The 48,238-nt window shown below is 69.1% G+C and carries 43 protein-coding genes (1 of these 43 cut by a window edge); 21 read left to right on the plus strand and 22 right to left on the minus strand.

Annotated features, from left to right (window positions below; all coding sequences use genetic code 11):
• The 5 genes from ACIA8E_RS32220 to ACIA8E_RS32240 all read left to right on the plus strand — a co-directional run.
• Positions 1-1,053 carry the 3' portion of a response regulator gene (locus tag ACIA8E_RS32220; protein WP_399303369.1) on the plus strand. It extends 30 nt beyond the left edge of the window, so the window shows 1,053 of its 1,083 coding nt (coding positions 31-1,083); its start codon lies off the left edge, out of view; the stop codon is at positions 1,051-1,053.
• A 215-nt stretch (positions 1,054-1,268) separates the two neighbouring features.
• A complete protein-coding gene (locus tag ACIA8E_RS32225) occupies positions 1,269-1,499 on the plus strand; it encodes a Flp family type IVb pilin (protein WP_030969294.1) in 231 nt (76 codons plus the stop codon).
• Positions 1,499-2,110, plus strand: coding sequence for a pilus assembly protein TadG-related protein (locus ACIA8E_RS32230; RefSeq protein ID WP_399303372.1), 612 nt, complete (start codon positions 1,499-1,501; stop codon positions 2,108-2,110). The genes ACIA8E_RS32225 and ACIA8E_RS32230 overlap by 1 nt, the downstream gene beginning before the upstream one ends.
• Before the next feature lie 31 nt (positions 2,111-2,141).
• Positions 2,142-2,753 carry a hypothetical protein gene (locus ACIA8E_RS32235; protein ID WP_399303374.1) on the plus strand — a complete coding sequence of 204 codons (612 nt, stop codon included), beginning with the start codon at positions 2,142-2,144 and terminating at the stop codon, positions 2,751-2,753.
• An 8-nt stretch (positions 2,754-2,761) separates the two neighbouring features.
• Positions 2,762-3,412 (plus strand): OmpA family protein, encoded by a 651-nt coding sequence (locus ACIA8E_RS32240; protein WP_399303376.1) that lies wholly within the window; start codon positions 2,762-2,764, stop codon positions 3,410-3,412.
• A gap of 228 nt (positions 3,413-3,640) precedes the next feature.
• Here the strand turns inward: ACIA8E_RS32240 and ACIA8E_RS32245 are convergent, their stop codons facing one another.
• From ACIA8E_RS32245 to ACIA8E_RS32265, 5 genes are all read right to left on the minus strand, one after another.
• Positions 3,641-4,774, minus strand: a complete 1,134-nt coding sequence (locus tag ACIA8E_RS32245; RefSeq protein WP_399303378.1) for a helix-turn-helix domain-containing protein — start codon at positions 4,772-4,774, stop codon at positions 3,641-3,643.
• On the minus strand, positions 4,771-8,505 hold the full coding sequence (locus ACIA8E_RS32250) for a S8 family serine peptidase (RefSeq protein ID WP_399303380.1): 3,735 nt from the start codon (positions 8,503-8,505) through the stop codon (positions 4,771-4,773). The genes ACIA8E_RS32245 and ACIA8E_RS32250 overlap by 4 nt, the downstream gene beginning before the upstream one ends.
• Before the next feature lie 316 nt (positions 8,506-8,821).
• Complete coding sequence (locus ACIA8E_RS32255) at positions 8,822-11,149, minus strand: SpoIIE family protein phosphatase (RefSeq protein WP_399303382.1); 2,328 nt, start codon at positions 11,147-11,149, stop codon at positions 8,822-8,824.
• 332 nt (positions 11,150-11,481) lie between these two features.
• Positions 11,482-11,673, minus strand: a complete 192-nt coding sequence (locus tag ACIA8E_RS32260) for a hypothetical protein (RefSeq protein ID WP_399303384.1) — start codon at positions 11,671-11,673, stop codon at positions 11,482-11,484.
• Between the two features lie 11 nt (positions 11,674-11,684).
• On the minus strand, positions 11,685-12,536 hold the full coding sequence (locus tag ACIA8E_RS32265) for a helix-turn-helix domain-containing protein (protein ID WP_399303386.1): 852 nt from the start codon (positions 12,534-12,536) through the stop codon (positions 11,685-11,687).
• A gap of 308 nt (positions 12,537-12,844) precedes the next feature.
• On the opposite strand from ACIA8E_RS32265, the gene ACIA8E_RS32270 reads away from it, so the two are divergent.
• Both ACIA8E_RS32270 and ACIA8E_RS32275 read left to right on the plus strand, forming a co-directional pair.
• The gene (locus ACIA8E_RS32270; protein WP_399303388.1) at positions 12,845-13,342 is read left to right on the plus strand and encodes an ATP-binding protein; all 498 of its coding nucleotides are present in this window, start codon (positions 12,845-12,847) and stop codon (positions 13,340-13,342) included.
• A 206-nt stretch (positions 13,343-13,548) separates the two neighbouring features.
• Positions 13,549-14,517, plus strand: a complete 969-nt coding sequence (locus ACIA8E_RS32275; protein ID WP_399303390.1) for a CDP-alcohol phosphatidyltransferase family protein — start codon at positions 13,549-13,551, stop codon at positions 14,515-14,517.
• A 120-nt stretch (positions 14,518-14,637) separates the two neighbouring features.
• Here ACIA8E_RS32275 and ACIA8E_RS32280 read toward each other — a convergent pair whose 3' ends face one another.
• The gene (locus tag ACIA8E_RS32280) at positions 14,638-15,324 is read right to left on the minus strand and encodes a peptidoglycan recognition protein (RefSeq protein ID WP_399303392.1); all 687 of its coding nucleotides are present in this window, start codon (positions 15,322-15,324) and stop codon (positions 14,638-14,640) included.
• 453 nt (positions 15,325-15,777) lie between these two features.
• Here ACIA8E_RS32280 and ACIA8E_RS32285 point away from each other — a divergent pair, with 453 nt between their 5' ends.
• The 3 genes from ACIA8E_RS32285 to ACIA8E_RS32295 all read left to right on the plus strand — a co-directional run bounded on the left by ACIA8E_RS32285 (position 15,778) and on the right by ACIA8E_RS32295 (position 18,607).
• Positions 15,778-16,647 carry an LLM class F420-dependent oxidoreductase gene (locus ACIA8E_RS32285; RefSeq protein ID WP_399303394.1) on the plus strand — a complete coding sequence of 290 codons (870 nt, stop codon included), beginning with the start codon at positions 15,778-15,780 and terminating at the stop codon, positions 16,645-16,647.
• Between the two features lie 91 nt (positions 16,648-16,738).
• Positions 16,739-17,794: an aldo/keto reductase gene (locus ACIA8E_RS32290; RefSeq protein ID WP_399303396.1), complete on the plus strand. Its 1,056-nt coding sequence runs from the start codon at positions 16,739-16,741 to the stop codon at positions 17,792-17,794.
• Between the two features lie 219 nt (positions 17,795-18,013).
• Positions 18,014-18,607 (plus strand): hypothetical protein, encoded by a 594-nt coding sequence (locus tag ACIA8E_RS32295; protein WP_399303398.1) that lies wholly within the window; start codon positions 18,014-18,016, stop codon positions 18,605-18,607.
• 81 nt (positions 18,608-18,688) lie between these two features.
• On the opposite strand, the gene ACIA8E_RS32300 is transcribed toward ACIA8E_RS32295, so the two are convergent.
• The 5 genes from ACIA8E_RS32300 to ACIA8E_RS32320 form a co-directional block, all read right to left on the minus strand.
• On the minus strand, positions 18,689-19,138 hold the full coding sequence (locus ACIA8E_RS32300) for a DUF3592 domain-containing protein (protein WP_330246080.1): 450 nt from the start codon (positions 19,136-19,138) through the stop codon (positions 18,689-18,691).
• A 20-nt stretch (positions 19,139-19,158) separates the two neighbouring features.
• On the minus strand, positions 19,159-19,761 hold the full coding sequence (locus ACIA8E_RS32305) for a hypothetical protein (RefSeq protein ID WP_399303400.1): 603 nt from the start codon (positions 19,759-19,761) through the stop codon (positions 19,159-19,161).
• A gap of 62 nt (positions 19,762-19,823) precedes the next feature.
• On the minus strand, positions 19,824-21,797 hold the full coding sequence (locus tag ACIA8E_RS32310; protein WP_399303401.1) for a hypothetical protein: 1,974 nt from the start codon (positions 21,795-21,797) through the stop codon (positions 19,824-19,826).
• A 171-nt stretch (positions 21,798-21,968) separates the two neighbouring features.
• Positions 21,969-22,490, minus strand: coding sequence for a hypothetical protein (locus tag ACIA8E_RS32315; RefSeq protein ID WP_399303403.1), 522 nt, complete (start codon positions 22,488-22,490; stop codon positions 21,969-21,971).
• 23 nt (positions 22,491-22,513) lie between these two features.
• Positions 22,514-24,139 (minus strand): polymorphic toxin-type HINT domain-containing protein, encoded by a 1,626-nt coding sequence (locus ACIA8E_RS32320; RefSeq protein ID WP_399303405.1) that lies wholly within the window; start codon positions 24,137-24,139, stop codon positions 22,514-22,516.
• A gap of 162 nt (positions 24,140-24,301) precedes the next feature.
• Between ACIA8E_RS32320 and ACIA8E_RS32325 the strand changes: the two genes are divergently transcribed.
• Positions 24,302-24,700, plus strand: coding sequence for a hypothetical protein (locus ACIA8E_RS32325; RefSeq protein ID WP_399303407.1), 399 nt, complete (start codon positions 24,302-24,304; stop codon positions 24,698-24,700).
• A 169-nt stretch (positions 24,701-24,869) separates the two neighbouring features.
• Positions 24,870-25,643 carry a hypothetical protein gene (locus ACIA8E_RS32330; protein WP_399303409.1) on the plus strand — a complete coding sequence of 258 codons (774 nt, stop codon included), beginning with the start codon at positions 24,870-24,872 and terminating at the stop codon, positions 25,641-25,643.
• Between the two features lie 9 nt (positions 25,644-25,652).
• On the opposite strand, the gene ACIA8E_RS32335 is transcribed toward ACIA8E_RS32330, so the two are convergent.
• The gene (locus ACIA8E_RS32335) at positions 25,653-26,024 is read right to left on the minus strand and encodes a DUF192 domain-containing protein (RefSeq protein WP_399303411.1); all 372 of its coding nucleotides are present in this window, start codon (positions 26,022-26,024) and stop codon (positions 25,653-25,655) included.
• Between the two features lie 104 nt (positions 26,025-26,128).
• Here ACIA8E_RS32335 and ACIA8E_RS32340 point away from each other — a divergent pair, with 104 nt between their 5' ends.
• The 3 genes from ACIA8E_RS32340 (at position 26,129) to ACIA8E_RS32350 (ending at position 28,405) form a co-directional block, all read left to right on the plus strand.
• Positions 26,129-26,998 carry a prepilin peptidase gene (locus ACIA8E_RS32340; RefSeq protein ID WP_399303413.1) on the plus strand — a complete coding sequence of 290 codons (870 nt, stop codon included), beginning with the start codon at positions 26,129-26,131 and terminating at the stop codon, positions 26,996-26,998.
• 59 nt (positions 26,999-27,057) lie between these two features.
• Entirely contained in the window at positions 27,058-27,849 is a 792-nt protein-coding gene (locus tag ACIA8E_RS32345; protein ID WP_399303415.1) for a class I SAM-dependent methyltransferase, read from the plus strand.
• 97 nt (positions 27,850-27,946) lie between these two features.
• The gene (locus ACIA8E_RS32350) at positions 27,947-28,405 is read left to right on the plus strand and encodes a hypothetical protein (protein ID WP_399303417.1); all 459 of its coding nucleotides are present in this window, start codon (positions 27,947-27,949) and stop codon (positions 28,403-28,405) included.
• A gap of 29 nt (positions 28,406-28,434) precedes the next feature.
• Here ACIA8E_RS32350 and ACIA8E_RS32355 read toward each other — a convergent pair whose 3' ends face one another.
• Positions 28,435-29,589 carry a winged helix DNA-binding domain-containing protein gene (locus tag ACIA8E_RS32355; RefSeq protein ID WP_399303419.1) on the minus strand — a complete coding sequence of 385 codons (1,155 nt, stop codon included), beginning with the start codon at positions 29,587-29,589 and terminating at the stop codon, positions 28,435-28,437.
• A 658-nt stretch (positions 29,590-30,247) separates the two neighbouring features.
• Positions 30,248-31,288, minus strand: a complete 1,041-nt coding sequence (gene mgrA, locus ACIA8E_RS32360; protein WP_399303421.1) for an L-glyceraldehyde 3-phosphate reductase — start codon at positions 31,286-31,288, stop codon at positions 30,248-30,250.
• Positions 31,289-31,487: 199 nt separating this feature from the next.
• Between mgrA and ACIA8E_RS32365 the strand changes: the two genes are divergently transcribed.
• From ACIA8E_RS32365 to ACIA8E_RS32380, 4 genes are all read left to right on the plus strand, one after another.
• Complete coding sequence (locus ACIA8E_RS32365) at positions 31,488-32,249, plus strand: isoprenyl transferase (protein WP_030914966.1); 762 nt, start codon at positions 31,488-31,490, stop codon at positions 32,247-32,249.
• A 477-nt stretch (positions 32,250-32,726) separates the two neighbouring features.
• Complete coding sequence (locus ACIA8E_RS32370; RefSeq protein WP_399303424.1) at positions 32,727-34,049, plus strand: PhoH family protein; 1,323 nt, start codon at positions 32,727-32,729, stop codon at positions 34,047-34,049.
• A gap of 391 nt (positions 34,050-34,440) precedes the next feature.
• Positions 34,441-35,142, plus strand: coding sequence for a lytic transglycosylase domain-containing protein (locus ACIA8E_RS32375; protein ID WP_399303426.1), 702 nt, complete (start codon positions 34,441-34,443; stop codon positions 35,140-35,142).
• Positions 35,143-35,283: 141 nt separating this feature from the next.
• Positions 35,284-36,684 carry an AI-2E family transporter gene (locus tag ACIA8E_RS32380; protein ID WP_399303428.1) on the plus strand — a complete coding sequence of 467 codons (1,401 nt, stop codon included), beginning with the start codon at positions 35,284-35,286 and terminating at the stop codon, positions 36,682-36,684.
• Between the two features lie 90 nt (positions 36,685-36,774).
• Here the strand turns inward: ACIA8E_RS32380 and ACIA8E_RS32385 are convergent, their stop codons facing one another.
• Together ACIA8E_RS32385 and ACIA8E_RS32390 are read right to left on the minus strand one after the other, a co-directional pair.
• Positions 36,775-37,311, minus strand: a complete 537-nt coding sequence (locus ACIA8E_RS32385) for an alkyl hydroperoxide reductase (protein ID WP_356126999.1) — start codon at positions 37,309-37,311, stop codon at positions 36,775-36,777.
• Positions 37,312-37,323: 12 nt separating this feature from the next.
• Positions 37,324-37,878 carry a peroxiredoxin gene (locus tag ACIA8E_RS32390; protein ID WP_030969360.1) on the minus strand — a complete coding sequence of 185 codons (555 nt, stop codon included), beginning with the start codon at positions 37,876-37,878 and terminating at the stop codon, positions 37,324-37,326.
• A 132-nt stretch (positions 37,879-38,010) separates the two neighbouring features.
• On the opposite strand from ACIA8E_RS32390, the gene ACIA8E_RS32395 reads away from it, so the two are divergent.
• Complete coding sequence (locus tag ACIA8E_RS32395; RefSeq protein WP_399303431.1) at positions 38,011-38,979, plus strand: hydrogen peroxide-inducible genes activator; 969 nt, start codon at positions 38,011-38,013, stop codon at positions 38,977-38,979.
• Between the two features lie 49 nt (positions 38,980-39,028).
• On the opposite strand, the gene ACIA8E_RS32400 is transcribed toward ACIA8E_RS32395, so the two are convergent.
• The 6 genes from ACIA8E_RS32400 to ACIA8E_RS32425 all read right to left on the minus strand — a co-directional run bounded on the left by ACIA8E_RS32400 (position 39,029) and on the right by ACIA8E_RS32425 (position 45,609).
• The gene (locus tag ACIA8E_RS32400) at positions 39,029-41,428 is read right to left on the minus strand and encodes an ABC transporter permease (RefSeq protein ID WP_399303433.1); all 2,400 of its coding nucleotides are present in this window, start codon (positions 41,426-41,428) and stop codon (positions 39,029-39,031) included.
• On the minus strand, positions 41,425-42,111 hold the full coding sequence (locus tag ACIA8E_RS32405) for an ABC transporter ATP-binding protein (RefSeq protein WP_399303435.1): 687 nt from the start codon (positions 42,109-42,111) through the stop codon (positions 41,425-41,427). Before ACIA8E_RS32405 ends, ACIA8E_RS32400 begins: the two co-directional genes overlap by 4 nt.
• Complete coding sequence (locus tag ACIA8E_RS32410; protein WP_399303437.1) at positions 42,108-42,632, minus strand: PadR family transcriptional regulator; 525 nt, start codon at positions 42,630-42,632, stop codon at positions 42,108-42,110. The genes ACIA8E_RS32405 and ACIA8E_RS32410 overlap by 4 nt, the downstream gene beginning before the upstream one ends.
• Positions 42,633-42,846: 214 nt before the next feature.
• Positions 42,847-44,139: an alkaline phosphatase gene (locus tag ACIA8E_RS32415; protein WP_399303439.1), complete on the minus strand. Its 1,293-nt coding sequence runs from the start codon at positions 44,137-44,139 to the stop codon at positions 42,847-42,849.
• 310 nt (positions 44,140-44,449) lie between these two features.
• Positions 44,450-44,635 (minus strand): hypothetical protein, encoded by a 186-nt coding sequence (locus ACIA8E_RS32420; protein WP_327129166.1) that lies wholly within the window; start codon positions 44,633-44,635, stop codon positions 44,450-44,452.
• A 26-nt stretch (positions 44,636-44,661) separates the two neighbouring features.
• Complete coding sequence (locus tag ACIA8E_RS32425) at positions 44,662-45,609, minus strand: SPFH domain-containing protein (RefSeq protein WP_399303441.1); 948 nt, start codon at positions 45,607-45,609, stop codon at positions 44,662-44,664.
• 220 nt (positions 45,610-45,829) lie between these two features.
• Here ACIA8E_RS32425 and ACIA8E_RS32430 point away from each other — a divergent pair, with 220 nt between their 5' ends.
• A complete protein-coding gene (locus tag ACIA8E_RS32430; protein ID WP_399303443.1) occupies positions 45,830-48,052 on the plus strand; it encodes a transglycosylase domain-containing protein in 2,223 nt (740 codons plus the stop codon).
• Positions 48,053-48,238: the final 186 nt, after the last annotated feature.

The following is a 48,238-nucleotide window of genomic DNA, read 5'->3' on the forward strand; positions in this document are numbered from 1 at the left end:
CAGAACTGGGCCGCACAGAACCACGCCTCCCAGCACACGTCCTCGCACGTCACCCCGCTCAACTCGGAGCTCAGCTCCTCCGGGTTCCCCGTCCCCCAGCAGCCCGCGGCATCCGAGGCCATGCCTCCGCCCTTCCCCGCTGCCCCTCCGGCGCCGGTAGCCGGCCCGCTGAGGGTCGTCGTCGCCGACGACAACCCGGTGGTCCGGGCCGGTCTGGGCGTGCTGCTCTCCGGCCGTGAGGACATCGAAGTCGTGGCGGAGGCCGCGGACGGCCGCCAGGCCTACGACATGGCCGTTCAGCACCGCCCGGACGTCGTCCTGCTCGACGTCCGCATGCCGGGGGTCGACGGCATCTCCGCGCTGCCGCACCTCGTGCAGGTCGCCCCGGTCATGATGCTGACGTACAGCCGCGAGAGCGAGATCGTCCACGAGGCGCTGCGGCTGGGCGCGGGCGGCTATCTGGTGCACGGGGAGTTCACGGCGGACCAGCTCGTGCAGGCCGTACGGGACACCAAGAGCGGGCGGGCCCACTTCACCGCGACCGCGGCGAACGCGCTCCTGGCCCATATGCGGCAGGGCCCAGGACCACAGGGCGGACAGCTGCCCGAGGGCCTGGGGACCGCGTTGACCACGGGAGTTGCCCGCCAGGGCCCCGGCTATGACGGGCAGGGCGTCGGGCATGTGCAGCAACACGGTGCGCCTGCACATCCGCTGATCCCTGAAATGCCGTCACCTGCGACGCGACCCGCGCAACCATCCCAGGGTCTTTCGCAACTGCAACCAGTTGTGGCACAGTCTTCAACAACAGGGGGGTCGGCCATGGCTCCCAACAGGCAGCAGTACGGCCTTAGTTCGCGGGAGGTGGAGGTCATGGAGCTGATCGCGTCCGGCATGAGCAATCAGCAGATCGCCGCCACCTGCTTCATCAGCGAGAAGACCGTCAAGAACCACATCAACCGCATCTTCACGAAGCTGCACAGCGGCAGCCGCAGCGAGGCCATCGCCCGCTGGCTCGGCACGGCGCCGGCGCGGGGGAGTGGTGGACATGGCTGAGCGGGGGACGCGGGCCCAGGACTTGGGCGTCAGGACCCAACTCGCCCTTTGGGCCCGGGATTGGGCCCTGGGACCCTCTGGCGGACAGGGTGTTCCGCCGTATGTTTCTCATGTCGCAAACGGCACCGGCCAGGAGGAAGCCGGTAACGGAAGCGACAACAAGGAAACGTGTGAGTCGGCCGGCTACCGGTCGGCCGAACCTGGAGGGGAACACCATGTCGAACATCACCCTGAAGACCGCCGTCCGCGTCAACGGCTGGGCCAGCACCGCCGTCCGTTCCATCCAGAAGCGCTACGAGGCCAAGGACCGCGGCCAGACGGCCTTCGAGTACTTGGGCATCATCCTGGTGGTTGTGGCGATCATCGGCGCGATCGTGGCGACGGGTATCGGTGGTGCGATCAGCACGAAGATCACGAACCTGGTGAACACCATTACGACCAAGTAATGAGGCGTCAAGTTCGCACCGATGCAGGGCAGGCCTTCCCCATCTATGTAGTGATGGTGGCGGGCCTGCTCTTCCTCGCGTGTGCGTTCTTTGCTGTCGGTAAGGCATCGGCAACTCGAAACGGAGCTCAGGGCGCGGCGGACGCTGCCGTGCTCGCTGCGGCTCAGGACGCTCGTGACACCCTGGGGCCTCCGTTCGTCGCCGCACTCATGACGCCGGGCGGGCTCCACGAGTTCCTGCAGGACTACATGTTCAATCCGGTGGCCCCGTGCATGCAGGCCGAGCGATTCGCCTCCTCCAACCGGGCTGACACCACGGCGTGTTACCCGACGTACGGCTACCTGCAGGACAAGATGCATGTCAGCATCCGGACCCGCTACACGGTCGGCGACACGGTGATCCCCGGCACGGAGACCAAGCAGGCCACTGCGCATGCGACTGCAGTTATCGAGTTCCGGTGCACCTACAAGTTCAAGGGCGACCCGGGTGAACCGGTGGCCTTCAAGTGCGATGGCCGGGATGGCTTCTCGATCGACCCCGCTGACTTCAATCAGAATGCATGGGCCGCTCTGAGCAAGGCCATCTTCGCCGTCCACCTGGTCGACGACTGACAGCGAACGACGAGTAAAGGAATCAGAACCGATGAGCATTCGGCGTACTGCGAGGACCCGAAGGGTGGTGGCCGCTGTCTCGATGACGGCGGCACTGGCCCTCGCCGTCACTGCTTGCGGCAGTGATGACGGCGGAAAGACGAAGGACCCTGTTTCTTCGTCGTCGTCCTCCACCCCCAACAAGCCCTCCGACGGGGACAAGGGTGCGCAGGAAGACACTTCCGCCGGCGACGACGTGGACCCGAATGTGAAGTTGGCCGAAGTCAGGGGGAGTGGGCTGACTCTCGTGATCAATCAGGTGAAGCGCGACTCCGGAGGGTTCGTCACTGTCCAGGGTGAGATCAAAAACGTAAGCAACAGGACGCAGAACTCCAGTGCGTGGGCGGGCACGGAGCCTTCGGTTGCAGGGAACAACTCGAACTCGGTTGCTGGTGCGACACTGGTGGATAAGGCAGGCAAGAAGCGCTACTACGTTCTGCGGGACACGGAAAGCCGTTGCCTTTGCACCACGGGCATCCTCCCGCTGTCGGCAGGTGAATCGACCCCTATCTTCATGCAGTTCCCAGCGCCTCCGAGCACGACGACTGAGGTTGACTTCACATTGCCGACGTTCGCGACGGCTTCCCTGAAGATCTCAGGGTGACGGCTGACATGACTTACAAACAAACTCGGTTGAGGCCAGTCGGCGTGGCCGGACTCTCTGTCGCGGCAGCGATGATGGTGGCCACTACCACGTTGTTCGGAGCGTCGTCGGCGTCCGCCGACGACGGCCCGAGTGTGCCGCCCGGCACCGAGGCGACGTCAGTGCCTCCCGTCAAGGTTGACCCCAACGACCCCGACCTCAAGATGCCCGAGGGTGGCACGCTAGCCCCTGCCAAGGTCCTCGACATCGTCCAGGTCGTCGAGGACATGGGCGGCGAGGAGCGTCGCGAGGACAGCAACGCGAGCATCAAGTTCGCGCTTCAGGCCGAGGTCCTCTTCGGCAAGGACAGTGCGAAGCTGAGCTCGGCGGCCAAGTCCCGTATCGCGGCCGTCGCTGCCGAGATCAAGAAGCAGAACGCCACCAAGGTGCGCGTCTTCGGCTTCACCGACAATCTCGGTTCCTCCGCACACGGTGACGTGCTGTCCAAGCAGCGTGCTGACGCGGTGCATTCGGTGCTGGCCCAGTCGCTCGACTCGAACGTCACTTTCGAGATCCGTGGCTACGGCGAGCAGTACCCGATCGCCAGCAACGCCGACGAAGAGGGCCGGAAGAAGAACCGGCGCGTGGAGGTCTCCTTCCCGCGCGGCAGCACTTCCTGATCTGGCCCGCACGCGTGAGGCCCGGCGCCCCGACACATGGTCGCGGTACCGGGCCTTCGCCGTTGCAGCAGGTGGTCGGCCTTGCCGGCCTTGATGTCGCCGATCATCTGCGCGAGTGCATCGCGGCTGTCGGTGAGGGCGTGGTTCTCGGTGCCGAGGACGGCGATGAAGAGGTTGCCGTCAGCGTGCGTGCCGAGCCTGAAGCAGTTTCCGAACGGCACAGGACCGTCAGCGCGGATCCACCCAGCCGTGTCGGACGGCGTGACCGCCGAGCTGCATCCGGGTCCGGACTCCGGCTATGTCCATGAGGTGGCGCAGGCGTCGGTGCAGCGTGCGCGGTGACAGGCCGAGCTGTGTCGCGGCCGTCGGGTCGGTCAGGCCGGCCAGCAGCAGCGCAAGGATCTTTCGGTCGAGGTCGGTCGGGCCTTCCGCACCGAGCTCGACGGTGGTTTCGGCTTCGCCGCCGGTGCCCGACAGCTCGAGCGGATGGGCGGTGCGCCAAACCGTCTCGAACAGCGCGTCCAGCGCATCCAACAGGCCGCTGCGGTGCAGCAGCACGGCGCCGGGCTCTCCGGCCGGTGTGACCGCGAGCGGGACAAGGCCGAGGTCGGCGTCGGCCAGCACGAGTTTCATCGGCAGCTGGTCGGCGACACGCAGTTGCACGCCGTTGCGCAGCGAATCGATCGCATCGGTGATGATGCCCGGCTCTGCCAGCACGGCCCGGTCGAGTACCACCCGGAAGTGCACGCCGCGGCCGATGGCGACGGGTTCGGCCGTGTTCTCGCCGGGCGGCACGGCGAGGAACGGTGCGGTGATGAAGCTGCGGACCTGCGTGCGGGCTGCCTGCTGCACCTGTAGGAAGCGATGACGGATGGCGTCGACTCCCGTGACGACCTCGATCAGATCGTTGATGCTGTTCCCGGTCATCGCCGCCCGGTGTTCCTCGGCGAAGGTCACCAGTGCCTGCTCAGCCTTACGCAGGCCGTCCCGGCGCTGGCCGATGAGAGCGCCGAGCGCCATGGCAGGCGGCGCGGCGGTGAACTGCTCATCCGCCGACCTGATCACCAGTCCCCACCCGACCAGGCGGGACAAGGCCTTGTCGACGTCGGCCTGCGATGCGACGAGCAGATCCGACAGCAGCGTCGCGGTGGAGTTCGGCCGTCCGAGCAGCACCCGGTAGACGCGCTCGTCATCGGGTTCGAGACCCAGAACATCCAGCATCGGCGACCGACTCTCTTCCGCTTGCCGCAGCGGGGAGAGTATGCGCCATGGGGGCAGGCCCTGAATAGTTCCTGCTGGGAGCAGGTGCGACGGGAAGGGCCCCGGGAAGTCGCCTCCCCGGGGCCCGACAGTGCGGTTCATCGCAGGCCGTACGCCCGGATGATCTCGTTCTTGACGCCGAAGCCGCTGTCCGTCGCGGCGCTCGTGCGGACGGAGACGAAGCCGCCGCGCTTCTTCGCCGTCTTGAACGAACCCGTCCAGTAGCCGTGGGCGCCCTTGGTCAGGGTCACCTTCTGCCAGGTGGCGCCGTCGTCGTACGAGACGTCCAGCTTCACCGTGGTGACCTTGCCCGGCACGGTGCCGAGGTTCATCGACACTGGCTTGAGCGCGATCTTCTGGGTCGCATCGGCCTTGACGTCGCCGTGCAGGTCCGACTCCAGCTTGTAGTCCAGGTTCAGCACCGAGAACGGCTCGAAGAAGTCCGAGTCGACGGTGTCGGACATGAACGTCCACTCGGTGTGGGTGCGCGTCGACAACCGGAAGACATCACCGGGCCGCTCCACGTCGAGGACGGCGCGGTAGGGCAGGTTGCCCGCCGGCACCTCCTCCCACTGCATGTCTCCGCTGACCGGGTTGTCGTGGATCAGCGTGTCGCCCTGGAAGATCTGCAGGTGGGACGGCGTTTCACCCCATGGCAGGTAGCCGCCCAGCCGCATGTTGTCGCTGGCGGAGGCCCACGCCTGCACGTTCCAGGTCATGTAGTTCCCCCAACGGGAGTTGTACACACCGAAGGACTCGCTCTGGGCGGGCCGGGTCGCCGGAGCGAACCAGTCCAGACGGGTGGTGCTGCCCTTGGCGTACGTGTTGTCGCCCGACACCATCGTCCACGGGAGAGGTCCGTCGATGCCCTGCGTGTGGAACTCCCTCCAGTCCTGGCCCGGGGTCACCCATTCGGTGCGGGTGCCCGGGTGCCACTCGACCTCGGGGAGGTTGAACGACGGGCTGAGGGTGAAGTCGGACCGGTAGCCTTCCGCCAACTTGCCGTCGGTGGCCGAGTAGTAGCGGGCATCGATCCGGGCGAGGTCACCCTTGGTCGGCTTGTAGACCAGGGCCCGGTTCGGCACCTGGCCGGGGTAGTCCCGGGTCAGGTCGTAGACGAACGGCGTGTACTCGGTCTGCTTCGCAGTCAGCTTCAAGATGCCGGCCTTGGCCATCGCGACAAGGGTCCTGCCCGCGTCGCGGTGCACGGTGGCGACCGGGATGGTCGACTCGCCGACGTACTCCATCAGGGAACCCACGCCGTCGTTGACCACGATCAGCGCCTTCGCGCCGGCTGCGACCGCGGCCTCGGTACGTTCCTCCGGCGAGATCTCGTCGCTGCGCTTGATGACGACGACCTTGCCCTTGGCCCTGACCTTCGCGTATGCGGCCGCCGCGCCGTTGCCCGCGTAGACGGCGTCCAGTTTGTCCGTGCCGGTGCCCAGGGCGCTGCCCGCCTGCACCAGTGCCTCGAAGTCGAGCCGGCCGCCCGACGTGCTCAGGCTGAGCAGCGGCTCGCCCTTGCGCCAGCGGGTGGTCAGAATGAACTCGCCCTGCTTCATCGGCTCCGTCGGCGCGACGTAGACGTCGTCGTACGTCGGAGGCAGCACGTACGCGCTGCGGTAGTCCGTGTACGGGTCTTGGCCCTTGTAGTGGACGTTGAAGTCGACCTTGCGCTGGCGGTCCTCGGTGCGCTGCGGCGCCTCGGTCTGCAACAGGCGTGCCTTGCTCGCGTCCAGCACCACGTCCATGGAGCCGTTCTTGAGCACCGTCTCCGGGTCGACCAGCACGGCCAGACCCGAGCGGTCCGCCTTCTCGCCGGCCACGTCGATGTACCCCGCGACGGTGTACAGGCCGGGCGCCATGCGCATGGTGGTCGAACCGTCGACGTAGACATTCCACGGCCAGACGTCGCCGGCCAGGTTGATCCCGACCCAGCCCGCGGCGGGCTTGCCGTCCCGGCCGACCAGCTTGATGTTCAGGTCGTAGCGCTCCTCCTCCTTGAGCAGCGCGACGGAGGTGCGGGTCACCGGCTTCCCGGTGGCCGCGTCGGTGCCTATGACGTAGCCGACGTGCCGGCCGGCCGAGGCGGCTTGCGGGTCACCGGTCACCGGGACGGCGGCGGTGCCGCCCGCCGGGACGGTCACCTTGGTGGCTCCCAGCGCGAACGGGCCGTCTTCGTCGGTCAGCGCCAGTTTCAGCGTGACGTCGGCGGAACCGGAGTTGGTGAAGGTCAGGTCCTTCGTGACGGCGACGTCGCTCGGCTCGTGCGGCCACGTGTAGTTGCCGAAGAAGAGCGATCCGGTACCGCGGACCGTGGTGCGCACGGCGGCGGCCACGTCGACACGGCCGGTGCCGACCTCGTACGGCGAGTACCCGTCGTCCAGGCCCTTCGCGGTGCTCATCAGGTGTTCCTTGAGCTGCGCGCCGGTCCAGTCCGGGTGCTGCTGGGCCAGGATCGCCGCCGCGCCGACCACGTGCGGGGTGGCCATCGAGGTGCCGCTGAGGGTGCGGTAAAGGCCCTCACCACCGTCGGTCATCTCCTGCGAGCGGGCCGCGGTGATGTCCACGCCGGGCGCCGCGATGTCCGGCTTCATGCCACCGGAGTAGGCCAGCGGGCCGGTGCTCGAGAAGGACGCGAGCTGGTCCTGCTTGTCCGTGGCGGCCACGGTCAGCGCCGAGGCGGCCGCACCCGGGGAGGAGATGCTCTCCGGGCCCGCGTTCCCGGCGGCGATGACGAAGAGCGTGCCGTACTGCGCGGACAGCGCGTCGACCTCCTGCGACATCGGGTCGCTGCCGTCCGTCGGGTAGGTGTCACCGAGGCTCATGTTGACGACGTCCGCACCGGACTCGGCGGCCCACTGCATGCCGGCCATGACCCAGGAGTCCTGGCCGTAGCCCTCCGCGCCGCCGAGCACCTTGCCGACGAACAGGTCGGCGCCGGGGGCGACGCCCTTGTAGTCGCCGCCGGAGGCGGCGCCGGAGCCGACGATCGTGCTGGCCACATGCGTGCCGTGCCCGTTGACGTCGGTGACGCCCTCACCCGGCACGAAGCTGACCGTGTCGTCGATCACGCCGGCGAAGTCGGGGTGGTTGACGTCGATTCCGGTGTCGAGCAACGCGACCTTGACGCCCTTGCCGGTGTAGCCGGCTGCCCAGGCCTCGGGCGCGCCGATCAGCGGCACGCTCTCCTTCAGGTTGGCCTTCACGCGACCGTCGAGCCACAGCTTCGACACACCCGCGCCCAACTTCGCGCTGCCCTGCGGCGCGACGGTGGTCCAGAAGGTGCGGGCCTGCCGCTTCTCGGTGGTGAGTGCGGCGCCGTGGATGCCCTTGAGCTTGCGGGTCAGCTTGCTGCCCCGGGGGGCCGTCGGCTCGACGGCCGAGCGGGACTTCGGCTGGGCGTACGCCGCGATCAGCGGCACCGCGGCCGACTTCGCGTCGTCGTAGCCCATCTCGATCAGGTCGGTGACGTTGAACAGCCGCCGGTCCAGCTTGTCCGTGCCCAGCAGCGGCGCAGCCTCGTCCGGGATGACGAACAGGTCACCCTTGATCTCCTGGATCTTTACGCCGCCGACGGCGCTGTCCGGCCGGTCGACGTCGGCGGTCTGCTTGCCGTCGGCCATCGTGGTGACCGTGACGACGTCGCCGGTGACCAGAGTGACCTTGTGGGTCGCCGAGGGCTTGGCGGGAACGGTGGGTTTGCTCGGAGCGGCTTGTGCGGGCGATTGCAGAACTGCGAGACCCGACGCCAGCAGCGGCACCGCGGTGGCGGCCGAGAGCAGCTGCCAGCGTCTGCGCCGGAAGGCGGAAGAGAGTGAGAGGGAGAACATGCCATGGGTCTATCGGCCGGTGACGCCGACGAGAAGGCCTGATGAAGGCAAGTCCTTGCCATGGCGCGGACTTGCCAGCCATGAACCGCGTGAATCCGGGCAAGGTCACACTTTCCGCACGTGGGCTTGAGTCAGCGGTTGCAGCGCAAAGACTTTGGCGACCGCTCGCCGCCCGGCTCGGCTGCGCCGACCGCGCTCTCTGCGTCATCGACCGGCTTCTGCACCTCGGTCGGTTCGGACGGCGAGACCTGTTGGCGGGAATCCGAGCCGCCTGCTCGCCCGTTGAGCGGCCCTGCTTCCCCGGTTCGTCGAGTCTTCAATGTGGCGGGAGGGACTGTTCGGCCCAGATGGTCTTGCCGTTCTGGCTGTAGCGGGTGCCCCACTGGTGGGCGAGTTGGGAGACGATGAACAGTCCTCGGCCTCCCTCGTCCGCGACCGGCGCGTGCCGCAGATGGGGTGCGGAGCTGCCGGTGTCCGTCACTTCGCAGGTGAGCGTGTGCTCCAGGATGAGACGCAGTTGCACGGGCGGGGCTCCGTAGTGCACGGCGTTCGTGGCCAGTTCGCTGACGATCAGCTCTGCGGTGAAGATGGTTTCCTCATCCAGTTCCCAGGCGGTGAGCCGGCGCCGGGCCAGGGCTCGGGCTTCGCCGGCGGCTGTCGCGTCGGGGGTGAGTCGCCAGGTGGCCACGTGGTCGGGGGCGATGCCGGAGGTACGGGACAGCAGAAGCGCGGCGTCGCCTCGCGGGGGATCGCTTCCCAGTGCGTAGACGACGTCGTCGCACAGGGACTGCAGGGAGCGGTCGGACCGGTTCAGGACGTTCCGGAGCATGCCGGGATCCGTCCCCGCATCCGGGAGCAGGGTTGCGGTGTAGAAGGCGAGGATGCTGCCCTCGGCGAGTTCGAAGCTCGCGGAAGCCCTGGGAGGGTCCTCGGCGCAGCCCAGCAGGGGGCTCGCCGGGATGTCACAGATGTCGGTCGTGCCGTCCGGGTGGACGACGATCGGTGCGGGGTGCCCCGCACGGGCGATGGCGCAGACACGGGTGATGGGGTCGTACACCCCGTAGATGCAACTTGCGGTCAGTGCCTCGTTGTGCAGCGGATCGGCGGGTGGGAGCGCCGCACGTTCCTCGGCCAGGCGGCCGGTGGTGTCGTGCAGCCTGGCGAGGAGTTCGTCGGGCTCCAGGTCGAGTGCGGCGAGCGCGTGGATCGCGGTGCGCAGCTGCCCCATGGTGGTGGCGGCAGAGATTCCTTGTCCGGTTGCGTTGCCGGTGACCAGCGCTGTGCGGGCGCCGGGCAGGGCGATGGTGTCGAACCAGCTCGCACCCAGGTCCGCGGGGAGGTGGAGCCACGCAGTGTCGACGGCTGTCCGCGGACCGGGGCTCTGGGGCAGGAGCCGGCGCTGGGTCGTGGCGGCGATGGTCCGCTCGCGGGTGAAGCGGCGGGCATTGTCGATGCAGAGCGCGGTGTGGGCGGCCAGTTCGAGGGCGAGGTCGATGTCGTCCTCGCGGTAGGGCTCGGTCTGTCCGCAGCGGTACAGGCTCAACAGCCCCAGCACCGTGCCGCGGAGCGTCAGCGGCGCCGTGATGAGCGAATGTGCTCCTGATGCGCGGATGGCCTCGGCACGTGGCGGATCCGCCGCCAGCCAGGCACTGTCGGCACTCAGTTCCACGAGCCGGGGACGCAGGTCGGACAGAGCTTGCCCGAACGGGGTCCCGTAGGGCGCGGTGCGTACATCGCCGACCGGATGCACGGGCTCCACGACACGGCTGCGGAAGGCGGCACGCCGTAGGGGCACATCCCGGCTGAGCGGACCGATCGGGGGGTCCTCACCCCGTACGACTTCATCCACCACCTCGACCACGAAGATGTCGGCGTACCCGGGCACCAGGGCATCCGCCGCCTCCTGGCAGGTGGTGACCACGTCGAGGGTCCGGCCGACGGATTCGCGCACACGGGCGAGGACGGCGCTGTGCGCGTGCGCCCGCTCCCGGTCGGTGACCTCGACTGTGGAGATCGCGAGCCCGAGGACTGTACCTCGGGCGTCCTGAAGCCGGTAGGTGGATGCGGAGAACACTCGTTCCCCGCCGTGATCGGCAGGGAGGCGGACGCGCACCAAGCGGTCGAGCACCGGAAGGCCTCGGTCCAGGACGCGGCGGGCCACGGATTCCTCGGTTGCAGGGTCCGAGTAGGGGTACGCCTCCAGGAGTGTCCGACCCAGCAGGCTTTCGGACGGCACTCCGTGCAAGGCACGTGTGGCCGTATTGACGCGCACGATCCGGAGTTCGGGGTCGAGGATGTGCAAGCCGATGGGTGACTGGGTGAACAGGGCCTCGATCAGACTCTCGCTGATGCCGTCCGCATGGGCTCCGCCCGTGGGTTCCGTCGGCTGCCGGCCGATTTCCCAGGCCACGGCGCCGTCTCGCAGCACCGGTCGCACCCACAGCTCGCACGTTGTCGTGCGGCCCTCTCGACTGCTCAGCTGCAGCTCTTCCCCACCATGGTCGCCCTTGCCGACCGTGAAGAGACCTGTGGCCGGAAGCCCCAGCACCTCGGACTCGGGGAGGCCCAGCAAGGAGGCGGCCTGGTGACTCCACTCCGTGATCACACCGGAACCATCGATGATCATGAGCGCGTCGCCCCTCACGGCCCAGGCACCTCCGTCGGCCGTCGGGGCGATCACTCATCCTGACAGCGGGTGACCGTCCCGAGTCTTCGATGATCCCGCAGGTGAGGTGGTGACCTCCGTCCTGAGGAGCACTCGGCGCCGTTCGACGCCCGTTTTCAGTGTGCCGCGATGCGCTCGACGCGGCGACACCGAGCCGTACGGGGCCACGCCGGCCGCTGCGCCGCGACCGGTACTCGGACACCGGCGTTGCGTGACGTGGGCGCCTTCGCATATCCATCGGGTGGTGAGTTTGCCGGTGGCATAGCCGGTGCGCAGTTGCCTCTTACCGGCACCGGCCCGGGCCTCCGGCGTCAGAGCAGGTGGTCGGCCTTGCCGGCCTTGATGTCGCGGATCATCTGCCGGAGCGCCTCGTGGCTGTCGGTGAGGTAGTGGGCTTCCTGGCCGACGAGTGCGATGTAGCTGTTGCCCTGATCATCCGTTCCGAGTCGGTAGCAGCTGGCTCCCTCACCACAGAACGGTTCTTCCCATGTGATGCCGTGCACGGAGACTCCCCTCAGAGGTGACGTGCGATGTCGTGGATGAAATCCCGGGACTTCTCGGGTGACAGCGCAATCCGTTCCATCCAGTTGAGGTGTGAACGGTACTTGGCCAGTTGCGCTTCCCCGTACAGGAATTCGGGCCCATGCGTGCTGTCCACCTGGACCGTGTCCAGCTGCGGTACGGGACCCTCGGAGTAGTTCACGGTCTGTCCCGCACCGGGGAAGGCGCCCGCGTCGAACGGGGTCACGCGCAAGGTGATGTGGCGGCGCTCCGACACGGCCAGGAGGTGTTCCAGCTGGGCGCGGGCCACCTTTCTGCCGCCGAACTGCATACGCAGCGCCGCTTCGTGAATGACGCCGACGTACTCCGGCGGTGTCACGCCGTCCAGAACCTGCTGGCGTTCCACGCGGTGGGCCAGGCGGAGGGCGACCTCGTGCTCGGGGAGAGCCGGCACGACGACGCGAAAGACGGCGAGGGCGTGATCGCTGGTCTGAAAGATCCCCGGGATGTGTACGGAATGGGCCGTCCGCATACGCAGGGCGTGGGCTTCCAGCTCCGCGATGTCCAGGAGGCCGCTGGGGAGGGTGGGCCGGTAGCGTTCCCACCAACCGCGATGGGAGGGACGAGCCATGTCGGCCAAGGCGTTCACATACGCCTCGTCCGTGCAGCCGCAGGCGTTGGCGAGCGTGCGCAGACGGTCCTCGCTGATGGCGCGGAGACCCTGCTCGATGTTCGAGAGCCTGGAGCGGTCGACCCCGAGCAGCCTGGCCGCGTTCTCGGCAGAGATGTCGGCCGTGGTGCGCATCTTCCGGAGTTCGCTACCCAAGCGCCGCTGACGTTCGGTCGGGGACGTTCGCGATGCCATGTCAGTCCTTCCGTGACCTTCCGTGCGAAGTCTGCCGTGCAGACCGCACCTTGGACCACGTAAGGATTCAAATTTGCAGGAGTGGGTGGCCATTATGACCCCTGACCAACTACAGTCGGTGACGCACTGCTCACGCTGTGACGAGCCGGGAGCGCATCGCACGGTCCTGCCCGCATCCTCCTGCCCCGGGAGGGGCGGTTCCGTGTCGGCGAGACGAGCCACTGCTCATTCCGCAGTGCAAGAGCCACTTGTGCGCATCGACGCGAAAGAGAGACCGCCAACTCGCCACCCGTACAAGGGAGTCAGTCATGACGAAATCTCCGCGCGCCGCGCTCTGTCCGGTAGTCGTCGAGGAGCCCGCGCCCGACTCGTACGCGTGTCCGCAGCCCGGGCGCCGTACCGCCGATCGTGGGCCGGCGCTCAGTCTCACTCTTCCCGGCGACCCGCGCAGCGCGGCGATCGGGCGCAATGCAGTCACGGCCTCGCTGTGCGCGTACGGGCTCACTCCGTACACCTGGCCGGCCGCGCTCGTGGTGGGTGAGCTCGTGGGTGTCGCCGGCATGATGACCCCGGGCCTCGATCTGTACGTCTCCGCCCGGCACCGCGACGACGCACTTCGACTGGTCGTCTGGGACCAGCACCCGCACCACGCCGATCCCGATACGGTCACCCTCTGTGGGGAGCGACGCAGGAGGGCGCTGTGGCTGCTGGACTCCGTCGTGGAAGACTGGGGCGGGGAGTGGGGCGTCTGCGACGCGCTGCCGCCGCACGCGGGCATCAGGTCCTGGGCCCGGCTGCCCAGGTGACGGAGGCTTCGCCGGGCTGCGGTCGGACGTGAGCATCCGCATCGCAGTACGCGGCGTCGAACGTCGTGTTTGTGCACGTGTTGGGGACATGCCGGGGCTCCACGACTCCTACCGGCAGGTAAAGGTTGCACAGGTGGAGCCTTGTATCTGGATCACCTCCTCCTTAGGTTCAGGTGAATATCAGTAGAACTCCAGGAAGACATTCCATGCGCCGAGACATACCGCCCCTCGTCGAGGTGCGTCGCATCACGCAGAAGAAGCGCGATGCATGGTGGACCGTGCTCCTCGTGGACCCGGTAGCCACACCCCTGGTGCGGTTCGTTGCCAGGCGCACCCGTATCACTCCCAACCAGATCACCTGGGGCGCGCTGATCCTGGGGCTGGTTGCCGCCGCGTGCTTCGTCAAGGGTGACTGGTACTGGTTGATCGCCGGCGCGCTGCTCTACCACCTGAGCTTCATCCTTGACTGCATGGACGGCAAGGTCGCCCGTCTCACCGGCCAGGGGTCTGTGTTCGGCGCTTGGCTGGACTACATCTTCGACCGGATACGGGTCATGGCGTGCGCCGTCGCCCTGATGGCCGGCCAGTACTACCGTACCGGTGAGATGATCTATGTCTGGCTCGCTGCCGTGGTCGTCTTCCTTGACGGCCTGCGATACATCAACTCGCTGGAGATCTTCAAGACCCGGCACACGATGCGCAAGCAGATCAAGTCGCGCATCAAGTCGGCCCGTCGAGACGAGAACCAGGCAGAGCTCGCCTTCATGGAGGACCTGCTTCGGGACAACCCCGAGGCCGACATCGACCACGATGCAACCAGCGTCTCTGCGCAGGAAGAGGCGCCCTCCGCTCCAGTGACACCCGCTGCCTCCCGAGGGCAAGTGATCGATCTGCAGCAGGAGTTCCGTCACCGCTTCCCCGGCTACCTGCGGTTCCGCTCGTTCATGCTGCGTCACCGCATCCGCACCCATCTGATCAGCGGCATCGAGTTCCAGATGAGCGTGTTCATCATCGGCCCGCTCCTGGACCAGATCATCGCTGCCACCGTGGTCAGCGCGGCACTGCTGCTGGTCTTCGAACTGGCAATCGTCTACAAGCTGCTGTTGTCCACCCGTGACTTCACGCGCACGATGAGCTCCTTCGAGGAACAGCGGAACATCACGACTGCGGCCTGACCTCCGGCGGAGGGCGAAGGCCAAGAACGGAGGGGCCCATTCGCACTGCCGGGTGGCCCCGAACGGGTGAGGGCCGCGCCGCCGGAGTCCGCAGGCGCGCCGGCCGGTGCTCGGCGTCAGCTACTTCCCCTGGTGGAGGCTCTGCAAGGTCACCGGGACGCCGATACCGGACGATGCTCCTCCGGACCTCCCCTGGAGTTCGGCGGCCATGTCCCGGATCGCGGGGAGCCGAGCGAACAGCGCATCCCCGGGACAATCGGTCTCATTGCCGTCGCGATGGCCGGAGATGACGTTGAATGCGGCCGAAGTGCCTTTGGGGTAGCGGCTCTTGTCGTTGGTGGACGTGAGTCGCACCTTGCTGCGGGGGTCGACACCGCGCAGGCCGAGTTTCCAGGCGGCGAGGGCCGCGATCGCGTGCTCCATCGGCGCCGGCACCTGCGTCCCTCGCCCGAACGTGCCGATCGCCGCGATCCCCGCAGTGCCCCGGTTGAACCCGAGTGTGTGGGAGCCGACGACGGGGCGGTCGACACCTCCGGCACGGCCTTCGTAGACGTTGCCGCATCGGTCGACGAGAAAGTTGTAGCCGAGGTCCCCCCAGTCCCGGTCGTGGGTCTGGCCCGCATACAGGTTGCGCAGGGTGAGCGGGACGTCCGCGCAGTTGTAGTCGTTGGGGGTGTCGGTGTGGTGGATGAAGATCGCTGTCACCCCTCCCGCGTAGTGGGCATGGGCGTCGCGCTGGGTCTCGTCGGCCCGCCACTGTGCACGCGACACGATGGCGGGCCGACGCGCCACGCGGGGGAATGCCACCGACGTCGCTCCGAGGGTGGGGAACGGCCATGCGGAATCGCCGGCCGGCTCCGCAACGATTCCGGTCCGCTGCACCGAGGGAGGGCTCTCCGGCGTCGTCCCGCTTCCGGCCCTCGTCACCCCGGCCGCTGCCGCCATGAGAGCAACGGCCGTAGGGACCGTGACCCACAGTGCCATTCGGTACAAGCGCACAGGGAGACCCTCTTTGTCTTTCGCCGTGGGGACGGTAGGGGTGCGTACGCCCAACAGCTTTCCGGGAGGAGGTTCGCTGCGCGCGCCGGGTTACCGCATGCAGGGGAGCATGCCGACGTACGCAAGGGTTCCGAAGCAGGGCCGCTCCGAGGCTCCGGCACCCGGCCGGGCGTACCGTCCGTGCCTGCCCGCCCGGACGCACGTACCGTGACGAGGGACTGCACAGGGGCGTCGCAGATGTTCCGGCATGGAGGAGTGGACGTGAAGCTCGGCCTGCACTACTGGAACTACTCGCAACCCGCCGACCCCGCGCTCATCGCGCCCACGCTCGCCGAGGCGGCGCGGATCGCCGACCAGGGCGGGGTCGCGTCGTTCACCGTGATGGACCACTACTTCCAGATGGAGACCCCGCAGAGCACGGCCGACGAGCCCATGCTGGAGGGGTACACGGCCCTCGGATACGTCGCGGCGCTGACCCAGCGGATGACGCTCGGCCTGATGGTCACGGGTGTGATGTACCGCCATCCGGGTCTGCTGGCGAAGATCGTCACCAGCCTCGACGTGCTGTCCGGCGGCCGGGCCGTGCTGGGTCTCGGCGCATCCTGGTACGAGCGGGAGCAGCGCGGACTCGGTGTGCCGGTCGTCCCGGTCGCGGAGCGGTTCGAACGGCTGGAGGAGACGCTGCAGATCTGTCTGCAGATGTGGAGCGAGGAGAACGGCCCGTACGAGGGGCGGCACTACCGGCTGGCCGAGACGCTGTGCATGCCGGAGCCGATCGGCGAGCGGCCGCCGATCATGATCGGCGGCGGCGGCGAGAAGAAGACGCTGTGGCTGGTCGCCCGGTACGGGGACGCGTGCAACCTGTTCGCCACCGATGTGGACGAGGTGGCCCACAAGCTCGAAGTGCTGCGGGTGCACTGCGCGGCGGCGGGCCGCGACTACGACTCCATCGAGAAGACCCTCATGTTCAACAGGCCGGTCCTGGACGAGACCGATGCGTTCCTCGCCGACGTCGAGGAGTACGCGGAGCTCGGCATCACCGCCGTGCAGGTGCTGCCGGACCGGCACCCGGTCAGTTTCACCGAACAGCTCGCCGCCCGCATCGTGCCCAGGCTCGACACGATCGGCTGAGGGCGGGACAGCCCTTGGGCCGCCCGGGAGCCGTTCACAGCGGTTGCGGGTTTCTCCGTAGCGGAAGCACTCGAATTCCAGGGAGAGCTCCATGCGTTACACGACCTTCGGCCGCCGTACCGGACTGCGCGTCTCGCAGTACGCGCTCGGTACCGGCAATTTCGGCACCGGCTGGGGCACCGGGGCCGAGCCCGACGAGGCGCGCCGCATGTTCGACCGGTTCGCCGAGGCCGGCGGGAACTTCCTCGACACGGCGGACCACTACCAGTTCGGTGAGTCGGAGACGCTGCTGGGACAGTTCCTCGGCGCGGACCGGGAGGACTTCGTCCTGGCCACGAAGTTCACCAACGGCGCCGCCCCGCAGCCGGGTCTGTCGCGGACCGGCAACAGCCGGAAGAACATGCGCCACTCGGTCGAGGCGAGCCTGCAACGTCTCGACACCGACTACATCGACCTGCTCTGGGTCCACTTCCCCGACGGCCTGACGCCGGTCGAGGAGATCCTGCGCGGCCTCGACGACCTCGTCGGCCAGGGCAAGATCCTGCACGCGGCACTGTCCAACTTCCCGGCCTGGCGTGTCTCCCGTGCCGCGACGCTGGCGGACCTGAAGAGCTGGACGCCCGTCGCCGGAATCCAGGTCGAGTACAGCCTGGTCGAGCGGACCGCCGACCGTGAACTGCTGCCGATGGCGGAGAGCCTCGGGCTCGGCACCGCCCTGTGGTCCCCGCTCGGCGGAGGGCTGCTGACCGGCAAGTACCGCGGCAGCGCGGAAGGCCGGCTCAGCGGCCTGAAGACCCTGGTGCACACCGAGAGCACCGATCAGAAGACCGCTGTCGTCGACGCCGTCCTTGCCGTCGCCGAGGAGACCGGGGCGCCCCCGGCGCAGGTCGCGGTCGCCTGGATCAACGAGCGGGCCGCACGCGCGGCGACCTCCCAGATCCCGATCGTCGGCCCGCGCACACTGAGCCAGCTCGACGACTACCTGGGCGCCCTCGACGTCGTCCTCACGCCCGAGCAGTACACCCGCCTCTCCGAGGTCAGTGCCGTTCCGCTGGGTGTGCCGCACGAGGCGAGCGCAGGTGTCCGGGACAGGGTCCAGGGCGGGGACGCCTCGCTCTTCGCCACACCCGCCGTGCCGGTCGCCTGAGCGGTTCAGGTCCTCATCGGCCGTCAGCCCGGCGGTGAGCGCGGACCCGTTTTGGGGCCCGCCCCTGGGCCCGTGGGCCCACGCCCCCGTCGGCTGCGCTCATTACGCTCGTAACCGACCGAACGTGAGCTGAAGTCTTGCCGCCGCCGAGCGGTGATTCGACGTGCTCATACGCACATCCGAAGAGGTGCCCCCACACTCTTATGAGGTGAAGCGTCGATGAAAGACGGTTTCTTCCACTCGTACCATCTCGGCTGGAGCCGACTGGATGCCGAGTCGTTGCTCGGGGATCTGGGCGCGGCGGGGCTGCGGCTCGACCACCCCGCCACCGGCCGCATCACGCTGGTCAGCCCCGGCTCCGAACCACCGGCCACCCAGGCGCGGGTGACCTGGGAGCAGCTGGTGACCGTGGCGGGCCTGCAACGGCTCGACGAGATCAGCTTCCTGCTGTGGGTGAGGAGCGGCGCCGAGGTGTACGCGCGTGTCCGTCGCACGAGAGGTGGTGTCGTCGCTCTCGAATTCGGACTCCACGGGCTGTCCCAGGACGATCAGGAGCTGGCCGTCCGCGCGATCAGGGAGGCGATCGGCAGGGCCTCCGTGCTCTGCATCGGCTTCGTGGTCGACCGGGAGGGGGCATCGGAGGCGACCGACTGGGACGGGGTCATCGTCAACGGCACGACGCTCTTCGACAGTTGGCCGGACACGCTGGCCGTACGGCATGAGGTGGCGGCACTGCAGCCGCAGCTTTCGGGTGTGGCGTCGTTCGAGCAGTCGCCGTGGATGCTGTTCGGCAGCGAGGTCCCCAGCCGGTAGCGGCCGCCCGGCCGGCGCCCGGAGAGCCCTCGCGCGGGCCTCGGACCCGGCCGCCCCGCGCCCGTAGGGACCGCGCCGTCCTCAGACCCAGCCCCGCATCGCCACGAACCCGTACAGCAGACCCAGTGAGAACACGGTCAGGCCGGCCGCGAACACTGCGGGCATCAGCACCGGACCCCAGGCCCGCGGTCCGGCCACCGTGGCGCGCTTCTCCGGGGCCGCCGGATCGTACGTGACCCGGATCGGTGCCCCGACCTCGAAGCCGAACGGGCCCGGCGCATGGTCGACGAACTCCATGTCGCGGCCGTCGAGTGTGCGGAACGCGAACACGTACTCCGTCGCGTACCCACGCTCCCGGTCCGCCCCCCGGTCCACGACCCGGCGCTCCGCACACCGGCCCTCGACCTGCACCCCGTGCCGGATCAGGCTCAGTACCCGGCCCAGCCGCAACGCCGACCGCACGGCGAACGCACCGAGGAACAGGCCGAACAGCAGCAGGAAGGTCGCGGTACCGCCGGGCAGAACATTCATGAACGCCAGTCCTCCACGGGCTACTTCACGGTGATCGAGCCGACGAACGCGTCGAGATCCTTCGCGCTCAGCGAGCCCTTCACCGCATTGATCCGGATGGCGAACGGTACGTCCTTCGAGTCGACCCCCGCCACCACGACCCCCGTCATCCGGGTGCCGCTCGCCGGGGTCTGCTCCCGGCCGGACGAGGTGAACTCGTAGTCGATCCGACGCGCGTCCCGGGCACTCTCCTCGCCCGCCAGCCGCACATCGGAGGTGGCCTTACGGGTCGCGCCGAGGCCGATGCCCGCGCCCGCCGCGGCGGCCGCCTCGCCCGCGTCGTCGACGCCCGTGGCGAAGTCGAGCTGGACCGAGACCATGCCGGTGCGCAGCCCGCCCTCCGTCCTGAGCGCGACGGCCGCGTTGCTCTTGCTGCGGTCGGCCGCGGACTGCTCCTTGTATCCCTTGTCCTTCGGGAAGCCCACGGACAGGCTTTTCGTGTCGAGCTTGCCCCAGCCGTCCGGGACGGCGCCCGCGTCCGAGGAGCCGCAGCCGGTGAGAAGGGTGAGACCGATGGCGGCGGCAACAGCCGCGCCGAGCGTCCGGGACCTGTTCACTGCCGCCCTTGCCGTTGCCGCTGCCATGGTCTGTTCATCGCCTCTCGTCGTGCGTGGTGCCGGGTGGTGCCGCCGGTGCTGCGGGGTGCTCAATTCGCGCAGTAGCTGTACGGAAGGAAGCTGCGCTTGTCGCCCTGCGGAGCTCCTAGGAACTGCGCGTCCGTCAGTGTCTCCTTCTTGTGCTCGTCCGAGATGGAGAACCCGAGACTCATGCCGAGCGAGACCTCGAAGCCGAACTCCTGGGCGTCCGTCTCGCCGTGGTACTGCATGGTGCTCGACAGGCCGTCCTGGAACATCATCTGGTCGAAGGGGTCCGTCCCGTCGGGCTTCTGCTGCAGCGACTTGTCGCCGAACATGTACTCGAACGGTGCGGTGTTGTTGCCGCTGCCGTCCAGCCACTTCTCGGCGATGGCCCGCTTGTCCTCGGTGGCCTTGTCGTCGTCCTTGCCGAAGATGATCGAGTTCGTCTGGACCTCGATGCCGGTTTCGCCGGACGAGTCGGTGACGCTGCCCTTGCCGCCGCGCTTGTCGCCGTCCTTCTTGCCGTTGTCGCCCTTGGCCTCACCCTTGTCGGACGTCGAGTCCGTCTCGACCGTCTTCGTCATGTCGATACGGACGATCTTGCCGGTCTTCTGGTCACGGGTGACGGTGATCGCCCCGGTGCGGGTGTCCTTCGCGCCGGCCGTGCCGGTGAGCGGGCCTGCCGTGCCGCCGACCTTGCCCTCGAGTTCGAGCTTGGCGGTGTACGTGTACGACTCGTTGCCGTTCACGTCGTCCTTGGTGATGGTCACGTCGGGGGAGAACTTGGCCTTGCCGCCCAGCTTGGCGCCGAGCTCGGACTCATCGCCCGCGCTGATGTTGAGACCGCCGTCGGCGTACACGTTGAGACCGATGGTCGAGTAGGAGATCTTCTTGTCGCCGATCTTCTTCTCGACGTCCTCCTTCTTCTCGGCCCACTTCATGCCCGAGTACCAGCCGCCGCCGTAGCCGCCGCTGTACTTGGTCGAGGTCTCCCACATCTTCATTTCCTCGATGTCGTCCCGCATCTTCTTGGCGTCCTCCTCGCTCTTGAAGACCCAGGTGTCACCGTTGGTGATCTTGACGCCGCCGCCGACATCGACATCCGCCTTGCCGAGCTTGCCGAGCTTCACCCCGGGCGTACTGCCACTGGCGCCGACGGACGCGGCGTCCGTGAACGTCATGTAGACCAGCTTGTCGTTCTCGTCGACCTTGCCGTCCTCGTTCACATCCGTCTTGGCCTGGCTGACCTTCTGCTGGAAGCCGTACTCGTTGCCCCACTCGAACCAGCCGATCTTCACCTTGTCGCCGACGGTGTCGGAGACGCTGGAGATCTGGCACAGCTTGGGCTCGTAGTCGGCATCGGTCTTCGGCTTCGCGGTCGGGTCCCCGCCGCCCGTCGTGCATCCGGCACTGCCGCCGCCCATCGAACTGATCGCGCACCGGATCCGGTCGCCGATCTGCCCGCCGACACCCGCCATCGCCATCGCGCCGATCAAGGTGACGACGAGGACGATCACCCCGAGGTACTCCATGGCGGTGGCACCGCTGTCGCGCCAGGTGTACGAGTTCGGCGCGGCGGGCTCTGTCTCGTCGCCCTCCAGCAGCCGGTCGACGGCCAGCCCCACGGCCGAGCCGGTGACCAGCACCACCACCGGCATCAGCACGCCCTCGACGCCGACGACATGCCACGAGACGTAGAGGCCGTACGCGAGCCCGACGACCGGAACACCCGAGGTGGCGAGCAGATACAGGAGACGGGACTCGCGTTGCTCGTCGGGCAGGACGCGGGCGGCGGCCAGGGTGGTGAGGAGGGTGGTGATGACGCTGGGCACATGCAGCAGTGCCAGCCGCCAGGTGAAGACCTGGAGCCGTTCTTCGGTGGCGAGCGTCTCGACGAGTCCACGCGTCACCAGGATCCCGGCGAAGACGTAGACGAGGGCACCGACGGCCCAACTGCGCGTCAGGGGAAAGAACACACCCCCGCCGCGCTCCCGCGGTATGTGGCCCCCGCTTCCGTTTCCCCAGCCGCCGCCACTTCTCACGGTCTTCCCCTCCGCCACTGACTCGCACTGCCTGCCCGCCCCGCTGCTGAACCTCGGGTGTGGCGTGAGCGTACGGGCGGGCGGACCGGATGACCTGGGCCCTTGGCCCCAAGTTCGGGCCCAAGTAAGGGGGAACGGACCGTTGGGTCCCGGGCGGTCGGTGGCGTCGGGCTACCCGTCGTACAGCACGCTCGTATCGACACCGGCATCGCCACCGGCCACGCCGCCGTGCAACTTCAGCCGGCGCTGCTCGTCCGCCTCGTTGCCCACCTTGATGCCGAACGTCCACGTCGGATCGAGGAACAACGTGCGGCCCCCTTCGAAGTCGAGGGCGAGGCAGGTGCAGTCGGTGCCGGCGGAGGTCCGGTAGGCGCGCAGCCGCGTGCACCGCAGTTCGTCGCGGCCGTCGCCGAAGAGCTGCTCACCGAACGAGGCGACGATCACCTCGTCCTCGGCCTCCGCCAGCAGTTCGATGTCGGCCCAGTCGACGCCCGGGACGTGCGAGGCGCCGAGCCGGTCGTACTGGCCCTGCGACTCGAACCGCAGCAGCCCTTCGTCCAGTCGCAGCCATACGACCATCGGCTGCGGCCGGAACTCGGGGAGGTCGTCGTCCCGGTCGATCCAGCCCGGGACCAGGACATCGCGTACGCGGTGTTCACGCAGTGCCGCTTCGACGGTCCGCCACCCGCTCATGTCCTGCACCCCTGTCTCTGCGGCTACTTCTTCTTCGGCAACAGCTTGGTGAACTCGATGCCGGTGTCCATGCCTTCACCGCTCTTGAGCGCGGTCCAGAAGTCGCCGTTCTCCTTCAGCACGATCGTCACGCCCTTGCCACGATAGATCAGCCCCTCGGGCTCGCCCTTCTTCAACGTGCCCTTGCCGACCAGCTCGAAGGTGCCGTCCTTGATGGCCTTCGCGATGTCCTCGCGGAACCGCGGCCCGTCCTCCTTGAGCTTCTTGTACTTGGTGCCCAGCGCGTCCTCGACCAGCTTCTTGTGACGCAGGAAGTGGTCCTTGAACTTCTTGGCGTCGCCTTCGCCCACCTGGGGCTTCCTGGCCGCCTCGACCTCTTCGGGCGACATCTCGCAGTCGTTGTTGTGGACAAGCGCGTTCGACGCACCGATGCCCACGTAGTACGTGTGGATGCCCTCGACCGTGAGGTCGTAGGTGGTCTGCCGCCGGCTGTACCGGGAGACACCGGTGACCGTCAGCGTGGAGCCGGCCTCCGTGCGCAACTCGTCACCGCGGCCGATCTCGCCGGCGTCCGCCCAGCGACGGCCGTCGCTCAGCCAGAACGGGTGCGTGTCCGTCGCCGTCAGCCGGGCCTGCGCGCCGCCCGCCACCACCGCGAGCCGCGTGAAGTGCTTGTCGTCGTACGTGGTGATGGTCCGCTCGACACGGCGGATGCCGGTCACACCGCTCACCGGGTCGGTGGCGATCACGCGGTCGCCGACGGAGACGTTCTGGATCGGGACGCGGCGGCCGTCGGCGAGCAGGACCGGGGTGCCGGCGAGGAAGCTGTGCCGCGCGGGGCAGGTCGTCGGCTTCTTCTCGTCCGGCTTGTCCTCCTTCTTGGGCGGGTCATTCTTCGCGTCGTCGAGCTTCTTTCCGGCGTCCTCGAGTTTCTTCTCGGCTTCCTTGACTTTCTTGCGGTTCTTGACCAGGCCCTTGAGGGCGTCGTAGAGGTCGCCACCGTGCTTCTTCAAGCTCTTGATGAGCTTGTAGGCCTTCTTCCACTTCCACGGGGCGCCGTACTTCGCCCCGAGCTTCCCGACCGCACCGCCGATCAGGGTCAGCAGCACATTGATGAGTGTTTCGGTGCAGGCGCCCATGTCGCCCTTGGTGATGCAGTCCAGGGCATCGGTGATCCCGAGCTCGTCGGCAAGGATCTTCGCCAGTTCCTTCGCGGCTTCCTTCGCCTTGTCGGTGTTGGACTTCTGCTCCGCCTGGGCGTCCTGCAGTTCCTTCAGCGCCTTGTCGTAATCGACCTGCTCGGGCGCCTTCGGCGTACCGTCGTCGTTACGGTCCGAGGCCGGGTCCCCGGTGCCCGGCTTGCCCGCGTCGCCGTCCCGTGCCTCGGCGCCGCCGTCCCCGCCGCAGTTCCCGCCGCCCCCGATCCGGCAGACCTGCACACCGATCTTCTCGGTGAGCTCCGCACCGATCCCGGTCGCGACGAGCGCACCGACGATCGCCCCGACCACCAGAACGAGGCCCAGGTACTCCAGCGCACCCTGTCCCCGGTCACGCCGACGGCGCAGACCCATCAACCGCACATCCGTACGCGGCACGGTGTGCCGTGACCACCGCCGGATCCGACGACGCAATTCCCCCAGCTGAGACATGGACTCGACACTAAAAGTCCCGACACGCCGGTGTCTTGGGCCTGTGGACCCAATGCCGCAAGCGGTGCGCGACCCGTGTCCGGGGACCCAAGACGCCTTCCCCGGACGGAAGTTAAGGTCCTGCAAACGCAATCACAGCGGCACGGAAGGAAGGGTGGACGGGTGAGGACTCGCTTACAGACGGCGGAGCAGCTGGCGCTGACCGAGGAGGAGTCCCGGCTCCTGCAGCAAGGCCTGGTCGAGTGGAGCGGCCCGGCGCGCTGCACGGAGGAGTTCGCGGTGGCCATGGGCTTCGACGACACCGCCGACCTGAACCGCAGAGGGGCCAGGATCCGTACGGCGCTGGCCGCGAAGGAACCCCTGGAGCCGATGGACTGGGCGCGGGCGCTGCTCGCCACGGAGCTGGCGTTCGCCAGCGAGGTGGTCGGCTCGGGCTATGAGTGGTCCACGACGACCGGCTGGTCCGACGACACGACCGTGAAGGTCCTGCGCTCCACGCAACTGAAGCTGATCCGCACGGTGTCCCCGCTCGTCGGCCGCGGCCTGGGAACCCGGCCCTAGAGACCTCGCTCACGCCGGGCTCGCGGGGCGCGCGCCCTGATCCGAAGGAAACGCCCCGAACCTCCTGAGCGAGACGGCGAGTTGGGTCCGTGGGCCCACGCACCCGCCGCCGCCCGGTTGTTAGCGTGCCGGACAGGGGAACGGGGCCCATGGCCAGGAACGGGGAACGATGAAGGCTCGTACAGCAGTCATGGCGGCGACGACAGCGGCGCTCTGCCTCGCGGCCGTGTCCTGCGGCCCGTCCGGCGGCGACTCGTCCCATGGCAAGGACCGCGGCAGGGCGAGCAGTCCGTCGAGCGCGAAGCCGTCCGGCGACGACGCCTCGTCCCCGCCACCGTCCCCGAGCACGCTGCCGGCCGGCACCGGCAAGGTGCTCACCGAGGCGGAGCTGACCGAGGCGGCCCTGGCTACCGGCGACCTGGCCGACTACGAGGTCACCCCCCTGCAGGGCAGTGAGGACACCGGCACGGAAAAAGCCGAGAACCAGGCCTGTCGGCCCCTGGCCGCCGTGATCGACGGCGCTCCCGAACCCGCCGCGACCGCCACCGTCCTCCGTACCGTCATGGACAGATCGGAGGAGGGAAAGGACGACCAGACCGTCGTCACCGAGATTCTCACCTCCCACCCGAAGGGCGCGGCCCAGCAGGTGCTGCGCGACGTCCGGGACGCGGTGCAGGCCTGTGCGGGCGGGTTCAGGACATCGAGTGACGAGGGGCCGTCCACGTACAGCAAGGTAGATCTGCTGGATGCGCCGCGGGTGGGCGAGGAGAGCATCGCCTACCAGGTGACGGGGAACATCGAGGGCGACAAGGTGCCACTGGTCTTCCAGCTCGTACGGAGAGGGTCGACGGTCGTCACGTTCTACGTCGCCGACTTCGTCGACGCGACGCCTCCGGAACTCCCGGCGGAAGTGGTCACCGCACAGCTGGCCAAGCTCCCGTGACCCGCCCCCTCAGTCAGCCTGGTCGATCCGTACCTGCACGCCCGGCCGCAGCCCCCACTTCTCCATCGTCCCGGCCGCCGACTCGAGCACATGGCGGGACCGCAGCCGCACCATCCCGAGCCGCCCCGGCTTCATCGTGTGTACCGCCACGACGTTGAACTTCCGGTCCAGGTACGCCACATCGATCGTGAACCGCATCCCGAACGTGTGCACACTCCCGCACGGGGTGATCATCAGCGCCCCGTCGATCCCGTCCTGCCCGAGAAGCCCCTTCGACCGGGCGCGGTACGAGGCGGCGATCCGAAGCGGTATCTCCAGTCCCGGTCCCCCCTCCCGGTCCCCGACCGTCAACGTCCCGTTGCCATTGCGCCATTGACCCATGGCGACGACGGTAGCGCCCGGTGACAGCCATTGGGCCCGAAATGCCGCGCAGTGGGCCCCAGGGCCCATGACCCCGTGTGCGTTGCCCGCCTAGGGTCGGTCCCGTGTACGTCATGCTGACAGGCGCCGCCGCGCTCTGGGGCGCCGCGACCGGACTGCTGGTCCCGCGCGCCGCCTACCGGTTCTCCGTCGAACCGGAGGACGCATGGCGGGACACCTGCCCCGCCGGCCACCCCTTCAGTGGGGTGGCCCGCGGCTGGCTCGGCTCCACACGGTGCGCGGCGTGTGCCGCGGGTGCTGCGGCGCGCACGACTGCGCAGACGAATACGGCCGCGGTACCGGCCCAACCCGCCGAGCCCGCCGGGTCGGCGGACACGAGCACGAGGGAAGGCGACGGCCGGGAGGGGGACCCCTGCGCCGAACCGGACGCGCGTTACGCCCCCGCCGTCCTTGCCCCCGTCGCCACGACCCTCGGCTGCGCCGCCCTCGCCGCGGCCACCGGGCTCCGGCCCGAGCTTGCCGTCTGGCTGCTGCTTGCCCCCGTCGCCGTACTCCTCGCCACCATCGACCGCCGCGTCCACCGGCTGCCCGACCGGTTGACGCTGCCGCTCGCCGGTGCGGCCGTCGTACTGCTGGGTGGCGCGGCGCTGCTTCCGGAGCACGCCGGTTCGTGGCTGTCCGCCCTGCTCGGCGGCCTCGCCCTCGGCGGCTTCTACTTCCTGCTCTTCCTGATCAACCCGAACGGGATGGGCTTCGGCGACGTCAAGCTCGCCCTGTCGCTGGGGGCGGCTCTCGGCTGGTACGGGTGGGCGATCGTCTTCGCGGGCGGCTTCGCCGGGTTCGTACTCGGTGCCGTGTACGGATTCGGGCTGGTGATCCTGCGGCGGGCCGGGCGTAGGACGGGCATCCCGTTCGGACCGTTCATGATCGCGGGCGCGCTGCTCGGGATACTGTTCGGCGGCCTCGCTGCCTGACCCGCCGGGGCCCCGGAATTCGGTCGCGCCCGCGAATGCGCGGATGACACCATCCCCGCATGCCGGGAACATCCGAAGAAGAGGAACGCACACGCTTCGAAGCGCTCGTCGCCGAGGCCGCCGCCGTCTCCGTCGACGGCTGGAACTTCTCCTGGCTCGACGGCCGGGCCACCGAACAACGCCCCTCCTGGGGGTATGCGCACGCCATGGCCGACCGGCTGGGCCGGGCGCAGGCGGCCCTCGACATCCAGACCGGCGGCGGCGAGGTCCTCGCCTCCGCCCCGACGCTGCCGCCGGTGACCGTCGCCACCGAGTCCTGGCCGCCGAACATCGCCCGCGCCACCACCCTCCTGCACCCGCGCGGCGCGGTCGTGGTCGCCGATGCCGACGAGCCGCCGCTGCCGTTCGGGGACGCGGCGTTCGACCTGGTGGTCAGCTGGCATCCGGTGACCACCTGGTGGGCGGAGATCGCGCGCGTGCTGACGCCCGGTGGTACGTACTTCTCGCAGCAGGTCGGCCCGGCCAGCGTCTTCGAACTCGTCGAGTACTTCCTCGGTCCGCAGCCCCCCGAGGCCCGCGGCGCCCGCGACCCGCAGCGGGCCCGCGCCGACGCGGAGGCGGCCGGGCTCGAAGTCGTCGATCTGCGGCCGGAGACGCTGCGTACCGAGTTCTTCGACATCGGCGCCGTCGTCTACTTCCTGCGGAAGGTGATCTGGATGGTGCCCGGCTTCACGGTCGAGCAGTACCGGCCGCAACTGGCCGCCCTGCACCACCTCATCGAGACCGAGGGGCCGTTCGTCGCGCACACCACCCGCTTCCTGATCGAGGCCCGCAAGCCCCAGCAGCCGTAAACCTGGTGACGCTCGCTGTGTCACCACTCTCCCTTTACCGGCGTACGCCCAAAAGGATGCGACCCTGGGCGGTGAGCGCACGGGGAGGGAGCAGGTCATGAGGGTGGAGGACGGCGAGGAGGCCTTCCGCAGCACGCGGCAGGGCAACGCCGAATGGCTCAGAGGGGCACGGGTCGTCGGCGTCCTCGGCCTCTTCTACCGGCCGGAGGGGCGGATGGGGGAACCGGAGGCCGTCGAGTTCCTGCTCTCCGACAGCCAGTCGTTGCTTCTGACCTGCGCCTCCGACTGGACCCTGCACATCGGCCCCGGGACCTGGCCGCGCCTGCCCGAGTGGTGCGTACCCGCCGGCCAGTGGGAGTTCGCCGCCCTGCCGCACCTGCCGGAACCGCCCGACGGCGGCTGGACGGTCACCCGCACGGAGGAGCTCCGGGACGAGCGCGGCGAGGTGCACCAGGCCGTCATCCGGTGCGAGGGCGGACGCTTCGTGGTCATCGGCGGGGACACGGTCGCGATCCGCTACACCCGCGGCCATCGCGGCGCGGAAGCGACCACCTGAGCACACAGGCGACCACTGCCGGGTGGACGCTATGCGTGGGGTCCCACAGTCACCTTTCCGACCGTCAGTTCCGGCTTCCCCTCCAGCACCGCCCCCACCCGCTCCACCTGCTCCTCCAGACCCCGCAACTGCCCGGACGTGAGCGGGGACAGCGGCTCCACGGTCACCGCGATCCGGCGGCCCGAACGGCGCTGGTGCCAGACCCCGGCGACCGTGCCGTCGATCAGCAGCACCGGGTGGTTCCCCGCCTGGCCACCCGCCAGCGCGCGGGCGTACGCGGCACCCGGGAAGAGTCTCTCGCGGGGCTGCGACGCGATGGCGAACGCATCGAAGTAGGGGAGCAGCCGCACCCCGCGCGCCGGCCCGGCGGGGAAGCCGGTGTCGCCGGCCACCAGCCAGGCCGGCCCGACACCCTCGTACGCCACCTCTTCGAGCGCCCCGGCCCCGGCACGCTCGGTGAAGACGGACGCCGCCCAACTGTTCGGCGCAGCAAGCCATTTGGCGAAGTTCTGCGGTGTGGCGGGACCGTACGCGTACAGGTAGCGGTGTACGAGCCCGGCCAGCGCCTCCGGGCCGTCGAGCGGGGTGGTGCCCGGGTTCGTGTACGTGACCTTGCGGCCACGGTCGGGGGCGAAGCACAGCACACCGCGGTGGCCCGCGAGATGCATCACCTGCCGCCAGCGCGGCCACATGTCCTGGAACGCGGGCATCACGCGGTCCCCGGCCCATGGCCCGGTGCGGGCGACCACCGCGTCGGAGAGCTCGTCGATCGTCAGCTCGGCCCCCGTCAGCGCGTCACCGACCGCCGAGAGAACCTCCTCGATCTGATCCGCGCTCATCCGGGCGTCCTTGCGGAACGGGCTGGTCCCGGCCGGGATCGCGGACAATGCACCTGTCCACAAAGGCAGTTCGGCCGCCGCAAGCAGATGTACGGTGCCGCGGGGCCCATGCGCCCTGACCAGGGTGCGGTCGTTCCACAGCGCCTTGCGCACGTCGGTACGCGTCGCCCCCGCCAGCCGCAGCCCCACGGACAGCTCGGCGGCGGACGGCACCTGTGCATGGGCGGCGAGCATCGCCGCGACGGCACGGCCGGGGGAGGAGGTCATCGGGGCGGCGAGGCCCTGGCGTTCGATCCGGCGCGCGTTCGCCTCGGCCCAGGTCACGGTCGCGGTTCGTGTCGTCATGATTCGGAAACTAGCGGCCCATCAGGTCAGGGCGTGTCCCACATGCGGTCCATGACCTCCGCGAGACGTACAGCTGCGGTTCTCGCCGGCGCGACGGTGTCCGTCCTTCCCACGGCCCTTCGCGCGCCGCGGGATGGAGCGGGCCCAGGAGAGTGCGGGCCGCCGCGGCCCCGGCCCCGGCAGCGACCGTACCGGCGCTCACGACAACGCCCACACCCTCCGCCGAAGTGAACCCACCGCCGACCGGGTGAAGACCGATGCCCGGATCGAGGGGATCGAGGCGGCTCACTCCGATGGCCCAGGAACCGCACACCACCCAGGCCGAGCTCCGCAAGGTGGCCGCCGGGCGGCCATCGGGCCCACTGCGGGCCGCGAACGGGAACGGGCCCGGGACGGGATGCGCCGGTCCGGCGTCAAGGCGGCGCCCCCGGCCGTCCGCCCTCTTCGCACCCTCTCCCAGGCCCCGGAATCCGTGCCCGGACCGGAGTCTCGCAAACTCGGAGAGTAATTATGGAGCGGCGTGGCACGCAGCATCACTTACGAAGGGTTATGGTGGAAACCCCCCCTCGGGCCGGTCCGTATCCCCCCCCACGGACCGGCCCGTTTTTTGTGGGCAGGTGGTGCGGGTCCCGGGCGGGACCCGTGAAATTCGGACCGATCAGCCCCGTCCGGCCCAGATGTTGGTGCCCGCGGTGTCCACGGCGAAGGTGTCGATCTCCTTCAACTCCTCGGCGGACAGCGCCGGTCCGGCGAGCGCCGCGACGTTCTCCTCGAGCTGCCGCACACTCGACGCGCCGATCAGGGCAGACGTCATTCGGCTGTCCCGCAGCACCCAGTTGAGTGCCAGCTGGGCGAGGGACTGGCCGCGCCGCTGAGCGATGTCGTTCAGCCCGTTCAGCCGGCGGACCACCTCGTCCGAGAGCAGATCCGGGCTGAGGGACTTGCCCTGGGTGGCGCGCGAACCCTCCGGGATGCCGTGCAGGTACTTGCCGGTGAGCAGGCCCTGGGCGAGCGGAACGAAGGAGATGCAGCCCATGCCGGCCGCCTCCAGCGTGTCCAGCAACCCGTCGTCCTCCGTCCAGCGGTTGATCATCGAGTAGGACGGCTGGTGGATCAGGGCGGGCACACCCATCTCCTTGAGCAGCCGGGCGGCCTCGGCGGTCTGCTCCGAGTTGTACGAGGACACACCCACGTACAGCGCCTTGCCCTGCTGCACGGCGGAGGCCAGCGCACCCATCGTCTCCTCGAGCGGGGTGTCCGGGTCGAAGCGGTGCGAGTAGAAGATGTCGACGTAATCCAGCCCCATCCGCTTCAGCGAGGCGTCCAGCGACGACAGCAGGTACTTGCGGGAGCCCCACTCGCCGTACGGGCCGGGGTGCATGTCATATCCGGCCTTGGTCGAAATGACCAGTTCGTCGCGGTACGGGGCGAAGTCCTGGTGGAAGAGCTTTCCGAAATTGAGCTCGGCGGAGCCGGGCGGCGGGCCGTAGTTGTTGGCCAGGTCGAAGTGGGTCACGCCGAGGTCGAAGGCGCGGCGCAGAATCGCCCGCTGGGAGTCCAGTGTGCGGTCGTCGCCGAAGTTGTGCCACAGGCCGAGCGAGACGGCAGGGAGCTTGAGACCGCTGCGGCCCGTCCGGCGGTACTCCATGGAGTCGTAGCGCGAACCGGCAGCCCGGTAGGAGGAAGAAGAATCAGTCACGTTTCCCTCCTTATCACGTACTTGTGACAGACCAGGTTGGGCCGGTGCGGCGCCTGCGCAGTAATGTGGCGACGTCGGGGACTGCCACGGCACGGCGGAGCGATGGCTCTGCGGACTTGTGCGGCGATCCCCAGGGGGACGACCCCGGACCCCGGGCAATGGGGCGGGCGGGCCCGCACAGAACCGAGAGGTGAACTCAGTGAACTTGCGCGACCTGGTGTACAGGCTCTACGCGCGCCGGGTGGAGGCCCGCCTCGATCACACCCAGGTGCCCAAGCACATCGGTGTCATCCTCGACGGCAACCGGCGCTGGGCGAAGGCGTCCGGCGGCACGGCGGCGCAGGGGCACCAGGCCGGTGCGGACAAGATCCAGGAGCTGCTCGGCTGGTGCAGTGAGACCGATGTCGAGGTCGTCACCCTGTGGCTGCTCTCCACGGACAACTTCGACCGGCCCGCGTCCGAGCTGACCCCGCTCCTCGGCATCATCGAGAACACCGTGCGCGACCTGGCGGCCGACGGCCGGTGGCGCGTCCACCACGTCGGCACGCTGGACCTGCTGCCCGCGCACACCCAGACCGTCCTCAAGGAGGCCGAGCAGGCCACGGTCGGCGTCGACGGAATACTGGTCAACGTCGCCGTCGGCTACGGCGGGCGGCAGGAGATCGCGGACGCGGTGCGCTCGCTGCTGCTCGACCACTCGTCCAAGGGGACGTCCTTCGAGGACCTCGCGGAGATCGTCTCCACGGACCTGATCTCCGAGCACCTGTACACGCGGGGGCAGCCGGATCCGGACCTGGTGATCCGCACGAGCGGTGAGCAGCGGCTGTCCGGCTTCATGCTCTGGCAGAGCGCGCACTCCGAGTACTACTTCTGCGAAGTCTTCTGGCCGGCGTTCCGCAAGGTCGACTTCCTTCGCGCGCTGCGCGACTACGCGGCCCGAGGCCGCCGCTTCGGCGGCTGACGCCGCCGCGCCTCCCGACCCAGCCTGTCCGGCGTTCGAGGACGGGACCCCGGGGCGGGTGGGCCCGGACCCGTGCCCCGGGGCACTGCTTCCGGCTCGCCCGCGCCCCTGCGCAACGGTTCCGGCCTCAAGTGCCGGACGGACTCACATCGTGGGCCCGGACCTGTGTGGTCGGGGGCATCACTTCCGACTCACCCGCCCGCCGCATGGCGGCATGGCTTCGCGTGTTCGAGGGAATACCCCTGTCAGGTCGACGTCCGGTCAAAAACCAGGCGGACGTCGTGTCCAAGTGAGTGGCATCGAGTCCGCTCGCCCGGGAGGCCCTTTGCACACGAAGGACCGTACATACAGTGCGGCCGACGCGGAGGGCCGGCGCTCGGCCCGCGCAAGGTGGCCGCAGCCCGGTCCGTTCTCTCCCTTTGGGATGCTCCGCGACGCCGTCGCAGCCCAACCTCGTCCGAGGGGGTACGTCCTTCCGTGGTGACCAGCACAAAGCGCCGCATGCCCGACAGGCGCACCTATGTTCTCGACACCAGCGTCCTGCTGGCCGATCCGAACGCCATGGCCCGCTTCGACGAGCACGAAGTCGTGCTCCCGATCGTCGTGGTCACGGAACTGGAGGCCAAACGCCACCATCCGGAGCTCGGCTACTTCGCCCGGCAGGCCCTGCGCCTGCTGGACGACTTCCGCGTCCGGTACGGCAGGCTCGATGCCCCGATCCCGCTCGGGGATCTCGGCGGAACGCTGCGCGTCGAACTCAACCATTCCGATCCCGGCGTACTGCCCGCCGGCTACCGGTTGGGGGACAACGACTCTCGGATTCTCGCGGTTGCGCGCAATCTCCAGGCCGAGGGGTACGACGTCACGGTCGTCTCCAAGGACCTGCCACTGCGCATCAAGGCATCGTCGGTCGGCCTCCTCGCGGAGGAGTACCGCGCGGAGCTCGCCATCACCGACTCCGGCTGGACGGGGATGGCCGAGCTGCCCCTGTCGGCCGAACAGGTGGATCTGCTCTTCGGAGAGGAGACGCTGTACGTCCCCGAGGCCGCCGAACTGCCCGTGCACACCGGACTGGTCCTCCAGTCCGAGCGCGGCAAGGCACTCGGCCGGGTCACGGCCGAGGGCAATGTGCGCCTGGTCCGCGGCGACCGGGAGGCCTTCGGGATCCACGGCCGCAGCGCCGAGCAGCGCATCGCCCTGGATCTGCTGCTCGACCAGGACGTCGGCATCGTGTCGCTGGGCGGCCGGGCCGGTACCGGAAAGTCGGCGCTGGCACTCTGCGCCGGTCTCGAAGCCGTGCTGGAGCGCAGGCAGCACCAGAAGGTGATGGTCTTCCGGCCGCTGTACGCGGTCGGCGGGCAGGAGCTCGGCTATCTCCCCGGCACCGAGGCCGAGAAGATGAGTCCCTGGGCGCAGGCCGTCTTCGACACGCTGTCGGCTGTCGCCGGGCGTGAGGTGATCGAGGAGGTACTGGGGCGCGGGATGCTGGAGGTCCTGCCGCTCACCCACATCCGGGGCCGGTCGCTCCACGACGCCTTCGTGATCGTCGACGAGGCGCAGTCACTCGAACGCAACGTCCTGCTGACCGTCTTGTCCAGGATCGGGTCGAATTCCCGGGTTGTGCTCACGCACGACGTGGCCCAGCGGGACAACCTCCGGGTCGGCCGGTACGACGGAGTCGTCGCCGTGGTCGAGAAGCTGAAGGGCCACCCGCTCTTCGCGCACGTCACGCTCACCCGCTCCGAGCGTTCGCAGATCGCCGCACTGGTGACCGAAATGCTGGAGGAAGGCCAGATCTGATACAGGATGCGACAGTTGATGCCGCCCGGCGAGCCAAGGAGCTTAGCCGGGCGGCATCATGTTGCGGCGCCATTTCCGCAAAACACCTGAGCCAAACGGGGTGTGAGCTTTCACACGCAACGGAGAATTGCCTAGCGGCGGCCAGTTCCGGCAGAGTCTTGCTTCCGTCAGGCCCCGCATACGGCACACCCGCACCTCCAGAGGTGCCACGCACCACACAACTCAACAATCGCCGTCCGTATGCCGCCCGCGAGCACCACGCGGCACTCCCTCAGGGGAGCTGCCCACCGGGCCCGTGCCTCCCCGTGACCCAAGCAGTAGGGAGGCCAGTGTCAGGGGCACGATTGCGCCCGCGAGGTCACCTAAGCGGGCGATGCTGGAAGGACACCGTGTGAGCCGGATCTCGGTCCGGGGGTTCGCCGTGGCATCTGCCACTGCGGTCACCACCGTCGGCGCCGTCGTAGGCGTTGCTTCGGGCAGCACTCCCGCTGTCGACGACAACAACTTCGAGGCGACCGCAGCCGACACGACGCTGCTCGCCGACATCCCTGCAGGCCAGCAGGCCCAGGTGCAGACCGCCTCGCTGACGCAGCAGGCAGACGCCCAGGCGTCCGCGGCCGACGCGGCGGCGAAGAAGTCCGCCGAGGAAGCGGCCCGCATCCAGGCAGCCAAGGACGCCAAGTCGAAGAAGCAGGCGGCCGAGGACAAGCTGGAGCAGGAGCGGCAGGCCAAGAAGGACGCCGAGCGCGCCAGCCGTTCCGAGGTCCGCAGCGCCTCCACATTCTCCACGCAGAGCTCGTACACCGTGGCCGAAGTCCAGGCGATGGCTCGCCAGATGATCCCCAGTGACCAGTTCCAGTGCTTCAGCAACATCGTGAACCACGAGTCGAGCTGGAACTACCGGGCGAGCAACGCCTCTTCCGGTGCCTACGGTCTCGTCCAGGCGCTGCCCGGCTCCAAGATGGCATCCGCGGGCGCCGACTGGCAGACCAACCCGGCCACCCAGATCAAGTGGGGCCTCAACTACATGGACAGCCGCTACGGCAGCCCGTGCGGTGCCTGGTCCTTCTGGCAGGCGAACAACTGGTACTAGAAATCGGAACCTTCCGGGGTTCTGGTCTCAACCTTGCGAAGCCCCTCACCGTCCTACGGTGAGGGGCTTCGCGCGTGTACCGTCGTCCGAACGACTCCGGGGGGAGTGGTGGGGAGAGAACTCGGGGGAAAAGGAACATATATGTCGAAACTGCCAGGATGGCTCGGCCGGCTGGGCGCCGAACTGACCGAACTCGGCGAGCGCCTGGAGGAACGCCGAGCCGCGGCGGAGGCCGAGGCGGACCGGGACGCGGACGCCGAGCCGCCGATCCCGGCCGCCGCCGACCACCCTGCCGCCACGGCCGACCATGTGCCGCCACCGCCCGCATACGCCCCGTCCGTCACCGCCCGGCCCGATCCGGTCGCGGCGATCCCCTGGGGGATGCGCGTCGCGGCCGAGGCCGGCTGGCGGCTGCTCGTCCTGGCGGGCACGCTCTGGGTGCTGATGCGGGTCATCAGTGCCGTACAGCTGGTGGTGCTGGCGTTCGTCGCCGCGCTGCTCGTCACCGCGATGCTGCAGCCGACCGTCGCCCGGCTGAGGCGCTACGGGCTGCCGCGCGGCCTGGCCACCGCCGTCACGGCGATCCTGGGCTTCGTCATCATGGGCCTGGTCGGCTGGTTCGTTGTCTGGCAGGTCATGGACAACCTCGACACCCTCTCCGACAAGGTGCGGGACGGTATCGACGAGTTGAAGCGCTGGCTGCTCGACAGCCCCTTCCACGTCACCGAGCAGCAGATCAACGATGTCGCGAAGAACCTCAGCGACACCATCGGCACCAACACCGAAGAGATCACCTCCGCCGGGCTCCAGGGCGTCACCGTGATGGTGGAGGTCCTCACCGGGATACTGCTGGCGATGTTCTCGACGCTCTTCCTGCTGTACGACGGGAAGCGCATCTGGCAGTGGGTGCTCAAGCTCGTACCCGCCCAGGCCCGGCCGGGTGTCGCGGGCGCCGGGCCGCGCGCCTGGCGGACGCTGACCGCCTATGTGCGTGGCACAGTGCTGGTCGCCATGATCGACGCGATCTTCATCGGGCTCGGGATCTGGTTCCTCGATGTGCCCATGGCGGTGCCGCTCGCCGTCTTCATCTTCCTCTTCGCCTTCATCCCGCTGGTCGGCGCAGTGGTCTCCGGAGCGCTCGCGGTCGTCGTCGCGCTGGTCACCGAGGGCGTGTTCACCGCGCTGATGGTGCTGGTCGTGGTGCTGGCCGTGCAGCAGATCGAGGGGCATGTGCTGCAGCCGTTCATCCTCGGCCGCGCGGTACGCGTCCACCCGCTCGCCGTCGTCCTCTCGGTCGCCGCGGGCGGCATGGTCGCGGGCATCGGCGGTGCGGTCGTCGCGGTGCCGCTGGTCGCGGTCACCAATACGGTGGTCGGCTATCTGCGGACATTCGGGCAGGAGGCCGCCCTTCGCCACGCACCGCAGCCCCGCGGGGCCACGGCGATCGGTGCGGCCCCGACCCCGACCCCGAGTCCGCCCCCGGCGCCGGAGCCACCGCCCGCGGGTGAGGACGAAGGGGAAGGGAAGCCGCCGGTGCAGTGAGGCGGAGAGCGCAGCGAGACGGAACGATAAGAAGGGCCCCGTGGACGGTCGGTCGTCCTCGGGGCCCTTCTCGTATCAGGGGTACTGCTGTTACTGCTCGGCGAGCACGGCCTCGGCATCGAGGGTCACGCCGACCGCCTGGATCACCGAGGCGATCCTGACGGCTTCCTGAATGGTCTCACGGTCCACGCCGGCCTTGCGCAGCACCTGCTCGTGGGAGTCCAGGCACTGGCCGCAGCCGTTGATCGCGGAGACGGCGAGCGACCACAGTTCGAAGTCGACCTTCTCCACGCCCGGCTTGCCGATGACGTTCATCCGCAGGCCCGCACGGAGCGTCCCGTACTCGGGGTCCGACAGCAGGTGCCGGGTCCGGTAGAAGACGTTGTTCATCGCCATGATGGCGGCGGCCGACTTCGCCGCGGTGTACGCCTCGGCGGAGAGGTTGGCCTTGGCCTCCGGCTCCAGCTCGCGAAGCACCTTCGGCGAGCGCGAGGCGATCGCGCAGGCGAGGACGGTGCCCCAGAGCTGCTGCTGCGGGAGTTCGCTGTTCCCGATGACCGAACCGAGGTTCAGCTTCAGGTCCTTGGCGAAGTCCGGGACGGCGGCCTTCAGTTCGTCGAGTGCCATGTCGGTGTCAGCTCACTCGCCCGAGAGGAGCGCGACCGGGTCCAGGGTGTTCTCGCCCTTGGTCCAGTTGCACGGGCACAGCTCGTCGGTCTGCAGGGCGTCGAGGACCCGGAGGACCTCCTTGGGGTTACGGCCCACGGAACCGGCGGTCACCATCGTGAACTGGATCTCGTTGTTCGGGTCGACGATGAAGACGGCGCGCTGCGCGAAGCCGTCCTCGCCCTCGATGCCGAGGTCACGCATGAGCTCGTGCTTCGAGTCGGCCATCATCGGGAAGGGCAGGTCGGTCAGGTCCGGGTGGTCCTTGCGCCAGGCGTGGTGCACGAACTCGGAGTCGCCGGAGAAGCCGAGGATCTGGGCGTCACGGTCGGCGAACTCGTCGTTCAGCTTGCCGAAGGCGGCGATCTCGGTGGGGCACACGAAAGTGAAGTCCTTCGGCCACGCGAAGACGATCTTCCACTGACCCTCGTAGGTCTTGTGGTTGATCTGCTCGAACTCCTTGCCGCTCTCCAGCGAGACACAAGCAGTCAGGTCGAACTCGGGGAACTTGTCACCGACAGTGAGCACGCGCTCTCCTTGCAGCGTAGGAATTCCCTTTTTACGGGAGTTCCTGGGGGTTGGACGATGTCCACCTTGGCACAGAGTGCATTGATCGCGGAAATAGCTATACTCGGTCGTGATGATCGGAGGTGCCTATCAGTGGCGCAGAGCAACCAGGGCAATCGACCCAAACAACCCAGTCTGTCGCAGCTGCGTGCCTTCGCGGCCGTGGCCGAGCACCTGCACTTCAGGGACGCGGCGGCAGCAATCGGGATGAGTCAGCCCGCGCTCTCCGGGGCCGTGTCCGCGCTGGAGGAGACACTCGGTGTCCAGCTCATCGAGCGTACGACGCGCAAGGTGCTGCTCTCGCCCGCCGGGGAGCGGCTGGCGGTGCGGGCCGGGGCGGTGCTGGAGGCCGTCGGTGAGCTGATGGAGGAGGCCGAGGCGGTCCGGGCGCCGTTCACCGGAGTGCTCAGGCTAGGCGTGATCCCGACCGTCGCCCCGTACCTGCTGCCGACCGTGCTGAGGCTGGTCCACGACCGCTACCCGGAGCTCGACCTGCAGGTGCACGAGGAGCAGACGTCGTCGCTGCTGGAGGGGCTGGCCGCCGGCCGGCTGGACCTGCTGCTGCTCGCCGTGCCGCTCGGGGTGCCCCAGGTGACCGAACTCCCGCTCTTCGACGAGGACTTCGTGCTGGTCATGGAGCGCAGCCACTGGCTGGGCGGTCGCGCCGACATTCCGCGCGAGGCGCTGCGCGAGCTGCCGCTGCTGCTGCTCGACGAGGGGCACTGTCTGCGTGACCAGGCGCTGGACATCTGCCGGGAGGCGGGACGCACGGAGGGGGCACCGGTGACCACGACCGCGGCCGGGCTCTCCACGCTGGTGCAGCTGGTCGCGGGCGGGCTCGGGGTGACGCTGCTGCCGCGTACCGCCGTCACCGTGGAGACCGCCCGCAACGACGCGCTGACCACCGGGTACTTCGCGGATCCCGCGCCGTCGCGGCGGGTGGCGCTGGGGATGCGGACCGGGGCGGCGCGGCACGGCGAGTTCGAGGAGTTCGCGGCCGCACTGCGTGAGGCGATGCGGGAGCTGCCGGTACGGCTGACGGCGAGTACGTCGCACGTGTGAAAGGGGTGCGGTCTTTCTCCTTGCGGAGGGACCGCACCCCTTGTGCTCGTCATTCCGTCCGCAGGCCGTCCGGTCGCATGAGCCGCCACAGCAGTGGCAGCGAGACGAGGGTGACCAGCAGGATCAGCGCCGCGCCCGCTCCCACCATCGGCAGGAACAGCCACCAGTCGGTCACCTTCTTGGCGATCATCCTGATCATCACCGCGCCGAGCCCGAGCCCGCCCGCGACCGCCACCGCCAGGCCGATGACCACCGGTACGGCGGTCTGCCAGAGCACCGACCAGCCGAGGGTGGTCCGCCGGGTGCCGAAGGCGACCAGGACCGACAGCAGGCGTCTGCGCTCCCGCAACTGCTCCAGCTGGGAGACCAGCATCGAGGCGGCGATCAGCAGCAGGGTGACGGTCGCGCCGACCTGGAGGCCGGTCTGCACGCTCGCGTACTGCCGGTCGCGCGTCACCGAATGCAGGGAGTCGACGCGCATGCCGGGGTCGATCCTGGCCGCCGTGTTCCGTACGTACTCGGAGACGTCCGCGACGCTCTCGTCGACCTTGATCTGCGCGTTGACCGTCGCGCCGGGCAGCGTACTCGGGTCGACCGCGCCGACCGTGGCCATGATGCCCCAGTGGTCCTCGCCCATCGGATCGCGGCGGGAGACGACGGTCGGGGCGTCGGCGGGCAGGGTCCACCGCTTCGACTTCACGCCGTCCGGCTCGGTGGACGAGCTGATCTCGACCTCCTTGCCCTTGCGAGCCGTCTGGTCCATCCAGGCGGCCATCTCCTTGTCGTTCCTGGGGTGGACGACGAAGGCGTCGCCCTCCTTGCAGGAGCCGATCCGGGCGAGTTCGCGCAGGGTCGCGCAGTCGCCGATGGACAGTGAGGTGGTGGGCTGGATGTCGCCTTCGTACTTCCCCGGCCGGGTGACGTACACCTCGACCGTGCCGATGACGGCCTGCACGCCCTTGGTGGCCCGGAACTCCTTGATGGTGCGCGCGGCCGCGTCACCGGTCACGTTCTCGGAGTACGTCGTGAACTGGGCCCGCGAGGGATCCTGCCCCGTCATCCGGTTGAAGTCGTCGCCCACCGCAGCGAACAGCATCTGCAGCGCCACCGCGCCCGCCACCGCGACCGTGATGCCGCTGACCGCACGGGACGCCGCCCCGCTGCTCAGCTGGAGCCTGCGGGTCGCGAGCTGCCAGGGCACCGGGCCGCCGCGCAGCCGGTTCACACACGTCTCGACCAGCCACGGCAGCAGCAGCGCGAGCCCCACCAGGGCCAGGACGGCGCCGGCCGCGATCGGATACGGGTCGACAGGGGTGTGCTTGTCGACGTCTCCGGTCAGTGCGAGCACCGCCACGCCCGCGACCGGCATCAGCAGCCGCCACCAGAGCCGGCGCCTGCGGCTGCGGCTGTTGCGTACGACTCCGAGCGGTTCGATCACCACCGAGCGCAGGGCGGTCAGGGTGACCAGCACCGCCGCCACCGGAACCGCCACCGCGACCAGCGCCGCCAGCCAGGGGGCCGGGACCAGATCGGCAGGGAAGGCGCTGACGTCCCACACCTCGACGGCGCCCATGAACTGACGTCCCACCAGGAAGAACGCCAGGCCCGCCACCAGGCCGAGCACCGCGCCGAAGAGCGCCTCGCCGGCCGCGATCCGGCGGGTCATCCGGATGTCCGCGCCGACCAGGCGCAGCGCCGCGAGTCTGCGGTCGCGGCGGTCCCCGCCGAAGCGCACGGCCGTCGCGATGAAGATCGCGACCGGCACCAGCAGGACGACGCAGATCATGATGACCAGCACGATGAGGACGGGGGACAGGGGCTCGGACGGTGCCCTGTCACCGTAACCGGCCAGCCGGTGGCCGCCCGCGGCGGCGGTCAGGGTGGCGCTGCCCGCGTAGAAGCGCAGTTCGCCCGGGGAGATCAGGCCCGGGTCGGCGATGGTGCCGGTGATCCGGTACGGCAACCGCTCCTTGAGGAGACGGCCCTCCGGGGAGCCGAGCAGCTCCTTCAGGGCAGGCGAGGCGACCATCTCGTCGGGGCCGGGGAAGTTCGCCACGCCGGGCGGGGTGACCGGGTGCGCCCCCTCCGGCCGCATCAGGAAGCCCTCGACGGAGCGGCCGCGGAACTCGGACTCCGCGTTGATCCGCAGCACAGTGGAGTCCGACTTCGGGACGGTGTCGTCGCGTGAGACGCGGGACTCGGTGCGGGCCTGCTCGCGGGCGGAACGGTGATCGAGCAGATGCGGTACGGAGGAGGCGACCAGCAGCAGCGCCACGCCGAGGCCCACACCGACCGCGGTGAGTACGGTGCGCGTCCAGCCCTCACGTCCGCCGGAGGAGGCGAACCGGATGCCGAGGACGAGATCGCGCAGCAGGGCGGTCGCGCGGGAGGGTTCGGCGGGCCGGCGCTGCTCGGCTGCCAGGGCCTTCTTCGGTTCGAGCAGCGTCATGCGGTGTGCTCCAGGTCGCGGGCCCGGCCGTCGCGCACGGTGACGTCGCGGTCGGAGTAGGCGGCGACGCGGGCCTCGTGCGTCACCAGGACCACGGCGACGTTGGCGGACCGGGCGGCCTCGCCGAGCAGTTGCATCACCCGCTCGCCGTTGAGGGAGTCCAGGGCACCGGTCGGCTCGTCCGCGAAGATCACCTTCGGGGAGGAGACCAGGGCGCGGGCGATGGCGACGCGCTGGCCCTGGCCGCCGGAGACCTCGCCGGGACGCTTGGCGCCGAGGTCGTCGACCTCCAGGCGCTCCATCCAGCGGAGGGCGGTGCGCTCGGCGTCCTTGCGCCTGGTGCCGCTGAGGCGGAGCGGCAGGGCGACGTTCTCCACGCAGGTCAGCTCCGGGACGAGCTGTCCGAACTGGAAGACGAAGCCGAATTCGCTGCGGCGCAGGGCGCTGCGTTCGGCGTCGGACATCGCGGAGAGCTCGCGGCCCGCGTAGGTGACCGTGCCGCTGTCGGGGGTGATGATGCCGGCGAGGCAGTGCAGCAGGGTCGACTTGCCGGAGCCGGACGGGCCCAGCACGGCGACGACCTCGCCGGGGTGGACGGAGAACGAGGCGCCGTCCAGGGCGGGTGTCGAACCGTACGACTTGTGCAGGTCGCGGGCGACGAGGAGGGAGCCGGCCGGGGTCATGCGGCGACCTCGCGGGCGAGGCGGTCGAGCCGGGCGGCGGTCAGTTCCAGCCAGCGGAGGTCGGCCTCCAGGTGGAAGAGGGCGTGGTCGCAGATCAGCTGATCTGCGAGGTCGCCGCCGCGCTTGCGGTCGGTGAGGATGCGCATGAGGCGCAGGTGCTCGGCGCGCTGCGTGTCCAGGAGGGTTTCGGCGCTGCGGCCGGTGAGCAGGGCGAGGACGACCTTGGTGTACAGCGTCGACTGGAGGTACGGCTCCGGCTTCTCGGGCTGGGCGAGCCAGTCGGTGACGTCGGTGATGCCGGCCTCGGTGATGGCGTACCGCTTGCGCTCGGGGCCGCCGCCGCTCTCTATGCCGTCGACCTCTACGAGGCCGTTCTTGAGGAGGCGGGACATGGTCGAGTAGACCTGGCCGTAGTGCAGGGGGCGGTCGTGGCCGAACTTCTCGTCGAATGTGCGCTTGAGGTCGTAGCCGTGGCGGGGGCCGGACTCGAGGAGCCCTAGGAGGGTGTGACCGATAGACATGCGGACACTATAAGCGGTGTGTATACCTCGCGTGTATACGCGGGTGGGGCAGGTCCTCCTCGAGATGAGGTGGGGGCGTCAGCCGTACTGCTCGGTGCGGCCCTGAGCGGGCCTTACGGGGGAACCGGGCCACCCCGGCCCGACAGCATCGTGCCTGCGCACGGGAACGGGCCCCGGGAGTGTGCTCCCGGGGCCCGTTCCTGCGTCACCGCGTTCAGCGGCGCGGTGCCAGCACCTGCTTGAGCACGTCGTGCACGTACGTGTTCGGGTGCTTGCCCGAGAAGCTGTCGGAGAGCGGACCGCTCGCCGTCACGGGCACGTCCACGCTGGTGTGTCCCGACGTGGTCCAGTCGATGATGAACTTGCGGTCGCTGCCGCGGATCGAGAACGGACCGTCCTCGGCGGAGATGGCGTCCCCGGACTCGTCGGTGGCGTCGACCTCCTCGACCGAGAGACCGCCGGTCTCGTGGTCACCGGTGACGACCAGCAGCGTGTCGGGGTGCGTCGCGATGTACGCGCGGGCCACCGCGACGGCCTTCTCCAGCTGCTGCATCGACTGCAGGACGCGCGTGCCGTTGTTGGAGTGCGCGAACTCGTCGGTGCCTTCCTCCTCGACCATGAGGAAGAAGCCCTTCTTGTTCTTGTCCAGGCTGGTCAGGGCCTTGCTGGTCATCGTGCCGAGGTCCACGACCGGGCTGTAGACGTCGCCCTGGCCCTCGGGGCGCTGCTGGAACATCTCCTCGTTGCTGAACAGCCCGAGGATCTTGCCGTTCTTGGCCTTGCTCAGCCCGCTCGCACTGTTGACGTACGAGTAACCGGCCTTCTGGGCCTTCTTGATCAGGTTGCCCTTGGTGCCGCGGCTGCCCTCGGTCGTGTCCTCCGCCGGCTTGTCCTGGAACGCGCCCGCCGTACCGGCCGGCAGCCACCAGTCCTCGCCGCCGCCCAGGATGACGTCGGGCTTGCTGACGTCCAGGTACTGACGGGCGATCTCGTCCTGCTGTCCGCGGTCCGCGGTGTTGGCGAAGAACGCCGCCGGGGACGCGTCGGTGACCTGCGCGGTGGTCACCAGGCCGGTGGCCTTGCCGGCCGCCTTGGCCTGCTGGCCGAGGGTCGCCAGCGGGTTGCCGTCGACATCGACGCTGATCGCGCCGTTGTAGGTCTTCTCGCCCGTGGCCCATGCGGTCGCCGCCGCGGCGGAGTCCGTCACGACGGCCTTCGGGTCCCGCGGGGTGGTGGTGAGCTGGCCGGACGCCGTGAGGCGGTCCATCGCCAACTGGCCTTCCAGGCCGGAAAGGTTGAGCCTTGCTGCCTCGCGCATCGAGGCACCCATGCCGTCACCGTTGATGAAGATGACGTTCTTCGCCGTCGGGGCCTTCGCCTTCGCCGCCGACTGCGGTGCAACGGCCGACGCACCCAGCGTCGGGTTGAGCACCATCGTGGCAACTGCGGCCACGACGGCCGCAGCGACGGGGGCTCCCCATCGCGCACTACGCACGCGTCTGTTCACAACAGCTCCTCGTGAATTGCATAGCTTTCACAAGCGAACGTATGCGTGGAGGCGGTACCCGTCATGAACGAGAGGCATCGGGATACGGAACAACCGGCCGCCGGGGCTCCGGTGGCGCGGTTCCCCTCGGCGCCCTCCGTCTGCAGGAACACCTGCCGGAGCGCGTCCGGCACGGCCGGATCCGGCTTCCCCCAGCGGCGTCTGCCGGAGACGGCGGCTGCGTGACCGCGATCGCCGGACGGGCTGGTCCTCCAGCCCGTCCGGCGCTGCGGGGGCAGGCGCCCGGCGCCCGCTCCCGTTCTCCCGCCCCCTACTCCGCCGGGGGCTTGGGGGGACGGCCCCGGCGGGGGATGGGGGATGCTGTCGCCGGCAGGCGGCCCGCCTCTGCCAGCGCCCTGCGCAGCAGGAACTCGATCTGGGCGTTCGCGCTGCGCAGTTCGTCCGAGGCCCAGCGGGCCAGCGCGTCGTGCACCGCGGGGTCCAGCCGCAGCAGCATCTGCTTGCGCTTCGGGGTTTCTTCCGTCACTGGTAGAGCGTGCCCGTGTTCAGGACGGGTTGCGCCGCGCGGTCACCGCACAGCACCACCATCAGGTTGCTGACCATCGCCGCCTTGCGTTCGGAGTCGAGCTCGACGATGTCCTGTTCCGCGATCCGGGTCAGCGCCATCTCGACCATCCCGACCGCGCCCTCGACGATCTGCTGGCGGGCCGCGACCACCGCACCCGCCTGCTGGCGCTGGAGCATCGCGGAGGCGATCTCAGGGGCGTACGCGAGGTGGCTGAAGCGGGACTCGATGATGCGTACGCCGGCGGCCTGCACCCGGGCGGTGAGTTCGGCGCCCAGCTTCTCGGTGATCTCGTCCGCGTTGCCGCGCAGTGACAGGCCACCCTCGTCATGTGCGTCGTACGGGTACTCGATCGCGATGTGGCGGACGGCCGCCTCGGTCTGCGTGGCGACGAACTTCCGGAAGTCGTCGACCTCGAAGAGCGCCTGCGCGGTGTCCTCGACCTTCCAGACGACGATTGAGGCGAGCTCGATCGGGTTGCCGTAGGCGTCGTTGACCTTGAGGACCGCGGTCTCGTGGTTGCGGACCCGGGTGGAGATCTTGCGGCTGCTGGTCAGCGGGTTGATCCAGCGCAGTCCGTCGGCGCGGATCGTTCCGACGTACCGGCCGAAGAGCTGGATGACGCGGGCCTCGCCGGGCGCCACCATCTTGACGCCGCTCATGCAGAAGAGCGAGGCGAGGGCGAGGAGCACCCCGACGACGAGGAGAGGGATCCCCGCTCCGTTGTGGCCGTTGGCGCCCAGGGCGCCGCCGATGATCGCCAGGCCGATGCCGAGGAACACGCCGAGGACGGTCAGGAGCAGTCCGAAGCCGCCGGGGATGGAGTGGGCCGTGGTCTCCCGGACCTGCGGCTCGGGCATCTTCGGAGCACCGTCGGTCTGCGCCGCTATCGGCTGGTCGGTCATGATTCCCCCTGTTTGCGTGTCTAGCGCGTTGCTAGCAATGTGATTACACATTAACCGAATTCGCAACCATGTGCACCTCTCGGGAGTCGGTTCCTTAGGGAGCGGGTGCTGATTGTCACGTCCGGAAAAGACCGGATCGCCTGCATTTTGTCCTTGCCGGCAGTGTTAGCTGTCTGGGCTGAGCGGATCAGGCGAGCAGAGAAACGGGAGCGATACAGCGATGGGTCGAGCGGATGCGCGACGAGCCCAGCAGCGCGGAGCGCGGCGGGCCGCGAAGAGCGGCGGCATACGCAGACTCTTCACCTGGCGGAAGATGCTGGGCACGTTCTTCGGGTTCTGCCTGCTGATCATGGGCGCCTTCGTGGCGCTCTACCTGTACGTGGACATACCGAAGGCCAACATCCTGGCCGAGCGGCAGAGCAACGTCTACCAGTACAGCGACGGCACAGTGCTGACCCGGACCGGGAGTGACGGGGTCAACCGCCAGATCGTGGATCTCGCCCAGGTCCCCAAGGAGGTGCAGCACACCTTCGTCGCCGCCGAGAACAAGACGTTCTACAAGGACAAGGGCGTCGACCTGAAGGGCACCGCGCGTGGCATCTTCAACACGCTCTCCGGCAAGGGCAAGCAGGGTGGCTCGACCATCACCCAGCAGTACGTGAAGAACTACTACCTGACGCAGGACCCCACGGTCAGCCGCAAGCTCAAAGAGCTGGTGATCTCGCTCAAGGTCGACCAGAAGAAGGACAAGAACTACATCCTCGCCGGGTACATCAACACCGCGTACTACGGCCGCGGCGCGAGCGGGATCCAGGCCGCGGCGCAGGCCTACTACGGGGTCGACGCCAAGGACCTCAACGTTTCCCAGGGCGCCTATCTGGCCGCGCTGCTCCAGGCCCCCAGCCAGTACGACTGGGCGGTCGCGACGCCCACCGGCCGGAGGCTCGTCAAGGAGCGCTGGGCCTACACGCTCGACAACATGGTCGAGATGCACTGGCTCGACAAGGCCCAGCGCGACACCCTGAAGTTCCCCGTCCCGGACAAGCCCAAGCCCGCCCCCGGCATGGAGGGCCAGACCGGATACCTCGTCGAGGCCGCCAACAAGGAGCTGGACAAGCAGGGCATCACGGGGGAGATGCGGGAGGCCGGCGGCTGGACCTTCACCCTGAACATCGACAAGAAGCGGCAGAAGCAGCTGGAGACGTCGGTCGACCGCCAGCTGGAGTCCAAGCTGGACCGCAAGGGCAACAAGGTCGACGCGACCGTCCAGGCGGGTGCCACCTCCGTCGACCCCGAGACCGGCGCAGTCGTCGCGCTCTACGGCGGGGTGGACTACGTCAAGCACTACATTTCCAACGCCACGCGCCGGGACTACCAGCCCGCCTCCACCTTCAAGCCGCTGGTGCTCGCCTCCGCGCTGGAGAACGAGGCGAAAACCCAGGACGGCGATCTGATCGGCGTCAACACCCGCTACGACGGCACCAGCAAGCGGCCGGTCGTGGGCAGCGACACCCCGTTCGCCCCGGAGAACGAGGACAACCGGAGCTACGGTGACGTCACCGTGCAGACCGCGATGAACAAGTCGATCAACTCGGTCTTCGCGCAGATGGTGGTCGACGTCGGCCCGCCCGCGGTGAAGGAGACCGCGCTGGCGCTCGGTGTACCGGACCAGAACTTCCCCGAGCGCCCCGCCATCACACTGGGCACGATGAACGCCTCGACCTGGGACATGGCGGGCGCGTACGCCACGCTCGACAACCACGGCCGGAAGGTCACCCCGTTCATCGTGAAGTCCGCCAAGCACCGGGACCGCACGGTCGCCCCGGTCAAGGGCATCGGGAACCAGGTGATCAGCCGCAAGTCCGCCGACACCGTGACCTCCGTCCTGAGGGGCGTCGTGGACAGCGGCTCCGGCCAGGCGGCCAACACCTCGGCCTACGAGGCGGCGGGCAAGACGGGCACCTCGGAGAACAACAAGTCCGCCTTGTTCGCGGGCTACACCCCGGAGCTCACCACGGTCGTGGCGCTCTTCGGTGAATCCCCCAAGGAAGGCGGCGGCCAGGTCAGTCTGACCGGTACCGCGAACTCCGGCCGGGCCAACGGTGGCGGCTTCCCGGCGCAGATCTGGGCGGACTACACCCTCGGTGCGCTGGGTGGCGGCTCCAGTGCCCAGTTCGATCTTCAGGACGTGGAGCGCGGTCAGGTCACCGTGCCGGCCAGCCCGTCGACGAGTCCCTCGGCGTCGGAGAGCCCCGACCCGTCGCCGTCCGAGTCGTCGGATCCGCCTTCGCAGAGCCCGATCGAGACGCCCAGTGATCCGGCCAGTCAGTCGCCCATCGAGCCGCCGAGCGAGTCCCCCGTCCTGCCGAGCGAGTCCCCCGTCGTGCCGGGCGGGGGAGCGAACTCCGGGCGGCCGGGAAACAACAACCCGCTCGATCAGTGAACGCACGGGAGTGGGGGGGGGGGGGGGGGGGGGGGGGGGGGGGGGGGGGGGCGGGGGGCGGGGGGGGGGCGGGGGGGCGGCGGCGGGCGGGGGGGGGGGGGGCGGGGGGGGGGGGGGGGGGGGGGGGGGGGGCGGCGGGGGGGGGGGGGGGCGCGCGGGGGGGCCCGGCGGCGCGGCCGCGCCGGC

Origin of the sequence: Streptomyces sp. NPDC051664, from assembly GCF_044453545.1 — a bacterium.
Classification (GTDB): Bacteria; Actinomycetota; Actinomycetes; order Streptomycetales; family Streptomycetaceae; genus Streptomyces.

What these genes read in the sequence shown, in the direction of transcription:
- ACIA8E_RS32225 (WP_030969294.1), top strand. Translation starts at nt 1,269, where the DNA reads ATGTCGAACATCACCCTGAAGACCGCCGTCCGCGTCAACGGCTGGGCC.
- ACIA8E_RS32230 (WP_399303372.1), top strand. Translation starts at nt 1,499, where the DNA reads ATGAGGCGTCAAGTTCGCACCGATGCAGGGCAGGCCTTCCCCATCTAT.
- ACIA8E_RS32235 (WP_399303374.1), top strand. Translation starts at nt 2,142, where the DNA reads ATGAGCATTCGGCGTACTGCGAGGACCCGAAGGGTGGTGGCCGCTGTC.
- ACIA8E_RS32240 (WP_399303376.1), top strand. Translation starts at nt 2,762, where the DNA reads ATGACTTACAAACAAACTCGGTTGAGGCCAGTCGGCGTGGCCGGACTC.
- ACIA8E_RS32245 (WP_399303378.1), bottom strand. Translation starts at nt 4,774, where the DNA reads ATGAACCGCACTGTCGGGCCCCGGGGAGGCGACTTCCCGGGGCCCTTC.
- ACIA8E_RS32250 (WP_399303380.1), bottom strand. Translation starts at nt 8,505, where the DNA reads ATGTTCTCCCTCTCACTCTCTTCCGCCTTCCGGCGCAGACGCTGGCAG.
- ACIA8E_RS32265 (WP_399303386.1), bottom strand. Translation starts at nt 12,536, where the DNA reads ATGGCATCGCGAACGTCCCCGACCGAACGTCAGCGGCGCTTGGGTAGC.
- ACIA8E_RS32270 (WP_399303388.1), top strand. Translation starts at nt 12,845, where the DNA reads ATGACGAAATCTCCGCGCGCCGCGCTCTGTCCGGTAGTCGTCGAGGAG.
- ACIA8E_RS32275 (WP_399303390.1), top strand. Translation starts at nt 13,549, where the DNA reads ATGCGCCGAGACATACCGCCCCTCGTCGAGGTGCGTCGCATCACGCAG.
- ACIA8E_RS32290 (WP_399303396.1), top strand. Translation starts at nt 16,739, where the DNA reads ATGCGTTACACGACCTTCGGCCGCCGTACCGGACTGCGCGTCTCGCAG.
- ACIA8E_RS32295 (WP_399303398.1), top strand. Translation starts at nt 18,014, where the DNA reads ATGAAAGACGGTTTCTTCCACTCGTACCATCTCGGCTGGAGCCGACTG.
- ACIA8E_RS32300 (WP_330246080.1), bottom strand. Translation starts at nt 19,138, where the DNA reads ATGAATGTTCTGCCCGGCGGTACCGCGACCTTCCTGCTGCTGTTCGGC.
- ACIA8E_RS32305 (WP_399303400.1), bottom strand. Translation starts at nt 19,761, where the DNA reads ATGGCAGCGGCAACGGCAAGGGCGGCAGTGAACAGGTCCCGGACGCTC.
- ACIA8E_RS32315 (WP_399303403.1), bottom strand. Translation starts at nt 22,490, where the DNA reads ATGAGCGGGTGGCGGACCGTCGAAGCGGCACTGCGTGAACACCGCGTA.
- ACIA8E_RS32320 (WP_399303405.1), bottom strand. Translation starts at nt 24,139, where the DNA reads ATGTCTCAGCTGGGGGAATTGCGTCGTCGGATCCGGCGGTGGTCACGG.
- ACIA8E_RS32330 (WP_399303409.1), top strand. Translation starts at nt 24,870, where the DNA reads ATGAAGGCTCGTACAGCAGTCATGGCGGCGACGACAGCGGCGCTCTGC.
- ACIA8E_RS32335 (WP_399303411.1), bottom strand. Translation starts at nt 26,024, where the DNA reads ATGGGTCAATGGCGCAATGGCAACGGGACGTTGACGGTCGGGGACCGG.
- ACIA8E_RS32345 (WP_399303415.1), top strand. Translation starts at nt 27,058, where the DNA reads ATGCCGGGAACATCCGAAGAAGAGGAACGCACACGCTTCGAAGCGCTC.
- ACIA8E_RS32350 (WP_399303417.1), top strand. Translation starts at nt 27,947, where the DNA reads ATGAGGGTGGAGGACGGCGAGGAGGCCTTCCGCAGCACGCGGCAGGGC.
- ACIA8E_RS32355 (WP_399303419.1), bottom strand. Translation starts at nt 29,589, where the DNA reads ATGACGACACGAACCGCGACCGTGACCTGGGCCGAGGCGAACGCGCGC.
- ACIA8E_RS32380 (WP_399303428.1), top strand. Translation starts at nt 35,284, where the DNA reads ATGTCGAAACTGCCAGGATGGCTCGGCCGGCTGGGCGCCGAACTGACC.
- ACIA8E_RS32385 (WP_356126999.1), bottom strand. Translation starts at nt 37,311, where the DNA reads ATGGCACTCGACGAACTGAAGGCCGCCGTCCCGGACTTCGCCAAGGAC.
- ACIA8E_RS32400 (WP_399303433.1), bottom strand. Translation starts at nt 41,428, where the DNA reads ATGACGCTGCTCGAACCGAAGAAGGCCCTGGCAGCCGAGCAGCGCCGG.
- ACIA8E_RS32405 (WP_399303435.1), bottom strand. Translation starts at nt 42,111, where the DNA reads ATGACCCCGGCCGGCTCCCTCCTCGTCGCCCGCGACCTGCACAAGTCG.
- ACIA8E_RS32410 (WP_399303437.1), bottom strand. Translation starts at nt 42,632, where the DNA reads ATGTCTATCGGTCACACCCTCCTAGGGCTCCTCGAGTCCGGCCCCCGC.
- ACIA8E_RS32420 (WP_327129166.1), bottom strand. Translation starts at nt 44,635, where the DNA reads ATGCTGCTGCGGCTGGACCCCGCGGTGCACGACGCGCTGGCCCGCTGG.
- ACIA8E_RS32425 (WP_399303441.1), bottom strand. Translation starts at nt 45,609, where the DNA reads ATGACCGACCAGCCGATAGCGGCGCAGACCGACGGTGCTCCGAAGATG.
- ACIA8E_RS32430 (WP_399303443.1), top strand. Translation starts at nt 45,830, where the DNA reads ATGGGTCGAGCGGATGCGCGACGAGCCCAGCAGCGCGGAGCGCGGCGG.